This is a genomic window from Marinobacterium halophilum (genome assembly GCF_003014615.1).
GTDB lineage: Bacteria > Pseudomonadota > Gammaproteobacteria > Pseudomonadales > Balneatricaceae > Marinobacterium > Marinobacterium halophilum.
Map to the genome: position 1 here is coordinate 55,264 of NZ_PYGI01000008.1, position 57,076 is coordinate 112,339.

55 protein-coding genes, 5 tRNA genes and 1 other RNA gene (2 of these 61 running past the window's edge) are annotated in these 57,076 nt (G+C 57.8%); 17 read left to right on the forward strand and 44 right to left on the reverse strand.

What is annotated here, in order from left to right; all coding sequences use genetic code 11:
- The 24 genes from fusA to CLV44_RS17210 form a co-directional block, all read right to left on the reverse strand.
- Nucleotides 1-1,173, reverse strand: partial view of an elongation factor G gene (gene fusA, locus CLV44_RS07085; protein WP_106591424.1) — the 5' portion only. 921 nt of this gene lie to the left of the window's left edge; the window shows 1,173 of its 2,094 coding nt (coding positions 1-1,173); its start codon is at nucleotides 1,171-1,173; its stop codon lies off the left edge, out of view.
- A 19-nt stretch (nucleotides 1,174-1,192) separates the two neighbouring features.
- On the reverse strand, nucleotides 1,193-1,663 hold the full coding sequence (gene rpsG / locus CLV44_RS07090) for a 30S ribosomal protein S7 (protein ID WP_106591425.1): 471 nt from the start codon (nucleotides 1,661-1,663) through the stop codon (nucleotides 1,193-1,195).
- A gap of 152 nt (nucleotides 1,664-1,815) precedes the next feature.
- A complete protein-coding gene (rpsL, locus tag CLV44_RS07095) occupies nucleotides 1,816-2,190 on the reverse strand; it encodes a 30S ribosomal protein S12 (RefSeq protein WP_091826381.1) in 375 nt (124 codons plus the stop codon).
- A 116-nt stretch (nucleotides 2,191-2,306) separates the two neighbouring features.
- Nucleotides 2,307-6,533: a DNA-directed RNA polymerase subunit beta' gene (gene rpoC, locus CLV44_RS07100; RefSeq protein WP_106591426.1), complete on the reverse strand. Its 4,227-nt coding sequence runs from the start codon at nucleotides 6,531-6,533 to the stop codon at nucleotides 2,307-2,309.
- Nucleotides 6,534-6,602: 69 nt separating this feature from the next.
- Nucleotides 6,603-10,703 (reverse strand): DNA-directed RNA polymerase subunit beta, encoded by a 4,101-nt coding sequence (gene rpoB / locus CLV44_RS07105; protein ID WP_106591427.1) that lies wholly within the window; start codon nucleotides 10,701-10,703, stop codon nucleotides 6,603-6,605.
- 176 nt (nucleotides 10,704-10,879) lie between these two features.
- The gene (rplL, locus tag CLV44_RS07110; RefSeq protein WP_106591428.1) at nucleotides 10,880-11,248 is read right to left on the reverse strand and encodes a 50S ribosomal protein L7/L12; all 369 of its coding nucleotides are present in this window, start codon (nucleotides 11,246-11,248) and stop codon (nucleotides 10,880-10,882) included.
- 70 nt (nucleotides 11,249-11,318) lie between these two features.
- Nucleotides 11,319-11,813 carry a 50S ribosomal protein L10 gene (rplJ, locus tag CLV44_RS07115; protein ID WP_106591429.1) on the reverse strand — a complete coding sequence of 165 codons (495 nt, stop codon included), beginning with the start codon at nucleotides 11,811-11,813 and terminating at the stop codon, nucleotides 11,319-11,321.
- Nucleotides 11,814-12,030: 217 nt separating this feature from the next.
- Nucleotides 12,031-12,726: a 50S ribosomal protein L1 gene (rplA, locus tag CLV44_RS07120; RefSeq protein WP_106591430.1), complete on the reverse strand. Its 696-nt coding sequence runs from the start codon at nucleotides 12,724-12,726 to the stop codon at nucleotides 12,031-12,033.
- Nucleotides 12,726-13,160, reverse strand: coding sequence for a 50S ribosomal protein L11 (gene rplK / locus CLV44_RS07125; RefSeq protein WP_106591431.1), 435 nt, complete (start codon nucleotides 13,158-13,160; stop codon nucleotides 12,726-12,728). The genes rplA and rplK overlap by 1 nt, the downstream gene beginning before the upstream one ends.
- Before the next feature lie 90 nt (nucleotides 13,161-13,250).
- Complete coding sequence (gene nusG / locus CLV44_RS07130; protein WP_211298097.1) at nucleotides 13,251-13,793, reverse strand: transcription termination/antitermination protein NusG; 543 nt, start codon at nucleotides 13,791-13,793, stop codon at nucleotides 13,251-13,253.
- A gap of 11 nt (nucleotides 13,794-13,804) precedes the next feature.
- On the reverse strand, nucleotides 13,805-14,173 hold the full coding sequence (gene secE / locus CLV44_RS07135; protein ID WP_106591432.1) for a preprotein translocase subunit SecE: 369 nt from the start codon (nucleotides 14,171-14,173) through the stop codon (nucleotides 13,805-13,807).
- A gap of 60 nt (nucleotides 14,174-14,233) precedes the next feature.
- Nucleotides 14,234-14,309 (reverse strand) — tRNA-Trp (locus CLV44_RS07140).
- A 66-nt stretch (nucleotides 14,310-14,375) separates the two neighbouring features.
- A complete protein-coding gene (gene tuf, locus CLV44_RS07145; RefSeq protein WP_106591433.1) occupies nucleotides 14,376-15,569 on the reverse strand; it encodes an elongation factor Tu in 1,194 nt (397 codons plus the stop codon).
- 89 nt (nucleotides 15,570-15,658) lie between these two features.
- Nucleotides 15,659-15,733 (reverse strand) — tRNA-Thr (locus tag CLV44_RS07150).
- A gap of 16 nt (nucleotides 15,734-15,749) precedes the next feature.
- Nucleotides 15,750-15,824 (reverse strand) — tRNA-Gly (locus CLV44_RS07155).
- Between the two features lie 11 nt (nucleotides 15,825-15,835).
- Nucleotides 15,836-15,919, reverse strand: a tRNA-Tyr gene (locus tag CLV44_RS07160).
- 23 nt (nucleotides 15,920-15,942) lie between these two features.
- Nucleotides 15,943-16,018: transfer RNA gene (locus CLV44_RS07165), tRNA-Thr, on the reverse strand.
- A gap of 25 nt (nucleotides 16,019-16,043) precedes the next feature.
- Complete coding sequence (locus tag CLV44_RS07170; RefSeq protein WP_106591434.1) at nucleotides 16,044-16,691, reverse strand: hypothetical protein; 648 nt, start codon at nucleotides 16,689-16,691, stop codon at nucleotides 16,044-16,046.
- Between the two features lie 4 nt (nucleotides 16,692-16,695).
- A complete protein-coding gene (locus tag CLV44_RS07175; RefSeq protein WP_106591435.1) occupies nucleotides 16,696-17,421 on the reverse strand; it encodes a type III pantothenate kinase in 726 nt (241 codons plus the stop codon).
- Nucleotides 17,408-18,382 carry a bifunctional biotin--[acetyl-CoA-carboxylase] ligase/biotin operon repressor BirA gene (birA, locus tag CLV44_RS07180; protein WP_106591436.1) on the reverse strand — a complete coding sequence of 325 codons (975 nt, stop codon included), beginning with the start codon at nucleotides 18,380-18,382 and terminating at the stop codon, nucleotides 17,408-17,410. Before birA ends, CLV44_RS07175 begins: the two co-directional genes overlap by 14 nt.
- Nucleotides 18,372-18,899: a dihydrofolate reductase gene (locus CLV44_RS07185; RefSeq protein ID WP_106591437.1), complete on the reverse strand. Its 528-nt coding sequence runs from the start codon at nucleotides 18,897-18,899 to the stop codon at nucleotides 18,372-18,374. Before CLV44_RS07185 ends, birA begins: the two co-directional genes overlap by 11 nt.
- A 14-nt stretch (nucleotides 18,900-18,913) precedes the next feature.
- Nucleotides 18,914-19,756: a thymidylate synthase gene (locus tag CLV44_RS07190; RefSeq protein WP_106591438.1), complete on the reverse strand. Its 843-nt coding sequence runs from the start codon at nucleotides 19,754-19,756 to the stop codon at nucleotides 18,914-18,916.
- 67 nt (nucleotides 19,757-19,823) lie between these two features.
- On the reverse strand, nucleotides 19,824-20,618 hold the full coding sequence (gene lgt, locus CLV44_RS07195) for a prolipoprotein diacylglyceryl transferase (protein WP_106591439.1): 795 nt from the start codon (nucleotides 20,616-20,618) through the stop codon (nucleotides 19,824-19,826).
- A complete protein-coding gene (locus CLV44_RS17210; RefSeq protein ID WP_146139983.1) occupies nucleotides 20,605-20,784 on the reverse strand; it encodes a hypothetical protein in 180 nt (59 codons plus the stop codon). The genes lgt and CLV44_RS17210 overlap by 14 nt, the downstream gene beginning before the upstream one ends.
- 68 nt (nucleotides 20,785-20,852) lie before the next feature.
- Here CLV44_RS17210 and CLV44_RS07200 point away from each other — a divergent pair, with 68 nt between their 5' ends.
- Nucleotides 20,853-21,620 (forward strand): NRDE family protein, encoded by a 768-nt coding sequence (locus CLV44_RS07200; protein WP_106591440.1) that lies wholly within the window; start codon nucleotides 20,853-20,855, stop codon nucleotides 21,618-21,620.
- A gap of 4 nt (nucleotides 21,621-21,624) precedes the next feature.
- Here CLV44_RS07200 and ptsP read toward each other — a convergent pair whose 3' ends face one another.
- Nucleotides 21,625-23,919, reverse strand: coding sequence for a phosphoenolpyruvate--protein phosphotransferase (gene ptsP / locus CLV44_RS07205; protein WP_106591499.1), 2,295 nt, complete (start codon nucleotides 23,917-23,919; stop codon nucleotides 21,625-21,627).
- Nucleotides 23,920-23,943: 24 nt separating this feature from the next.
- Nucleotides 23,944-24,432, reverse strand: coding sequence for an RNA pyrophosphohydrolase (locus tag CLV44_RS07210; RefSeq protein WP_106591441.1), 489 nt, complete (start codon nucleotides 24,430-24,432; stop codon nucleotides 23,944-23,946).
- Nucleotides 24,433-24,596: 164 nt separating this feature from the next.
- Here CLV44_RS07210 and CLV44_RS07215 point away from each other — a divergent pair, with 164 nt between their 5' ends.
- Nucleotides 24,597-25,265 carry a histidinol-phosphatase gene (locus CLV44_RS07215; RefSeq protein WP_106591442.1) on the forward strand — a complete coding sequence of 223 codons (669 nt, stop codon included), beginning with the start codon at nucleotides 24,597-24,599 and terminating at the stop codon, nucleotides 25,263-25,265.
- Here CLV44_RS07215 and CLV44_RS07220 read toward each other — a convergent pair.
- The 9 genes from CLV44_RS07220 to CLV44_RS07260 form a co-directional block, all read right to left on the reverse strand.
- Nucleotides 25,254-25,670 carry a CBS domain-containing protein gene (locus tag CLV44_RS07220; RefSeq protein ID WP_106591443.1) on the reverse strand — a complete coding sequence of 139 codons (417 nt, stop codon included), beginning with the start codon at nucleotides 25,668-25,670 and terminating at the stop codon, nucleotides 25,254-25,256. The two genes, CLV44_RS07215 and CLV44_RS07220, sit on opposite strands and share 12 nt — an antisense overlap.
- Nucleotides 25,671-25,779: 109 nt before the next feature.
- The gene (locus CLV44_RS07225; RefSeq protein ID WP_106591444.1) at nucleotides 25,780-26,817 is read right to left on the reverse strand and encodes an NADP(H)-dependent aldo-keto reductase; all 1,038 of its coding nucleotides are present in this window, start codon (nucleotides 26,815-26,817) and stop codon (nucleotides 25,780-25,782) included.
- A gap of 34 nt (nucleotides 26,818-26,851) precedes the next feature.
- Nucleotides 26,852-28,048 carry a class I SAM-dependent rRNA methyltransferase gene (locus tag CLV44_RS07230; protein WP_106591445.1) on the reverse strand — a complete coding sequence of 399 codons (1,197 nt, stop codon included), beginning with the start codon at nucleotides 28,046-28,048 and terminating at the stop codon, nucleotides 26,852-26,854.
- A 78-nt stretch (nucleotides 28,049-28,126) separates the two neighbouring features.
- Entirely contained in the window at nucleotides 28,127-28,519 is a 393-nt protein-coding gene (gene gcvH, locus CLV44_RS07235; protein WP_106591446.1) for a glycine cleavage system protein GcvH, read from the reverse strand.
- A gap of 22 nt (nucleotides 28,520-28,541) precedes the next feature.
- Nucleotides 28,542-29,645, reverse strand: a complete 1,104-nt coding sequence (gene gcvT, locus CLV44_RS07240) for a glycine cleavage system aminomethyltransferase GcvT (protein ID WP_106591500.1) — start codon at nucleotides 29,643-29,645, stop codon at nucleotides 28,542-28,544.
- Nucleotides 29,646-29,768: 123 nt separating this feature from the next.
- A complete protein-coding gene (locus CLV44_RS07245) occupies nucleotides 29,769-31,034 on the reverse strand; it encodes a UbiH/UbiF/VisC/COQ6 family ubiquinone biosynthesis hydroxylase (protein WP_106591447.1) in 1,266 nt (421 codons plus the stop codon).
- A gap of 16 nt (nucleotides 31,035-31,050) precedes the next feature.
- Nucleotides 31,051-32,295, reverse strand: a complete 1,245-nt coding sequence (gene ubiH / locus CLV44_RS07250) for a 2-octaprenyl-6-methoxyphenyl hydroxylase (protein ID WP_106591448.1) — start codon at nucleotides 32,293-32,295, stop codon at nucleotides 31,051-31,053.
- 19 nt (nucleotides 32,296-32,314) lie between these two features.
- Entirely contained in the window at nucleotides 32,315-33,631 is a 1,317-nt protein-coding gene (gene pepP / locus CLV44_RS07255) for a Xaa-Pro aminopeptidase (RefSeq protein ID WP_106591449.1), read from the reverse strand.
- Nucleotides 33,632-33,650: 19 nt separating this feature from the next.
- A complete protein-coding gene (locus tag CLV44_RS07260) occupies nucleotides 33,651-34,259 on the reverse strand; it encodes a UPF0149 family protein (RefSeq protein ID WP_106591450.1) in 609 nt (202 codons plus the stop codon).
- 164 nt (nucleotides 34,260-34,423) lie between these two features.
- Here CLV44_RS07260 and CLV44_RS07265 point away from each other — a divergent pair, with 164 nt between their 5' ends.
- From CLV44_RS07265 to CLV44_RS07290, 5 genes are all read left to right on the forward strand, one after another.
- Complete coding sequence (locus tag CLV44_RS07265; protein WP_106591501.1) at nucleotides 34,424-34,633, forward strand: TIGR02449 family protein; 210 nt, start codon at nucleotides 34,424-34,426, stop codon at nucleotides 34,631-34,633.
- The gene (locus CLV44_RS07270; protein ID WP_106591451.1) at nucleotides 34,630-34,950 is read left to right on the forward strand and encodes a cell division protein ZapA; all 321 of its coding nucleotides are present in this window, start codon (nucleotides 34,630-34,632) and stop codon (nucleotides 34,948-34,950) included. The genes CLV44_RS07265 and CLV44_RS07270 overlap by 4 nt, the downstream gene beginning before the upstream one ends.
- 98 nt (nucleotides 34,951-35,048) lie before the next feature.
- A non-coding RNA gene (gene ssrS / locus CLV44_RS07275) (6S RNA) lies at nucleotides 35,049-35,227 on the forward strand.
- Nucleotides 35,228-35,235: 8 nt separating this feature from the next.
- Nucleotides 35,236-35,832 carry a 5-formyltetrahydrofolate cyclo-ligase gene (locus CLV44_RS07280; RefSeq protein ID WP_106591452.1) on the forward strand — a complete coding sequence of 199 codons (597 nt, stop codon included), beginning with the start codon at nucleotides 35,236-35,238 and terminating at the stop codon, nucleotides 35,830-35,832.
- Nucleotides 35,833-36,326: 494 nt separating this feature from the next.
- A complete protein-coding gene (locus tag CLV44_RS07290; RefSeq protein ID WP_106591454.1) occupies nucleotides 36,327-36,842 on the forward strand; it encodes a glycine cleavage system transcriptional repressor in 516 nt (171 codons plus the stop codon).
- Nucleotides 36,843-36,888: 46 nt separating this feature from the next.
- Here CLV44_RS07290 and argH read toward each other — a convergent pair whose 3' ends face one another.
- Complete coding sequence (argH, locus tag CLV44_RS07295; protein WP_106591455.1) at nucleotides 36,889-38,286, reverse strand: argininosuccinate lyase; 1,398 nt, start codon at nucleotides 38,284-38,286, stop codon at nucleotides 36,889-36,891.
- Between the two features lie 179 nt (nucleotides 38,287-38,465).
- Between argH and hemC the strand changes: the two genes are divergently transcribed.
- From hemC to CLV44_RS07315, 4 genes are read left to right on the forward strand one after another with little or no spacing between them, the layout of a single operon-like run.
- A complete protein-coding gene (gene hemC, locus CLV44_RS07300; RefSeq protein WP_106591456.1) occupies nucleotides 38,466-39,404 on the forward strand; it encodes a hydroxymethylbilane synthase in 939 nt (312 codons plus the stop codon).
- A complete protein-coding gene (locus tag CLV44_RS07305; protein WP_245912630.1) occupies nucleotides 39,397-40,170 on the forward strand; it encodes a uroporphyrinogen-III synthase in 774 nt (257 codons plus the stop codon). The genes hemC and CLV44_RS07305 overlap by 8 nt, the downstream gene beginning before the upstream one ends.
- A 15-nt stretch (nucleotides 40,171-40,185) precedes the next feature.
- A complete protein-coding gene (locus tag CLV44_RS07310; protein WP_106591457.1) occupies nucleotides 40,186-41,406 on the forward strand; it encodes a uroporphyrinogen-III C-methyltransferase in 1,221 nt (406 codons plus the stop codon).
- Between the two features lie 3 nt (nucleotides 41,407-41,409).
- The gene (locus tag CLV44_RS07315) at nucleotides 41,410-42,645 is read left to right on the forward strand and encodes a heme biosynthesis HemY N-terminal domain-containing protein (RefSeq protein ID WP_106591458.1); all 1,236 of its coding nucleotides are present in this window, start codon (nucleotides 41,410-41,412) and stop codon (nucleotides 42,643-42,645) included.
- 95 nt (nucleotides 42,646-42,740) lie between these two features.
- Here CLV44_RS07315 and CLV44_RS07320 read toward each other — a convergent pair whose 3' ends face one another.
- The 4 genes from CLV44_RS07320 to trxA all read right to left on the reverse strand — a co-directional run bounded on the left by CLV44_RS07320 (nucleotide 42,741) and on the right by trxA (nucleotide 46,957).
- A complete protein-coding gene (locus CLV44_RS07320) occupies nucleotides 42,741-43,505 on the reverse strand; it encodes an NAD(P)H-flavin reductase (protein ID WP_106591459.1) in 765 nt (254 codons plus the stop codon).
- A gap of 45 nt (nucleotides 43,506-43,550) precedes the next feature.
- Complete coding sequence (ubiD, locus tag CLV44_RS07325) at nucleotides 43,551-45,026, reverse strand: 4-hydroxy-3-polyprenylbenzoate decarboxylase (protein WP_106591460.1); 1,476 nt, start codon at nucleotides 45,024-45,026, stop codon at nucleotides 43,551-43,553.
- Between the two features lie 140 nt (nucleotides 45,027-45,166).
- On the reverse strand, nucleotides 45,167-46,426 hold the full coding sequence (gene rho / locus CLV44_RS07330) for a transcription termination factor Rho (protein WP_106591461.1): 1,260 nt from the start codon (nucleotides 46,424-46,426) through the stop codon (nucleotides 45,167-45,169).
- 204 nt (nucleotides 46,427-46,630) lie between these two features.
- On the reverse strand, nucleotides 46,631-46,957 hold the full coding sequence (gene trxA / locus CLV44_RS07335; protein WP_106591462.1) for a thioredoxin TrxA: 327 nt from the start codon (nucleotides 46,955-46,957) through the stop codon (nucleotides 46,631-46,633).
- A gap of 190 nt (nucleotides 46,958-47,147) precedes the next feature.
- Here trxA and ppx point away from each other — a divergent pair, with 190 nt between their 5' ends.
- Both ppx and CLV44_RS07345 read left to right on the forward strand, forming a co-directional pair.
- Complete coding sequence (ppx, locus tag CLV44_RS07340; RefSeq protein WP_106591463.1) at nucleotides 47,148-48,668, forward strand: exopolyphosphatase; 1,521 nt, start codon at nucleotides 47,148-47,150, stop codon at nucleotides 48,666-48,668.
- On the forward strand, nucleotides 48,668-49,627 hold the full coding sequence (locus tag CLV44_RS07345; RefSeq protein ID WP_106591464.1) for a hypothetical protein: 960 nt from the start codon (nucleotides 48,668-48,670) through the stop codon (nucleotides 49,625-49,627). The genes ppx and CLV44_RS07345 overlap by 1 nt, the downstream gene beginning before the upstream one ends.
- A gap of 55 nt (nucleotides 49,628-49,682) precedes the next feature.
- On the opposite strand, the gene CLV44_RS07350 is transcribed toward CLV44_RS07345, so the two are convergent.
- Both CLV44_RS07350 and hslO read right to left on the reverse strand, forming a co-directional pair.
- A complete protein-coding gene (locus CLV44_RS07350) occupies nucleotides 49,683-51,230 on the reverse strand; it encodes a phosphoenolpyruvate carboxykinase (RefSeq protein ID WP_106591465.1) in 1,548 nt (515 codons plus the stop codon).
- Nucleotides 51,231-51,427: 197 nt separating this feature from the next.
- The gene (hslO, locus tag CLV44_RS07355; protein ID WP_106591466.1) at nucleotides 51,428-52,303 is read right to left on the reverse strand and encodes an Hsp33 family molecular chaperone HslO; all 876 of its coding nucleotides are present in this window, start codon (nucleotides 52,301-52,303) and stop codon (nucleotides 51,428-51,430) included.
- Between the two features lie 95 nt (nucleotides 52,304-52,398).
- Between hslO and CLV44_RS07360 the strand changes: the two genes are divergently transcribed.
- Nucleotides 52,399-53,190, forward strand: coding sequence for a phosphatase PAP2 family protein (locus tag CLV44_RS07360; protein WP_106591467.1), 792 nt, complete (start codon nucleotides 52,399-52,401; stop codon nucleotides 53,188-53,190).
- Here CLV44_RS07360 and hslR read toward each other — a convergent pair whose 3' ends face one another.
- A complete protein-coding gene (gene hslR, locus CLV44_RS07365; RefSeq protein ID WP_106591468.1) occupies nucleotides 53,191-53,604 on the reverse strand; it encodes a ribosome-associated heat shock protein Hsp15 in 414 nt (137 codons plus the stop codon).
- Complete coding sequence (yrfG, locus tag CLV44_RS07370) at nucleotides 53,601-54,257, reverse strand: GMP/IMP nucleotidase (protein ID WP_106591469.1); 657 nt, start codon at nucleotides 54,255-54,257, stop codon at nucleotides 53,601-53,603. Before yrfG ends, hslR begins: the two co-directional genes overlap by 4 nt.
- A gap of 47 nt (nucleotides 54,258-54,304) precedes the next feature.
- Between yrfG and nudE the strand changes: the two genes are divergently transcribed.
- The 3 genes from nudE to CLV44_RS07385 all read left to right on the forward strand — a co-directional run.
- Complete coding sequence (gene nudE, locus CLV44_RS07375; RefSeq protein ID WP_106591503.1) at nucleotides 54,305-54,850, forward strand: ADP compounds hydrolase NudE; 546 nt, start codon at nucleotides 54,305-54,307, stop codon at nucleotides 54,848-54,850.
- Nucleotides 54,851-55,066: 216 nt separating this feature from the next.
- Nucleotides 55,067-55,651: a superoxide dismutase gene (locus CLV44_RS07380; protein ID WP_106591470.1), complete on the forward strand. Its 585-nt coding sequence runs from the start codon at nucleotides 55,067-55,069 to the stop codon at nucleotides 55,649-55,651.
- Between the two features lie 88 nt (nucleotides 55,652-55,739).
- Nucleotides 55,740-57,076, forward strand: the 5' portion of a protein-coding gene (locus CLV44_RS07385; protein ID WP_106591471.1) for a sensor histidine kinase. 442 nt of this gene lie beyond the right edge of the window; only the first 1,337 of its 1,779 coding nucleotides appear in the window; the start codon lies at nucleotides 55,740-55,742; its stop codon lies beyond the right edge, outside the window.

The following is a 57,076-nucleotide window of genomic DNA, read 5'->3' on the forward strand; positions in this document are numbered from 1 at the left end:
GACGTCCTTCAGGCCGATCATGGCAGCGATATCGCCGGCACGAACTTCCTTGATCTCTTCACGGGTGTTGGCGTGCATCTGCACCATACGACCGATACGTTCTTTCTTGCTGCGGACGGAGTTATAAACGCTGTCACCAGAGTTCAGAACACCCGAGTACACACGGATGAACGTCAGTGTACCTACGAACGGGTCGGTCGCGATTTTGAACGCCAGCGCCGCGAACGGAGCACTGTCGTCAGCTTCACGAACAGCCACGGTCTCGGCCGCATCATCCAGAGTACCTTCGATCGCTTTTACTTCTGTCGGCGACGGCAGGTATTCGATGACTGCATCCAGAACCGCCTGAACACCCTTGTTCTTGAACGCGGAACCAGCCTGCATCAGGATGATTTCGTTATTCAGAGTACGGGCACGCAGACCGGCCTTGATCTCTTCGACGGTCAGTTCACCTTCTTCCAGGTACTTTTCCATCAGTTCTTCAGAACCTTCGGCAGCGGCTTCAACCATCTGCTCGTAGTACTGATCAACCGTATCCTGCAAGTCAGCCGGGATATCACCTTCTTCGAAGGTCATACCCATATCGTCTTCGCTCCACAGAATGGCTTTGCCACGCAGCAAGTCAACGACGCCTTTGAATTCGTCTTCAGCACCGATCGGCAGATTGATCGGCACCGGGATAGCACCCAGACGCTTTTTCAGCTGATCTTCGACCATGAAGAAGTCCGCACCGGCACGGTCCATCTTGTTGACGAAGACCATACGCGGTACTTCGTACTTGTTGGCCTGGCGCCATACAGTCTCGGTCTGCGGCTGTACACCTGAAGAGGCACACAGCACAACAACCGCACCATCCAGTACACGCAAGGAGCGCTCTACTTCGATGGTGAAGTCAACGTGTCCCGGAGTATCGATGATGTTGACACGATGTTCCGGGAACTGCTTCTGCATACCGCTCCAGAAACAGGTTACGGCAGCGGAGGTGATAGTGATACCACGCTCCTGCTCCTGTTCCATCCAGTCGGTAGTGGACGCGCCGTCATGGGTTTCACCCATCTTGTGGCTACGGCCCGTGTAGAACAGAACACGTTCAGTGGTGGTAGTCTTGCCGGCATCAACGTGCGCACAGATACCGATATTACGGTAGCGCGCGAGTGGAGTAGTTCGAGCCACGACTCAATTCCTCTGAAGTTTAGAAGCGATAGTGAGCAAAAGCCTTGTTGGCTTCGGCCATACGATGCACGTCTTCACGTTTCTTGACCGCAGAACCACGTCCTTCAGCAGCGTCAGCCAATTCACCGGCCAGGCGCAGCGCCATGGACTTCTCACCACGCTTACGGGCAGCGTCTACCAACCAACGCATGGACAGAGCCATACGACGGGAAGGACGCACTTCAACCGGCACCTGGTAAGTAGCACCACCGACACGACGGGATTTAACCTCAACCAGCGGCTGAACGGTTTCCAGTGCCTTTTCGAACAGCTCAAGCGGATCCTGCTTGGTGCGTTCTTCAATTTTTTCCATCGCACCGTAAACGATACGCTCAGCGACAGACTTCTTGCCGTGAACCATCAGGTGGTTGATGAATTTTGCCAGTGTAATGTTACCGAATTTCGGATCCGGCAGGATCTCGCGCTTTGCAGCGACGCGTCTTCTTGGCATGGATAAGCCCTCTATAAAATGTTTCAGGTCTTCAGGATATGCGGAATGTATTCACATCCGCCCTTACTCTTATCGTCGTTCGGTCTGGCTTTTCAGCACTGCAACCCTAAGCGGGCACTGGCTGGAACAGCTTCACCGTCGGAGCGACGGGATCAGGACTTGGGACGCTTGGTACCGTACTTGGAACGACCCTGCTTACGGTCGTTAACACCGGAGCAGTCCAAAGAACCGCGAACAGTGTGGTAACGAACACCCGGAAGGTCTTTTACACGACCGCCACGGATCAGGACCACGGAGTGTTCCTGCAGGTTATGACCTTCACCACCGATGTAGGAAGACACTTCAAAGCCGTTGGTCAAGCGTACACGACATACTTTACGCAGAGCCGAGTTAGGCTTCTTCGGAGTAGTTGTGTAAACACGGGTACATACACCGCGACGCTGCGGGCAAGCTTCAAGCGCACGAACGTCGCTCTGCTGTACCTTGCGCTTACGCGGCTGGCGTACCAGCTGGTTAATCGTTGCCATTAAGCAAACTCCACGTTTGGTTTATAAGCACCATTGTAAAGCCGGAAATATATCCAGCACGAAAGGGCCGGAATTCTAATCAATTCCGGCCCCCTACGTCAATTATTGAGCAATATTTACTCAGCGTCCGGCGACATGGAGGCGTTGAGTGCTGCGGTCAGTGCCTGCTGCACCTCTTCCGCACTCACAGTCACACCTTCAGTTGCCATCTGACGTTTACGCTTGCGTTCGCTGTGATACGCCAGACCGGTACCAGCCGGAATCAGACGTCCCACAACTACGTTCTCTTTCAGACCACGCAGGAAGTCGCGCTTACCGGTTACCGCACCTTCAGTCAGTACGCGGGTTGTCTCCTGGAAGGAGGCCGCGGAGATGAAGGATTCGGTTGCCAGTGATGCCTTGGTAATACCCAGCAGTACACGTTCGTACTTGCACGGAATCTTGCCTTCGGCTTCCAGGCGCGTGTTCTGTGCAACGATTGCCGCATATTCAACCTGGTCACCCGGGATGAAATCGGAATCGCCGGTTTCCAGAATCTCGGCCTTGCGCAGCATCTGGCGCACGATCACTTCGATATGCTTATCGTTGATCGCTACACCCTGGAGGCGGTAAACCTCCTGGATTTCGCTGACGATGTAGTTGGCCAGCTCTTTGACACCCAGAATGCGCAGGATATCGTGAGCGTTGGACGGACCATCAGAGATGACCTCACCCTTCTCAACGGATTCGCCTTCGAATACGTTCAGGTTACGCCACTTCTGGATCATGATCTCGACCGGATCACTGCCATCGTTCGGCGTAATCACGATGCGACGCTTGCCTTTGGTCTCTTTACCGAAGGTCACGGCACCGGACACTTCTGCCAGTACAGCGGATTCTTTCGGCTTACGCGCTTCAAACAGGTCGGCAACACGCGGCAGACCACCGGTGATGTCCTTGTTGACCGAGCCTTCCTGCGGAATACGCGCCAGGATGTCACCGATCTGAACATCAGCACCGTCGTTCAGGTTCACGATCGCCTTGGCAGGCAGCAAATACTGCGCCGGCATTTCGGTACCCGGGTGGAATACGTTCTGACCGTTGGCATCAACCAACTTGATCATCGGACGAATATCCTTGCCCGCCTGCGGACGGTCCTTGGCATCCAGGATCTCGATCGTGGACAGACCGGTCAACTCATCCGTCTGACGCTTGATGGTAATACCATCATCCATGCCCACGTATTCGATCTTACCTGCCACCTCGGTGACGATCGGGTGGGTATGCGGATCCCAGTTGGCCACGACAGCGCCGGCATCGACCTTGGAACCATCACGTACCTTGATGATGGAACCGTACGGCAGCTTGTAACGCTCGCGCTCACGACCGTGTTCATCGGTCACACCGACTTCACCGGAACGAGAGGTCGCTACCAGGTTGCCATCGGTACGCTCAACATACTTCAGGTTATGCAGACGGATTTCACCGCCGTTCTTCACCTGGATGTTATCCACTGCTGCTGCTCGAGAAGCCGCACCACCGATGTGGAAAGTACGCATGGTCAGCTGTGTACCCGGCTCACCGATTGACTGCGCGGCAATAACGCCCACGGCTTCGCCACGGTTGACCAGATGTCCACGACCCAGGTCGCGACCATAACAGCTGGAACAGATACCGACCTTGGATTCACAGGCGATCGCTGAACGCACCATGATTTCGTCGATGCCACTGTAGGCTTCGTCGTTTTCCAGCAGGTATACCCAGGTTTCATCGATCAGCGTACCGGCCGGAATCAGGGTTTCACTTTCGCTCGGATCCAGCACGTCTTCAGCCACGACACGACCCAGCACGCGCTCACCCAGAGCCACGATTACATCGCCACCCTCGATCATCGGCTGCACCATGACGCCGCGGTCGGTACCGCAATCCACTTCGGTGATCACCACGTCCTGCGCCACGTCAACCAGTCGACGAGTCAGGTAACCGGAGTTCGCCGTTTTCAGTGCCGTATCCGCAAGACCCTTACGCGCACCGTGGGTCGAGATGAAGTACTGAAGTACGTTCAGACCTTCACGGAAGTTTGCCACGATCGGCGTTTCGATGATGGAGCCATCCGGCTTCGCCATCAGACCACGCATACCGGACAGCTGACGAATCTGGGCTGCACTGCCTCGTGCACCGGAGTCGGCCATCATGTAAACGGAGTTGAACGATTCCTGCTCGACCTGATTGCCTTCGGCGTCGGTGACGATATCAACCTTCAGGTTGTCCATCATCTTCTTGGCCAGCAATTCGTTGGCACGGGACCAGATATCGATAACCTTGTTGTACTTCTCGCCCTGGGTAACCAGACCGTCAGCAAACTGGCGCTCGATCTCTTTCACTTCGGCATCCGCCTCAGCGATGATCACGACCTTCTCATCCGGGATCTCGAAATCGTTTACGCCGATGGAAGAGCCGGACATGGTTGCCTGACGGAAACCCATGTACATCAGCTGGTCAGCAAAGATAACGGTATCTTTCAGACCGCAGCGACGGTACGCCTCGTTAAGCAGACGCGAGATCGACTTCTTCTTCATCGTCTGATCGACCAGATCGTACGGGAGGCCATCAGGTACGATATCAAACAACAGCGCACGACCGACCGTGGTGTCCTTCAGGCCGTAGCGCTTCTCAACGTTACCCTGAATGTCACGAATCACTTCGTGTACACGCACCTTGATACGCGCCTGCAGATGAACCTGACCGGCACCATGGGCACGCTGTACCTCTTTGATGTCGGAGAACATCATGCCAGTACCCGGTGCACCCATACGCTCACGGGTCATGTAATACAGACCCAGTACCACGTCCTGGGACGGTACGATGATCGGCTCGCCGTTCGCCGGTGACAGGATGTTGTTGGTCGACATCATCAAGGCACGGGCTTCAAGCTGTGCTTCGATGGTCAGCGGTACGTGTACCGCCATCTGGTCACCGTCAAAGTCGGCGTTGTACGCAGCACACACCAGCGGGTGCAGCTGAATAGCCTTACCTTCGATCAGAACCGGCTCAAACGCCTGGATACCCAAACGGTGAAGCGTCGGTGCACGGTTCAGCAGTACCGGATGCTCGCGGATGACCTCATCCAGGATATCCCATACCAGTGGCTCTTCGCGCTCGACCATTTTCTTCGCGGCCTTGATGGTGGTCGCATGACCACGCAGTTCCAGCTTGGAGAAGATGAACGGCTTGAACAGCTCCAGTGCCATTTTCTTCGGCAGACCGCACTGATGCAGACGCAGATACGGCCCCACCACGATAACGGAACGGCCGGAATAGTCGACACGCTTACCGAGCAGGTTCTGACGAAAACGACCCTGCTTACCCTTGATCATGTCAGCCAGGGACTTCAGCGGGCGCTTGTTGGAACCGGTGATCGCACGACCGCGACGACCGTTATCCAGCAGAGCATCCACGGATTCCTGCAACATGCGCTTCTCGTTACGCACGATGATATCAGGCGCATTCAGGTCAAGCAGACGCTTCAGACGGTTGTTACGGTTGATCACGCGGCGGTACAGATCATTCAGATCCGAGGTCGCGAAACGGCCACCATCCAGCGGTACCAGCGGACGCAGATCCGGCGGCAGTACCGGCAGCACTTCCATGATCATCCAGCCCGGGTTGTTGCCGGACTTGAGGAAGGCTTCCAGCAGCTTCAGACGCTTGGACAGCTTCTTGATCTTGGTCTCAGAGTTGGTCTGCGGCAGTTCTTCACGCAGCTGCTGGCACTCTTCTTCCAGATCGATGGACGCAAGCAGTTCCTTGATCGCTTCGGCACCCATGCGGGCATCGAATTCGTCAGCAAACTCTTCCAGTGCTTCGAAGTACTGTTCATCATTCAACAGCTGACCACGCTCAAGCGTGGTCATGCCCGGCTCGATCACGACAAATGATTCGAAGTACAGTACGCGCTCGATATCACGCAGAGTCATGTCCAGCATCAAACCGATACGGGACGGCAGTGATTTCAGGAACCAGATGTGGGCAACCGGAGACGCCAGCTCGATGTGGGCCATACGCTCACGACGCACCTTGGTCTGGGTTACTTCGACGCCACACTTCTCACAGATCACGCCACGGTGCTTCATGCGCTTGTACTTGCCGCACAGGCACTCGTAATCCTTCACCGGGCCAAAGATCTTGGCACAGAACAGACCGTCACGCTCCGGCTTGAAGGTACGGTAGTTGATCGTTTCCGGCTTTTTGACTTCACCGTAAGACCAGGAACGGATCATTTCCGGTGATGCCAGGGATACACGAATAGAGTCGAACTCTTCGGACTGCCCCTGGGATTTCAGCAGATTCAGCAAATCTTTCATTGTCTATAGCTCCTCGCGGAGTTCTCTGCGCCGGGACCCTCGGGTCCCGGCCTGGTGATCATTCAGGACTTACTCGCTCTCGAGCTCGATATCGATACCCAGAGAGCGGATCTCCTTGATCAACACGTTGAACGATTCCGGCATGCCCGGTTCCATACGGTGATCGCCGTCGACGATGTTCTTATACATCTTGGTACGGCCGTTCACATCATCCGACTTCACGGTCAGCATTTCCTGCAGCGTGTAGGCGGCACCGTAGGCTTCCAGTGCCCAGACTTCCATCTCACCGAAGCGCTGACCACCGAACTGCGCCTTACCACCCAGCGGCTGCTGGGTAACCAGGCTGTAGGAACCGGTAGAACGGGCGTGCATCTTGTCATCGACCAAGTGGTTCAACTTCAACATGTACATGTAGCCCACGGTCACCGGACGGTCAAAGATATCACCGGTACGGCCGTCATACAGACGTACCTGACCGCTGTCATCCATATCCGCCAGACGCAGCAGCGCCTTGACTTCGCTCTCCTTGGCACCATCGAATACCGGCGTTGCCAACGGCACACCGCCTTTCAGGTTATGGGCCAGTTCGAGGATTTCGGTATCGCTGAAGCTATCCAGATCTTCCTGACGACCGGCAGTCAAACCACCGTGATCATCGTTATAGATCTGACCCAGGAAGCTGCGCAGCGCCTTGACCTTCTCGGCCTTGGCCTGCTCGTCTTCCAGCATGACATTGATCTTGCGACCCAGACCTTTTGCCGCCATACCGAAGTGGGTTTCAAGAACCTGACCCACGTTCATACGCGACGGTACACCCAGCGGGTTGAGCACGATATCGACCGGCTCGCCATGGGCATCATAAGGCATGTCTTCAACCGGCATGATAACGGAGATAACACCCTTGTTACCGTGACGGCCGGCCATCTTGTCACCCGGCTGTACACGACGCTTGGTAGCAACGTAAACCTTAACGATCTTGAGCACGCCCGGAGCCAGGTCATCGCCGGTCTGCAGCTTGCTCTTCTTGTCTTCAAAACGCTTGTCGAGGTTCTCGCGACGCTCTTCCAGGTGCTTGCGCGCCAGGTCGAGTTCTTCGCTGATGGTTTCGTCAGCAACGCGAATCTTGAACCATTCGGATTTCTTCAGACCCGACAGGAACTCATCGGTCAGTGCATCGCCTTTCTTCAGGCCGGCACCGCCTTCAACGGTCAGGCCCACCAGCTTGCGCTGCAGACGCTCAAACGTTGCCTGCTCGACAATGCGGAACTCTTCGTTCAAGTCCTTGCGGATTGCGTCCAGCTCCGATTTTTCAATCGACAGGGCACGCTCATCACGCTGTACACCATCACGGGTAAATACCTGTACATCGATAACCTTGCCGATGGTACCGGTCTTCACGCGCAGAGAAGTATCCTTAACGTCGGACGCCTTCTCACCGAAGATCGCACGCAGCAGCTTCTCTTCCGGCGTCAGCTGGGTTTCGCCTTTCGGCGTTACCTTGCCGACCAGGATGTCGCCCGGACCCACTTCAGCACCGATGTGAACGATACCGGCTTCATCCAGCTTGGCCAGCGCCGACTCACCCACATTGGGGATATCGGAGGTAATCTCTTCAGGCCCCAGCTTGGTGTCACGTGCCACACAGGTCAGTTCCTGAATGTGGATCGTGGTGAAACGGTCTTCCTGAACCACACGCTCGGAGATGAGGATGGAGTCCTCGAAGTTGTAACCGTTCCACGGCATGAACGCGATGCGCATGTTCTGACCCAGAGCCAGCTCACCCAAGTCGACGGACGGACCGTCAGCCATGACATCACCACGCTGAACCGATTCGCCCGGACGGACGATGGAACGCTGGTTGATGCAGGTATTCTGGTTGGAACGCACGTATTTGGTCAGGTTGTAGATATCTACACCTGCGTCACCGGCATGTACTTCGTCATCATGGACACGAACAACCACACGCGCAGCATCGACAGACTCGATAATACCGCCACGACGAGCCACGACGCATACACCGGAGTCCTGTGCCACGTTGCGCTCGATACCGGTACCGACCAGCGGTTTTTCCGCACGCAGAGTCGGCACGGCCTGACGCTGCATGTTGGAACCCATCAAGGCTCGGTTGGCGTCATCGTGCTCCAGGAACGGGATCAGGGACGCAGCCACCGACACCACCTGGCGAGGAGACACGTCCATGTACTGGACACGTTCCGGACCCATAACGGTAAATTCGTTCAGGTGACGTACCGCAACCAGATCGTCGGTCAAACGACCTTCTTCGCTCATCGCAGCAGACGCCTGGGCGATCACGTACTTGTTCTCTTCAATCGCTGACAGGTAATCGATTTCATCGGTCACCTGGCCATCCACTACACGACGGTACGGTGTTTCCAGGAAGCCGTAATCGTTAGTGCGAGCAAAGACTGCCAGCGAGTTGATCAGACCGATGTTCGGACCTTCAGGGGTCTCGATCGGACATACACGACCATAATGCGTCGGGTGTACGTCGCGGACCTCAAAGCCTGCACGCTCACGGGTCAGACCGCCCGGGCCCAATGCAGAGACACGACGCTTGTGCGTGATCTCGGACAGCGGGTTGTTCTGGTCCATGAACTGGGACAGCTGGCTGGAACCGAAGAATTCCTTGACCGCTGCTGCCACTGGCTTGGCGTTGATCAGATCCTGCGGCATCAGGTTGTCGGACTCCGCCATCGACAGACGCTCACGCACGGCACGCTCAACACGGACCAGACCTACACGGAACTGGTTCTCGGCCATTTCACCGACTGAACGGATACGACGGTTACCCAGGTGGTCGATATCATCGACGGTACCTTTGCCGTTACGGATCTCGATCAGGGTCTTCATGACATCCAAGATGTCATCCTTGTCCAGCACACCGGAACCGGTCACGGCTTCGCGACCCAGACGGCGGTTGAACTTCATGCGGCCAACGCCCGACAGGTCGTAACGCTCGTCAGAGAAGAATAGATTCTCGAACAGCGCTTCTGCGGATTCCTTGGTGGGCGGCTCGCCCGGACGCATCATGCGGTAGATTTCAACCAATGCTTCCAGCTGGTTGCGGGTCGGGTCGATACGCAGAGTGTCTGAAATGAACGATCCGCAGTCCAGATCGTTGGTATACAGTGTCTCGATGCGATCGATGCCCAGCACCTGCATCTTGGCGATCAGTTCTTCCGTGATCTCGGCGTTGCAATTGGCAACCAGTTCACCGGTACTCGGATCTACCAGGTTACGAGCCAGCGCCTTGCCAATCAGGTATTCAGCCGGCACTTCCAGCTGCTGCATGCCGGCCTTATCCATCTGACGGATATGACGCGGGGTAATGCGGCGGCCTGCTTCAACGATGACATTGCCTTCCGGATCCTTGATCTCGAACGACATGGTTTCACCACGCAGACGTTCCGCGATCAGGTCCATCCAGATGGCATCCTGCTCCAGCGTCCAGCCGGTGGTGTCGAAGAAGGTTTCCAGCACTTCTTCCGCTTCATAACCCAGCGCACGCAGCAGAATCGTAGCCGGCAACTTGCGACGGCGGTCGATACGCACGAACAGGCTGTCCTTGGGGTCAAACTCGAAATCGAGCCATGAACCACGGTAAGGAATGATACGGGCAGAGTAAAGGAGCTTGCCGGAGGAGTGTGTCTTGCCCTTGTCGTGGTCGAAGAACACACCCGGAGAACGGTGCAACTGGGACACAATTACACGTTCGGTACCATTGACAACAAAGGTACCATTTTCAGTCATCAGGGGCATTTCGCCCATGTAGACTTCCTGCTCCTTGATGTCCTTGACCGCTTTGGTAGATGAATCACGGTCGTAGATCACCAGGCGCACTTTGACGCGCAGAGGCGCTGCGTAAGTAATACCACGCTGCTGACACTCTTTCACGTCGAATACGGGTTCGCCCAAGCGATAACCAGCATACTCAAGAGCGGCGTTGCCAGAGTAAGAGACAATTGGAAATACGGAATTGAACGCAGCATGCAAGCCTTCGTCACGACGTCCTTCGCCAGCGTTGCCATCCTGCAGGAAACGACGATAAGAGTCGAGCTGAATTGCCAACAGGTATGGCACATCCATAACCTGCCGCAACTTAGCGAAATTCTTGCGAATGCGTTTCTTCTCAGTATATGAATAAGCCATCAGTGTTCCCCAGCATCTGCACCCAGGTTGAGAAGCCAGTCCTTCGCATGCCTGCGAATGGGCTGTGTAGCCATTATTTATTTGCTGTCATAAATAACGGAAAAAGGCCGGTGGCGCTTCGCCACCAGCCATACGCTTTTAAGCAGTGTTAAGCCGCTTTCTGCGCATTTACGCGATTACTTGAGCTCAACAGATGCGCCAGCTTCTTCCAGCTCTTTCTTCAACGCTTCGGCTTCGTCCTTGGACACGCCTTCTTTAACGGTAGCCGGAGCACCGTCAACCATTGCCTTGGCTTCTTTCAGGCCCAGACCGGTTGCGCCGCGAACAGCTTTGATTACGTTAACTTTCTTCTCGCCAGCAGCGGTCAGAACAACGTCAAATTCAGTCTGTTCTTCAGCAGCAGCAGCATCACCAGCCGGACCGGCCATAACGGCAGCAGCAGCGGTAACACCGAATTTTTCTTCCATTGCTTCGATCAGAGCAACAACGTCTTTTACAGACATTTCAGCAACAGCGTTGATGATATCTTCGTGAGTCAGAGACATGATTCAAATCCTGATAATTGGGTAGAGCGATAGCTCGTTAAAACATTCAGAAAGGTGCCAACGCGATGCGTTATGCAGCTTCCTGCTCTTTCTGGTCGCGAATAGCCGCAATGGTACGAACCAGCTTGCCAGCCGAAGCTTCTTTGAGAACGCTCATCAGCTTGGCGATTGCTTCGTCGTACGTCGGCAGGCTTGCCAGCATTGTGATATCGACCAATTCGCCTTCGAACGCAGCAGTTTTCAGTTCAAACTGCTCGTTACCTTTCGCGAAATCCTTAAGGATACGCGCACCGGCACCGGGATGCTCGGTGGAGAATGCGATGATGGTCGGACCGACAAAGCTGTCCTGCAGACATGCGTAGTCAGTGCCTTCTACTGCGCGACGAGCCAGTGTATTACGTACGACTTTCAGCCATACGCCATTTTCACGGGCTTCTTTACGCAGAGTAGTCATCTGCTCAACAGTTACGCCGCGAGAATCGGCAACAACTGCAGACAGAGCAGACTTGGCAGCTTCCTGGACTTCAGCGACGATCGCTTTTTTGTCTTCGAGTCCTAATGCCACGATTTACTCCTGGATTTAGTCTTTCGACTGTTTACCAACCGTCCCTTGCGGGACTTCTGAGTACGGTGGTTTAGATTCGCGTGAATCTCACCGTCTGCGCAGGCTGGTGATTCCATTAAGATGCCGCCACCCGAAGGTGTAGCACCACCTGCGGTCTTTGACGGCCTTCGTCTCTGTATTACAGGTCACGAAGACCCTCAAAAAACCTTTACGTCGATCAGAAGCTCAGAGAGGACTGATCGATCGCCAAACCCGGGCCCATGGTAGTGGACAGGGTAATTTTCTTAACGTACACACCCTTGGCAGAAGAAGGCTTCAGCTTCTTCAATTCAGCCAACAGTGCTTCCACGTTTTCCTTAACAGACTGGCCTTCGAAGCCCAGCTTGCCTACGGAGCAATGGATGATACCGTTCTTGTCAGTACGGAAACGTACCTGACCAGCTTTGGCGTTGTTGACAGCAGTGGTCACATCCGGAGTCACGGTGCCGACTTTCGGGTTCGGCATCAGGCCACGCGGGCCCAGGATCTGACCCAGCTGACCCACGACGCGCATGGCGTCCGGAGTCGCGATCACAACATCAAAGTCCAGATTGCCGGCCTTGATCTGTTCAGCCAGATCATCAAAACCAACAATATCGGCACCTGCTGCCTTGGCTTTCTCAGCGTTTTCACCCTGAGCAAACACAGCAACACGAACGTCTTTACCAGTACCGTTCGGCAGTACGCTGGAGCCGCGAACAACCTGATCGGATTTACGCGGGTCAACACCCAGGTTCACGGCGACGTCAACAGACTCGGTGAACTTGACTGCAGAGATTTCACCCAGCAGAGCAACTGCGTCTGCTACCGGATAAAGCTTGCCGCTTTCAACCTTCTCACGGATCGCCTTCTGGCGTTTAGTCAGCTTAGCCATTACTCATCACCCTCTACGACCAGACCCATGGAACGAGCGCTACCAGCGATAGTACGAACCGCAGCATCCATGTCGGACGCAGTCAGGTCGGGCTGCTTGGTAGTAGCGATTTCTTCCAGCTGAGCGCGGGTAACAGTACCCACTTTCTCAGTGTTCGGACGCGCAGAACCGCTTTTCAGACCAGCCGCTTTTTTCAGCAGGATCGCTGCCGGCGGAGTCTTGGTGATAAAAGTAAAGCTGCGGTCACTGTATACAGTGATAACAACCGGCACCGGCAGACCCGGCTCCATACCCTGGGTCTGTGCGTTGAACGCTTTACAGAACTCCATGATGTTGACACCGTGCTGACCCAGAGCCGGACCTACTGGAGGACTCGGGTTAGCCTGACCTGCTTTTACCTGCAGCTTGATATAAGCGTTAATCTTCTTAGCCATTAAGCTACTCCTTTGGGTTCAAACGCCACGCAGGCTCCCCATTCATTACAACAACGAAAACCGCCTTGCGGCGGCTTCGTTCACTGAACCTCAGGCCTTTTCGACCTGGGTAAATTCCAGCTCAACCGGAGTCGAGCGACCAAAGATGAGTACAGCCACGTGCAGCCGGTTCTTCTCATAGTTAACTTCTTCGACAACGCCGTTAAAGTCAGCAAAAGGACCGTCGATGACACGCACCATCTCACCCGGTTCAAATACAGTCTTGGGCCGCGGCTTATCGGTACCGCTTTCAACACGCTGCAGGATTTCCTGCGCTTCTTTCTCGGTAATCGGTGCCGGCTTGTCCGCCGTTCCGCCGATGAAGCCCATCACACGCGGCGTATTTTTGACCAAGTGCCAGGTTTCATCATTCATGACCATCTGCACGAGGACATAACCCGGATAAAACTTGCGCTCTGACTTGCGCTTCTTACCATCACGAATTTCGACCACTTCTTCGGTCGGAACCAGTACATCACCGAACAGATCATGCATGCCGTGCAGCTCGATCCGCTCTTTCAAACCATTCATGACGCGCTTTTCATAGCCGGAGTAGGCATGCACGACATACCAGCGCTTCTTGTCCATGTCCATGCTTACACCTCTTAACCAATAGCGCCGGAAACCAGCCACCCCAACAGGGAATCAAGACCCCAGAGCGCCAGACCGACCAACAAAACAGCCAATACAACAATAGCGGTAGTCTGCAGCGTTTCCTGACGTGTCGGCCAGACAACCCTGCGAATTTCATTCTTGGCTTCTTTAAACAGCTGGAAGAACGCCTTGCCTTTCGCTGTCTGCAGCGCGATAAAACCCGCAGCAACCGCCAACGCAACCAGCGCGAGAACGCGGTACAACAGAGACTCGCCAGCAAAAATGGAGTTCCCTACAACACCAGCCGCAACCAATGCAACAACGACAACCCATTTAAGGCTATCGAGCTTAGATCCTTCGGAAGTCACTTTAGAGTTCACGCTTGGAGCCTCGGCTTAATGAAAGCTTGCGCTTTGTGTGATGCCAAACCCGATTGGGAATGGCAGGCCAGGAGGGACTCGAACCCCCAACCTGCGGTTTTGGAGACCGCTGCTCTGCCAATTGAGCCACTGGCCTGTTGCGTAACAGGGAGGTACATTATATGCGCCTCCCTACCTGCATGCAACAGGTTTTTGTCATTGATTAGGCGATGATTTTAGCCACAACGCCTGCACCAACGGTACGGCCGCCTTCACGGATAGCGAAGCGCAGGCCTTCTTCCATTGCGATCGGGTTGATCAGAGTAACGGTCATCTGAACATTGTCACCCGGCATTACCATCTCAACACCTTCCGGCAGTTCACACGCGCCAGTGATGTCAGTGGTACGGAAGTAGAACTGCGGACGGTAGCCCTTGAAGAACGGAGTGTGACGACCGCCTTCTTCCTTGCTCAGTACGTAGACTTCGCCTTCGAACTGGGTGTGCGGCTTGATTGAACCCGGCTTGCACAGTACCTGACCACGCTCAACGTCGTCACGCTTGGTGCCACGCAGCAGCGCACCAACGTTCTCGCCTGCACGACCCTGGTCCAGCAGCTTGCGGAACATCTCAACACCAGTACAGGTAGTCTTGGTGGTGTCCTTGACGCCAACGATTTCGATCTCGTCGCCGACATTCAGGATGCCACGCTCGATACGACCGGTAACAACAGTACCACGACCAGAGATAGAGAATACGTCCTCGATCGGCATCAGGAACGGCATGTCAATCGCACGCTCCGGTTCCGGGATGTACTCGTCCAGAGTCTCAACCAGCCTCTTCACAGCAGAAGTACCGAAACCGTGCTCGTCTTCGCCGTTCAGTGCCATCAGCGCAGAACCGATTACGATCGGAGTGTCGTCACCCGGGAAGTCGTACTGATCAAGAAGTTCGCGAACTTCCATCTCTACCAGTTCCAGCAGCTCTTCGTCATCAACCATGTCAGCCTTGTTCAGGAACACGACGATGTACGGTACGCCTACCTGACGAGACAGCAGGATGTGCTCACGCGTCTGCGGCATGGGGCCGTCAGCAGCAGAACATACCAGGATCGCGCCGTCCATCTGCGCAGCACCGGTGATCATGTTCTTGACGTAGTCGGCGTGTCCCGGGCAGTCAACGTGCGCGTAGTGGCGAGCCGGAGACTCGTACTCTACGTGAGAGGTAGAGATGGTGATACCACGCTCACGCTCTTCCGGTGCATTGTCGATACCGTCGAAGGCAACGGCTGCGCCGCCCCATACTTCTGCACAAACGCGGGTCAGTGCAGCAGTCAGTGTGGTTTTGCCGTGGTCAACGTGGCCGATAGTACCTACGTTAACGTGCGGCTTGTTACGTTCAAATGCTTGCTTAGCCATCGAGAGGTCAACCTGATCAAGTCGTTTCGGGGGACGCCAAATACAACAAAGGGCAGATATATTTCTATATCTACCCTCTGCGTTCAATCTGGAGCTCATGGGCGGAATTGAACCGCCGACCTCACCCTTACCAAGGGTGTGCTCTACCCCTGAGCTACATGAGCATAACTTTTTCTTCGTTGGAGCGGGTAGCGGGAATCGAACCCGCCTCTTCAGCTTGGAAGGCTGAGGTAATAGCCACTATACCATACCCGCTTTAACGGAGATGGTGGTGGGAGGTGGATTCGAACCACCGAAGCTTGCGCGTCAGATTTACAGTCTGATCCCTTTGGCCACTCGGGAACCCCACCAGCCTTTCAAACGCTTCTCAAGATGGTGCCGGCACGAGGAGTCGAACCCCGGACCTACTGATTACAAGTCAGTTGCTCTACCAACTGAGCTATACCGGCTTTGTCTTGCGAAGTGGTGCGTATCTTACTGATCCTGTTGGGGGTGTGCAACCCCTTCACACAATTTTTTTTCTATTTTTATTCCCGGCCAGCCACCGGCCAATATCTGCTGCAGCCGCTGTTCGACATTTTGCGCTTCCGGCACCCGGGTGAAAATCTGCTGCAGCGGTACGCTATCCCGTATCGGCTGACGCTGCGCCGTCAACTCCAAGACAGACGCAATCGCGGCCTGCTCGATATCAGCTTCCTGCCGGGCCTGCTCACCCAGAAACGGCCCCAACACAAAATGACCCGATTCCGTTTGCGGCACCCAACCCGCCAGAGCCAACTGATCAAGCAAGCTCAGCTCGGCGGCCGCATCTGCCGGACGCGGCAGAACCAGCCGGTATCCGATCACGGCCGCCGGTGCCGGATGCACCTCGGCATCAAATCCTCGCTCCTGCAGCCGCTCAGCCGCACGCAGGGCCTCCTGAGGTGACGCAAACAGGCCAATACGGTGACATTCGCTCGCCCTTGGCTGCAGCGACTCACCACCCCCCAGCTCATGCAGCAAATGCAGCCGACTGATCTCTTCGGTCGACACCGTTACGCGCTCGCCTTCCTGCTGCTGGGCATACCAAAGCAGTACCAACGCATTCATCAACAGCAGCAGCAGTGCCAGCCAGCGCAACATCAATTTACTCCAGAGCCCATGACAAGCCATCCATCACCAGATCCGGGCACCATTCAGCTTCAGGGATCATTTCCGCCAGCTGGGCACCATCACCTCCCGTCACAACCACTGTGCGCGCTTTCACCCGCCCCGGCATCCCGGCACGCAATAGTTGAGCCAGCGCCAGCAATTGCAGATTGGCACCATGGGCAACCGCACTGCTGGTATCACAACCAGGCAGAACCGATGCCTGCTCCACTTCGCGCTCCACGCGAATCTCGGCCGTATTCCCCAGCAGGGACTGCTGCATCAGGCGCAACCCCGGCAAAATGTAGCCACCGCCGTGCCGCCCCTGATCATCCAGCAGATCTACCGTGATCGCGCTGCCACAATCAACCACCCAACAGGCCTTACCGATACGATTCCAAGCCGCCAGCATCGCCAGCCAACGATCTACCCCCATGCGCTCGGGGCAGGCGTAGCTGTTGACGACCCCGGCAGCGGCGGCCGCGCTGTACGCCTGCTCAACCGGCAGTTGCCAACGCTGCTGTACCGCTGCTGTCAGCGCACTATTCACACCATCTCCAGCAACCGATGACAGCCATACGCGGCTGGGTAAATACGGACACTCGACCAACTGTTCGGCTGAAAACCCAGCCGTCGACCAGCGCCCACGCGCCAGCACGACACCCGCATCCAGCAAACGCCATTTGATAAACGTATTACCCGCGTCCAACTCAAGCCGTTTCATGTGCGCGTACACTCACTTCACCGCCATGAAAGACTTCATGCCCCTTATCAGTCTCCAACCTCAAGCCCCCCTGATCAGTGACGCCCAGGCACACACCCTCATAACGGTGGACACCCGATACCAGCCGCACGGTACGGCCCTGAAAGACATTGGCCGCTTCCCAGTCGGCGCGCAGCTGGGCAAAACCACCGGACTCGAACCGGTGCAGCACCTTGACCAGCTCAGCCACCAATGTGGACAGCAGTACGGTGCGCTGCCCCTCAAAACCGAGACTGCGCAGATCGGTGCAGGGCTGATCCAGCTGCTCGGCCAGATCGGTCGGCAGCGCCACATTCAAACCAACCCCGATCGCTACCTGACACTCACCGGCGGCATCGCCACTGAGCTCAATCAGGATGCCCGCCAGCTTGGCTTCCCCAACCAGCAGGTCATTGGGCCACTTCAACCCGACACCCTCAAGCCCCATCCGCGCCAGCGCCTGCTGCAAGGCCAACCCCACCGCCAGACTCAAGCCTTCCAGTGCGGCGACACCGCTATTAAAACGCCAGGCCAGAGTAAAACAGAGGCTGGATGCCAGCGGACTGAGCCATTCGCGCCCCCGCCGTCCGCGCCCTGCGTGCTGATACTCGGCCACATAAAGCCCTGTACGCACACCGGACCGCATCGCCTGCAGGGCACGAGCATTGGTCGAATCGATCTCCGTTGCCACTTCAACCGTCTGTAAACGGTCAGCCACACCCAGCGCGCACAACTGTGCCGCAAGTGCCTCTGCGTCGATCAGGTCAAGTCCACCCGGCAATCGGTATCCGCGCCCCTTGACGCTGTACAGCTCCAGCTCCAGATCCTGCAACCGCTGCATATGCTTCCATACCGCGCTACGACTGATCCCCAGCGTGCGTCCAAGCTCACTGCCCGAATGAAATGCACCATCCGCCAGCACCGCGAGCAATCTATCCAGCATGAGCATCCTCTGCCGCACTGCGCTCCAGCACAATAAAACTGTAATCGTAAGGATTGGGTTCAATGGCTGGAAAATCTTCCCGCGCCAATTCCTGCCATTCGCTGGACGACAACTCGGGGAAGAAGGCATCGCCTTCAATTTCGGCATGCACCTGAGTCAGATACAAACGATCCGCCCGCGGCAAACAAAGCGTGTAGATTTCGGCACCGCCGATCACCACGGCTTCATCGACACCATCAATCAACGCCAGACTCTCCCCCAGCGCCAAGCCTTCGTCGAGGCCGTGTACTACACGCACACCCGGATGAGTCCATGCAGGGTCACGGGTGATGATAATATTGGTGCGCCCCGGCAGGGGCCGCCCGATCGACTCGAAGGTCTTGCGCCCCATGATGATCGGCTTGCCGAGGGTGACCCGCTTGAAATACTTCAGATCCTCCGGCAGATACCAGGGCAGTTTGTTATCGATACCGATCACCCGGTTGAGTGACTGGGCAACAATCATGGCCAGACGCATGTTATCTCCTTGCATCAGACGGCAATGGGGGCACGAATGACCGGGTCCGGATCGTAGCCGGTCACCTCAAAGTCTTCGTATTCGTAACTGAAAATATCCGCTGGCCGACGACGGATCTGTAACTGCGGCAGCGCCTTTGGCGACCGTGACAACTGCTCCTGAACGATGGCCGGATCATCAAGATGGTTGGCATACAGGTGCAGGTCACCGAAGGTGTGTACAAACTCGCCCACCGCCAGATCACACTGCTGCGCCACCATGTGAGTCAGCAATGCATAGGAGGCGATATTGAACGGCACCCCCAGAAAGTAGTCGGCACTGCGTTGATACAGCTGACAGCTGAGCTTGCCATCGGCGACATAGAACTGAAACAGGGTATGACAGGGCGGCAGCGCGGCCTTGCCCTGGCGCACGTTGTCCTGCGGGCTCATCGATTCATCGGGAAGGTCGGCCGGATTCCAGCCGCTGACAATCAACCGACGGGAGTTCGGCGTGCGCTTGATCTGCTCGATCACGGTCGCGATCTGGTCAATGGTGGAGCCGTCTGGACAGACCCAGGAACGCCACTGTTTGCCATAGATCGGCCCCAGGTCACCATTTTCAAGCGCCCACTCGTTCCAGATCCGCACCCCCTGCTGTTGCAACTCGGTATTATCGGTACTGCCGGACAGGAACCAGAGCAGCTCACAGATCACCGATTTAAGGTGTACCTTTTTGGTCGTCAGCAGCGGAAAGCCTTCGGCCAGGTTGAACCGCAACTGACGGCCGAACAACGAGCGCGTCCCGGTGCCCGTGCGATCACCCTTGTCCACGCCGTTGTCGATGATGTCTCGCATCAGGTCCAGATACTGCTGCATAACCGTCTCGCCCTAAAAACAAATGGTATTTATTTTATGCCTCGGTGCGCATATAAGCCAGCAGGACTCAGGCGGTTCGTACCGTTTCGCGCCGATAGGCCACCAGCATCAACAACGCACCAAGCAGAATCATCGGCAACGACAACAGTTGCCCCATCGTCAGCCAATCGAAGGCGATGAAGCCGAGGTGCCCGTCCGGCTCACGCACCAGCTCTACCAGCGAGCGGAAGCCGCCATACCCCAACAGGAACAGCCCCGATACGGCCATGCGCGGACGCGGCTTCGCCGAATACCACCACAACAGCGCGAACAGCACCACCCCTTCCAGCAGCATCTCGTACAGCTGCGACGGATGCCGAGGCAAGCCATCACCGGCCCGCGGGAACACCACGCCCCAGGGCACATCCGTTACTCGCCCCCAAACCTCTCCGCCGATGAAGTTACCCAATCGACCAGCCCCCAGCCCGATCGGCACCAGCGGCGCAACGAAGTCAGCGATTTCAAAGAAGGACTTGCGATAGCGATGGGCAAACAGCGCCAGCACCACCAGCACGCCAAGCAGCCCACCATGGAACGACATGCCGCCTTCCCAGACCGCAAACAGCCAGAGCGGATCCTGCAGGAAATAGTCGAAGTTGTAGAACAGCACATAGCCCATGCGCCCACCCAGAATGACGCCGATTGCGCTCCAGAACACCAGATCAGAGACCTGCTGCTCGGTCCAGCCCGACCCCGGCTGTGCCGCACGCCGATTGCCCAACCACCAGGCGGCACCAAAGCCGATCAGGTACATCAGCCCGTACCAGTGAATGCTCAACGGCCCCAGCTGCAGCGCCAACGGATCGATATCATGTACCCACATATAGTTTTATCCCAGATTGGAAATGATGAAACGCATCGCCACCACGGCCAGGAAGGCGGTGAGCCAGACGGGCACCCAGCAGGGCTGTCAGCGCACTGACCAGCACAATACCGACCACCGGCATACTCCAGGGCAGCAGCGGATAAAGGGCTAGAGTCGTCAACATGATGATAGTTCCACAAGACAAAGCGGTTTATCTTAGAGCCAGAACCCTACAGATGAAACCGGATCGCCATGTGTCTTGCTGTTTTTGCATTGAACCTGCACCCCGACTGGCCACTGATTCTGGTCGCCAACCGCGACGAATTTCACGCCCGCCCCACACGTCCACTAAGCGTCTGGCCGGACCAGCCCATACTGGGTGGCCGTGACCTGCGTGCCGGTGGCAGCTGGATGGGGCTTGGCGACAACAACCGCTTTGCCCTGGTCACTAACCACCGCAACCTGAACCTGCCGACACCGGAGCCGGCACGTTCACGCGGCGCACTGGTGACCGACTTCATCCACACCCACGCCGATACTGAAACGTTCTGCGCCACACTGGAGCCTTCACGCTATGCCGGCTTCAATCTCTTGCTCAGCGATGATCGCGGATTCTATCACTACAGCAACATCAGCGACCGCTGTCAGCGCTTGCAGCCGGGGCTGTACAGCCTGAGCAACGCCCTGCTTGATACACCCTGGCCGAAAGCCTTGCGCGCGCGTTCACACCTGCAGCAGTGCCTGGCCCGTGGTCAGCTGAACCCGGAGCAGCTACTGCGCCTGCTGCACGACCACTCGCGCCCGGACGACCTGCATCTGCCTGCGACCGGGCTGCCGCTGGCACGGGAACGCCTGCTGTCATCCTGTTTTATCGTATCGGAAGAATATGGCACCCGCGCCAGCACCTTGATGATGCAGCACCGCAGTGACCGCTTGCTGTTCATGGAGGAAAGCTATGATGCGCACGCACGCCCCTGCGGACGACGGCGCTTCCAGCTTGAGCGCCCGCTACTGGCGTAATGGGCTAGGGATTCTGGTGCGGCAGCTTGGGCCGGGTCAACTGACCCAATCCCAACTGTTTGAGGGTCTGACGCAGGTACTGATGGATCTCTTCGGCATCATCCATGCGCAACACCCGGTTGAGCAATGACTGGGCACGGGCCAGACTGACACCGCGGATCGCCGATTTCACCCGCGGCAGGTTGTTGGAATTCATCGACAGCACCTCATATCCCATCGCCATCAACAGCAGGGCACCGCCGGGATCTGCAGCCATTTCGCCACAGATCGAGACCGGCTTGCCCTCTTTGCGCGTTTCCCGTGCAATGTACTGCAGTGCCCGCAGCACAGCCGGATGATACGCGGCATAGAGCCCTGCCACTCGCGGGTTATTACGGTCCACGGCGAGGATGTACTGGGTCAGGTCATTGGAGCCGACCGAGACAAAATCGACCATGCGGGCAAAACGGCGCACCTGATAAACCGCCGCCGGCACTTCAACCATCACCCCAATCAAGGGCCGCAGCACCTGGTAACCCTCATCCTGCAACTCCAGCAGGGCACGGTCGATCTGCCGCACGGCCTCATCAACCTCGTGCACACTGGTCACCATCGGCAACATGATGCGCAGGTTGTTCAAGCCCTCGGATGCGCGCAGCATCGCCCGTACTTGCACCAGAAAGATCTCGGGATGGTCCAGCGTCACCCGGATGCCACGCCAGCCCAGAAAGGGATTGTCTTCTTCAATGGGAAAATAGGGCAGCGCCTTGTCGCCACCGATATCCAGCGTACGCATGGTCACCGGTCGCGGCGCAAAGGCCTCCAGCTGACTGCGGTAACTCTGCAGCTGCTCCTGCTCGCTGGGGAAGAAGTCACGGATCATGAACGGAATTTCAGTGCGGTAGAGGCCAATACCCTCGGCCCCGCGCTGCAGTGAACGCGCCACATCCGCCACCAGGCCGGTATTCACCCAAAGCGGCATGCGGTAGCCATCGGTGGTCTCGGCAGGCAGATCCCTCAACCCTTCCAGCCCCGCCGCCACCGCACGTTCTTCACGCATGACCTCACGGAACGCTTCCAGCAACTTGTCGGACGGATTCACATACACGCGTCCCGAGTACCCGTCCACGATGACCTGACGCCCCTCAAGACGGGTAAAGGGCAAATCGATCACCCCCATCACCGTGGGAATGCCGATCGAACGGGCCATGATCGCGGCATGAGACGTGCCCGAACCACTGACCGACACCAATCCCACCAGCTTTTCTTCCGGCACCAGCCCCAGCATGGTCGGCGACAGCTCGTCGGCAACCAGGATGCTGTCTTCCGGACAATCGATCGATACCGGACCAGCCCCCTCCTGCAGATAACTGAGAATACGCCGCCCCAGATCACGCACATCTGTTGCACGCTCACGCAGGTAGGGATCTTCCATGGCATTGAACTGGCGCACCTGCACCAGGATCACATCACGCAGTGCGCCCTGCGCCCAGCTGCCGGCACGAATCAGGGTTTCAATCGCATCGGTCAAGGCCGGGTCACCCAGCATGCGCAGGTACACATCAAACAGCGCCTGCTCTTCCGAATGCAGCCGTTGCGCCAAGCCTTTGCTCACGGTACGGATATCATCACGCACGGCATCCAAGGCACTACGGAACGCTTCCAGCTCCGCCGCGATATCATGCGCGGGCTTGTCCGGCACCGTTTCCAGCTCGGCAGCGAGCGTCGCCACCACCACCGTGCCGATGGCTACGCCAGAAGCCGCCGCCACGCCATTGAAGTGACGGTCATGCTTGGCCCTGACATGGGCCTGGGGGTGCTGCTCTGAATTGATCGAGCCGGTCGCTTCCGCATGGGCAATAATCCCGGCCAACTGCGCCGAGACCGTCACCATGAACGCCTCTTCACTTTCATCGAAGCGACGATGTTCAACCTGCTGTACCACCAGCACGCCCAGCACGCTGCGGTGATGAATGATCGGTACCCCGAGGAAGGCATGAAAACGCTCTTCACCGGTGGCTTGCAGATAATGGAAGGCCGGGTGGCGAGAAGCATCCTCAAGGTTGATGGGTTCGGCACGCTGGCCGACCTGACCGACAATACCCTCCGTCATCGACAGACTGACATTGCCGACCGCTTCCTGATGCAAGCCCTGAGTGGCACGCAGCACATAACGCTGCTGCACCGAGTCAAACAGGAAGATCGAACACACCTGGGTACGCATCGCACGCTGGATGCGGCGCACGATCAGGTCAAGCACCGCTTCCAGATCCGGGGCCGTACTCACTTCCTGAACTATCTTGCGCAGCACACTCAGCATGCTCATCGGCCGTTCCTCTATTCGTTAGTCAGTGGCCGACAACCGTGCCAACCGGGGCGATAATTCCTTCATCGCCTTGCGGTACACCTCGCGCTTGAAGGACACCACTTGTCCCAGAGGGTACCAGTAACTGACCCACTCCCAACCATCAAATTCGGGTGAGTCGGTTTCGTCGATCCGCACAGCACTATCGTCGCTGAGCATCCGCAGCAGGAACCATTTCTGTTTCTGGCCTACGCACACAGGGTGCGAATGACGCCGAATCATGCGTTTGGGCAAACGGTAGCGCAACCAGCCGCGCGTTACCGCCAAAATTTCCACATCAGCAGGTGACAGTCCAACCTCTTCACCGAGTTCACGATACATTGCCTGCTCCGGCGTCTCGTTTGACTGTATACCACCCTGCGGGAACTGCCAGGCGTCTTGCCCGATGCGGCGTGCCCAAAGAACCTGACCCTGCGAGTTAACCAGAATGATTCCGACGTTGGGTCTGAATCCATCTGTATCAATCACAATTCTGATCCTGACCTTAAACATATTTGTTTTTTATTGTTCCACAGATCGGCAGTTAGGCAAATAGCGTGCCGGACTTCCGATTGCGTGCATCCCCCCTGCAGGTCTATCCTTGCGCTTTTGCCTGCCCGCTCCGGAGCAGGCTCGATGCTGAGGAATCCTGCGTGAGCCTTGCAATTTTTGATCTGGACCACACCCTTATCGGGGGAGACAGCGACCATGCATGGGGCGAGTTTCTCTGCCGCAAGGGCGTTGTCGACGAGCATGAATACCGTGCTGCCAATGACCGCTTCTATGAAGAATATCTGCGCGGCGAGATGGATATCCATGAATTCCTGAATTTTGCCCTGAACCCGCTGGCACAGCATACACCTGAACAGCTGGATCTCTGGCATGCCGAATTCATGGCCGAGTGCATCGAGCCGATCATCCTGCCCAAGGCGGAAGCACTGCTGCAGCACCACCGCGAACAGGGTGATTTCCTGCTGATCATCACCGCCACCAACCGTTTCGTGACCGCACCGATCGCCCAGCGCCTCGGCGTTGATGCCCTGCTGGCCACAGACCCGGAAATGATCGACGGTCGCTTTACCGGCAAGGTTGCCGGTACGCCTTGTTTTCAGGGAGGGAAAGTGACCCGTCTGCATGCCTGGCTGGATGAAACCGGCCACAGCCTGGCAGGCAGCTGGTTTTACAGCGATTCCAACAATGACCTGCCGCTGCTGGAAGTGGTGGATAATCCGGTGGCAACCAACCCGGACGAGCGCCTGTTAGCCACCGCACAGGCTCGGAGTTGGCCGGTACTGGAGCTGATGCCCGCGTCAGACGCGTGAACGACAGCCTTTCATGCTGGCATTCAGTGCCCGCATGATGTGACGACGGCTGATCACACCGAGCAGCCGTCCGTCACGGGCAACCGGCCAGGTCTTTGGCTTGTCGCCGCCCATCTTCTGCACCAGATCGATAATGCTTTCCGTCGGCGATGCGCACAGCGGTTCGGTATGCATGATATCAGCCACCTGAATGCGGCTGTCGCAATGGTAGCTGCCACTGACCAGATAACCGATACAGTCATGTTCGGACACGAACCCCACCACCTGATGATCATCATCCACCACCGGCAATCCCATCTGACCTGACTGCAGAATCAGATCGACCGCCTCAGCCAATGACATCGTCAGATGCAGAGGACTAGGTACCGGCTGCATCAGATCCTGGACTTGTTGTTGCTGCTGCATGCTGCTTTCTCCTTCAGCGCGGGTTTGCTCTGAGTATGGCAAAGGCAGACGCTGCTCGCCCACTTTCAGGTAAGTGAACGGCCAGCAATGCAGATCGAGACCGACGGCTTCAGGGACAGGGATTGGGGTAACGCTGATGAATCGCTTCGATCCGCGCCAGCAGCTCGGGGCTCAGCGTCAGCTCAAGCGAATCCAGATTCGCCTGCAACTGCCCCATGCGGGTAGCACCGATGATATTACTGCCCAGGAACGGTCGGCTGTTGACGTAGGCCAGTGCCATCTGCGCAGGGTCCAGAGCAAACTCTGCCGCCAGCTGCAGGTAGCTTTCGGTAGCGGCCTGCCCCTGCTCGGTCAGGTAACGACGGTAATCCGGAAACAGCGCCAGGCGAGAGCCCTCAGGGCGGGCACCATCGGCATATTTGCCGGTCAGTACACCGAATCCCAGTGGCGAATAGGCCAGCAAACCCACCTGCTCACGCAGCAGCACTTCAGCCAGCCCAACCTCTGTCGTGCGATTGAGCAGGCTGTAGGGGTTCTGTACCGACACGATGCGTGGCAGACCCAGCTGTTCGGACAGCTGCAGACACTTCATGGTGCCCCAGGGCGTGTCATTGGAGAGGCCGACATGACGAATCTTGCCCTCATTCACCAATTCACCCAACACGGTCAGCGTCTCCACCAACGGCGTGCCCGGATTGGTCGGATCATGGGTATAGCCCAGCTGGCCGAAGAAATTGGTGCTGCGGTCAGGCCAATGCAACTGGTACAGATCGATATAATCGGTCTGCAGGCGCTGCAGACTGCCCTCAATGGCCAAACGCAGATTACGCGCATCATGGCACATGTTCGGACGCAGGTAGCTGACCATCTCGCCAGGACCGGTGGCCTTGGTCGCCAGGATCACCCGCTCACGGTTGCCGCGCTGACGCATCCAGTTGCCGATGCAGGTTTCGGTCCGACCCTGAAACTCGGCGGCCGTCGGTACCGGATACATTTCGGCAGCATCAATCAGGTTGACGCCCCGTTCCAGCGCATAGTCCAGCTGCTCGAACGCCTCGGCTTCACTGTTCTGGCGACCAAAAGTCATGGTGCCCAAGGCGATGCGGCTGACCTCAAGGTCAGAGTGTCCCAGGGTCAGATAATCCATCGGTGCTCTCCTGCTGATAAGAACTGCGCGGGTGTCAGTTAGACGGCAACACGCGCAGGAAGTAGGCTTTCAAATATTCGGTTTCAGGGATCGCCGGATGGATCGGATGGTCTGATCCCTGACTGCCCTGAGCAAAAATCTGCGCATTACGGTCCAGTTCTCGGCTATTGGAGCGCAGAATATCGACCATGCGGTCCTTGGCCAGATGCATGGAGCAGGATGCCGATACCAGCGTGCCATCACGGCCCAGCAGACGCATGGCCAAATTGTTGATGCGGGCATAGGCGCGCTCGCCGTTGCGGATATCCTTGCGGCGGGCGATGAATGCGGGCGGATCGACAATGACCAGGTCGAAACGCTCCTTGTCTGCCACCAGCGCCTTGCACAGATCAAAGGCATCGCCCTGCAGACCACGGAAACGGGTCTCGCCATTATTGAGGCGCGCATTTTCCGCCGCCACTTCAAGTGCGGTTACCGACGCATCGACACAGACCACTTCACTGGCACCGGCTGCCAGCGCCTGCGCACCCCAGCCACCCACATAGCTGAACAGATCCAGTACGCGCTTGCCCTTGACCAACGTCTGCATGCGGGCACGGTTTTCTCGGTGATCGTAGAACCAGCCGGTTTTCTGGCCGGTCAGGATCGGTGCCACCAGGTTGACGCCGTTCTCGCTCAGCGGTGCCAGCTCGGGCACTTCGCCCTGTACCACTTCGATATAGGTTTCCAGACCTTCGGTTGCCCGCATCTTGCCGTCATTGCGCAACACGATCGCCTGTGGCTGAAACACCTTGTTCAGGGCATCAATGATCTGCTCCTGCACGACTTCCATGCCAACGGTGGAAATCTGCACGACGAAGATGTCATAGAAGCGGTCAACCACCAGGCCGGGCAAACCATCGGAATCACCGAAAATCACCCGATAACAGGGCTGGTCGAAGCACTGCTCACGCAGCGATTTGGCCACATTGAAACGGTGAACCAGCAGCGAGCGGTCCAGCGGATGACTCAAGTCGCGGCTCAGCAAACGGCCACAGATCAGGGTATTGGGGTTGATCGTGGCGATCCCCAGGGGCTTGCCGCGTGCATCCTGCACAACAACCTGTTCGCCCGGCTCGAAGCCTTTCAGTGGCGTAACCTTGTTGTCGACTTCATTGCTGTAGATCCACAGGTGGCCGCCACGCAGGCGCCGATCAGCACCCGACTGCAGTGTGAGAGGTTTGAGGTTCATTGTGCTCTGTCTTTGCTCTGAAATGACTGTCCCGGCAAAAGGCCGGGACAGTGAAAAGATTCGGGTCGGAGACCGCTATCAGCTTTCGGATTCGCAGTGCGCGGTATAACCGTCAGCATCCAGCAGATCATCCAGCTCGGCGCTGTCGCTCAACTTCAACTTGAAGAACCAGCCATCACCGTAAGGGTCGGAGTTGACGCTTTCCGGCGCATCTTCCAACGCTTCATTGATCTCCACGATTTCGCCACTCAGCGGCGCATAGATGTCGGATGCCGCCTTGACGGACTCAACCACACCCACATCATCACCGGCAGCCACGTTGGCGCCGATATCCGGCAGCTCAACGAATACCACATCACCCAACAGATCCTGGGCGTGTTCGGTAATACCGATGGTGACAACGCCATCACCTTCATCACGGATCCATTCGTGGCTGGCAACATATTTCAGTTCGTTCGGGACATTGCTCATATCGGCTTCCTATCTGACTCGTTCAGGAGAATACTTTTTCACCATGGCGTACAAACGGCGGCTTGACCACCTGCACCGGCACCAGCTTGCCACGCATCTCGACGCAGACCTCAGTACCAGTACCTGCCGGCACCCGCGCCAGCGCAATCGAGTGACCCAGCGTGGGCGAAAAACTGCCGCTGGTGATTTCACCTTCGCCCAGGCCGTCAACCACAACTTTCTGATGTGAGCGCAGCACGCCGCGCTCGGTCAACACCAGTCCGACCAGGCGCTGCGCCACACCCTTGGCCTTGAGTGCCTCAACCGCTTCACGGCCGACAAAGTGACGATCCGCCGGCTCCAGCGCCAACGTCCAGCCCATACCGGCTTCAAGCGGTGATGTCGCTTCATCCATATCGGCACCGTACAGGTTCATGCCGGCTTCCAGACGCAGGGTATCACGCGCACCCAGGCCACAAGGAGCAACGCCCGCGTCCAGCAACTGCTGCCAGAATGCGGCGGCTTCATCTTCCGGCAACATGATTTCCAGACCATCTTCGCCAGTATAGCCGGTACGGGCGATAAACCAGCCTTCCGACTCCTGACCGAAAAAGGGCTTCAATTCGGAGATCAGGCGGGCGCGGGATTCGCTTACGACCTGTTCAACGCGCTGCCGAGCCTTGGGCCCCTGAATCGCGATCATCGCCAGCTCGGGCTGTTCGGTCAGCGCAACGTCGAAACGCACAGCCTGGTCCGCCATCCAGCGCAGATCCTGCTCGCGGGTGCCGCAGTTGACGACCACACGGTACCACTCGCCGGAGGCATCGGGTTCGGTCATCAGGTAGACAATCAGATCATCGATCACACCGCCCTGCTCGTTCAACATGGCGCTGTACAACGCCTTGCCCTTTTGCTTCAAGGTCGCGACGTCGTTGGCCAGCAGGTGACGCAGATAGCTGCGTGCCTGGGCACCGGAGACATCGACTATGGTCATGTGCGACACGTCAAACATGCCGGCACTCTGACGGACCTTGTGGTGTTCCTCAACCTGGGAGCCATAGTGCAACGGCATATCCCAGCCGCTGAAATCGACCAGTTTGGCGCCCAATGCATGATGTTGTGCGTGAAGTGCAGTCTTATGTCCCATCGGCAAACCCATCTGCAGCAGTGTTCCGAACCGACAGCCGAAGCCGCGTCGCAACTGGTTAACACAAAAAAAGGGATGACAATGTATCGGCATTTGCGCCACAGATCAATCTTTAACCGACTGTCAAGTCCGCGTCCGCTGCAGCCGTTGCGGACGCTCGCCGGACAGTCCCATCGCCTGCATGACCAGGTGCTGCTTGACCGGTTCCAGCCGATTCATCAGGTTCATGCCACAGCTTCGTAACAGACGTACGGGTGCCGGTTGCGGTGCAAACAGGCGGCGAAAGCTTTCCATGGCTGCAGCCATGGTCAGGTTGGCGCTGCGGCGCTGGCGCTGATAGCGGCGCAGTACCTGCGGGTCGGCCACCGACTCGCCGCGCTGCCAGGCAGCTTCCACCACATCGGCCAACGCGGCCGCATCCATGAAGCCCAGATTGACCCCCTGGCCTGCCAGGGGATGAATGGTATGCGCCGCATCACCAATCAGTGCCAGCCCTGCATCGACATACTGATGAGCATGACGCTGACGCAGCGGAATCAGTTGGCGTTCGGCACTGTCCAGCACCGCGCCCAGGCAATAATCCGATGCCTGCCCCAATGCCTGGCGGAACGCCTCATCCGGTAACGCCATCAGACTGCGAGCATGCTCCGGCGAGGTCGACCAGACGATCGACAGCCGCTGCCGATCACCACCGGCCAGCGGCAACAGCGCCAGCGGACCATCCTCGGTGAAGCGCTGCCAGCAGGTATCGGCATGCTCACGCTCGGTGGTGATGGTGGTCACCAGCGCATGGTGTCCATAATCCCACTCGAGCGCGCCCAGACCGCTGAGCTGGCGGGTACGTGACAGCGCACCGTCAGCCCCCACCACCAAACCGGCCTGCCAGCAACTGCCATCACTGAGCGTCAACGTGCGCTGACCATCCGCTTCCGGTGCCGACAGCTGCTGCAGGCTGACACCTGTCACCAGCTGCAAATTGTCGTGTGCCGACAGTTGTTGCAGCAAACCGGCCTGAATCACCGAGTTTTCCACGATATAGCCCAGACACTCCTGATGCAGCGCATCGGCATCAAACTGGATCAGACCGTCACCTTCGCCATCCCAGACCTGCATCTTGCGGTAGGGACCAATGCGGTAAAGATCACGAATCAGTGCCCAGGCACCAAGCTGATCCAGCAGTTCCACCGACGCCAGATTGAGTGCACTGACCCGGGGGTCGTACTGCGCCTCGGGACGGGCACAGAGTTGATCCAGCCAACCCTCGACACTGCCCTCACGCTGCTCCAGCAAACAGATGCGCCGCCCTGAAGGTGCCAGCGCCAGGGCCAGCGCCAGCCCAACCATGCCGGCCCCTACGATCACTACCTCGGCGTGCTGTGCAGTTGTCATTTCGACGTCTCCGATGTCAGCGCAAACGCGCCGCAGGTTGATCCAGCCCCATCGCCGCACGGGCAAACAGGGTCTTGCCCGCCGGGCAGCTGTCCAGCAGTTGCAGGCCAAGACCACGTCCCAGACGCAACAGAGGATTGTCACTGGTAAACAATTTCAAGGTGCGGTCGCTGAAGGCGATGGTGCGCTGCTGATCCTGACGGCGCTGCTCGACAAACACCTGCAGACCGTCCAGAGCGCCCAGCGGGAGCCCCGCACGCCGGCGGGCAATGATCACATCGGCCAGTGCCACCACACCTCGCAACGCAAGGTTGTAGCCCTGACCGGCAATCGGGTGCAGTGCATGGGCCGCATTGCCCAGCACCACCAATCCGGTCCGGACCTGCTCATCCGCCAGTGTCAGCTTAAGCGGGTAATGATGACGCTCGCCCACGGCGGTAAAGCGGCCGGCACGGTAACCGAACGCCGTTTGCAGACGGGCCAGGAAAGCACGGTCATCCAGCGCCAGCACGTCATCAAGCGCATCATCGGCCAGCGTCCAGACCAGACCGCAACGCGTTTGTCCGTCCAGCGTCTCACCCGGCAACAGCGCCAGCGGCCCGGCCTCGGTGAAACGCTCATAAGCGATATTGGCATGCGCACGGTCCAGCGAGACGTTGGCCACCAGTGCATGCTGACCGTATGCCTGCTCGCGGTAATGAATGCCCAAACGCTCACGCAGGGTCGAGCGCCCGCCATCCGCCATCACCACCAGTTCCGCACGCAGGTGCTGCTCACCGGTAGCGGTGTGCAGCCGGATTTCATTGCCGGTTGCAGTCGGCGTCAACGCCTGTACCTCAGCGGACGAGATCAGGGTAAGTCGATCGCCCGCATGTGCCTGCAGATGACTGATCAACACTTGCCCAAGCCAGTGGTTCTCCACCACATAGCCCAGCGCAGGCACACCTTCTTCCTGCGCGTGCAGGCGTGTACAGCCGAAACGGCCACGATCGGACACGTGGATCTGTGCGATCGGCGTCAGGTGAGCCTCCAGTGCCGACCAGAGCCCCATGCGCTGATATAGCGTGCGTACGCCCTGGGCCAAAGCCGTGGAGCGCGCATCGTAACTCGGGGTATATACCGGTTCACCGGCAGCGGGCAGCGGCTGCGCTTCAATCAGCGCCATATTCAGTTCCAGTTCCCGCGCCACCGGCAGCAAGGCGGCTGCCAGACTGGCCCCTACCATGCCACCACCGATAATGATCAGATCATACTGCTGCATTGTCCGTTTCTCCGGCGGTTCAGGCCCGCGCCATCAGTGCCTCAATCGCAGCCACGGTTTTAGGCACGCCACCGGTGAGCACCTCGTGACCATCCGCAGTTACCAGCACATCGTCTTCGATACGGATACCGATCCCGCGCCATTCAGGCGCTACACTGTCATCGTCCGGTGCTACATAGAGCCCCGGCTCAATGGTCATGACCATGCCCGGCTCCAACGGTCGCCAGTCACCGTCCACCTTGTATTGGCCCACATCATGTACATCCATGCCCAGCCAATGACCAATGCGGTGCATGTAGAAACGACGGTAGGCCTCGGTTTCGATCAGCTCGTCCCGTTCGCCCTGCAACAGGCCCAGACGGATCAGGCCCTCGGTGAGGCACTCAACGGACAGGTCATGAATACGGTTCCAAAGAACACCGGGGCGCATCGCGTCAATACAGGCCAGCTGAGTGTCGAGCACCAGCTCGTACAGTGCCTTCTGCTGTGGCGAGAAACGACCGTTGACCGGGAAGGTACGGGTAATATCACTGGCATAGTTATCCAGTTCACACCCGGCATCGATCAGCACCAGATCGCCATCCTGCAACCTGTCCATATTGTCGATATAGTGCAGGATGCAGCCGTTGGCGCCGCCACCGACAATCGGCGAATAGGCTTGAAAGCGCGCGCCCTGCTGCATGCAGTAACCGGTAATTTCGGCTTCCAGCTGATATTCGTGCATCCCCGGACGACAGGCCAGCATCGCCCGGCAGTGGGCTTCGGCGGAGATCTCCGCGGCACGGCGCATGACCGCCTGCTCTTCATCGCTCTTGAACAGCCGCAGCTCATGCAGCAGGTTGTCCAGCAGTACCAGTTCTTCCGGTGCTTCGGCCCCCTGACGCGCCTGCGCCCGCACCTGGTTCAGCCAGCCACGTACGCGAGTATCCAGAGCTTCATCGCTGCCCAGTGCGTAATATAGTCGCTGCACACCATTCAGCAGCAGCGGCATCTGCTGCTCCAGTGCGTCCAGCGCGAACGCCTGATCGGCACCGAAATCACGTTCGCAACCCTCGGGGCCTGCGCGGTAGCCGGTCCAGACCTCCAGCTGCGGATCCCGTGGCGGACAAAACAGCACGTATTCGCCTTCGGCACGCCCGGGCATCAGCAACAGCAACGCATCGGGCTCATTGAAACCGGTCAGGTAATAGAAGTCACTGTCCTGACGAAACGCATATTCGGCATCCCGGTTGCGGGTCTGCAAATGACTGGCCGAGACCAGCGCAATGCTGCCCGCCGGCAGCTGCTGTAGCAGGCGGGCACGGCGGCGGGCAAATTCGTCTTGAGAAATCTTCATCACGGCATCCTGTCAAAGGTTAGTGCAGTACCGGTGTATCGCTGGCGGGTGCGTCGGCCGCCGGGGCATCGGGCTCATTACATTCACTGAAGACCAGCAGCGCAGCCATGCGCACATATTCCTGCACCTCCATCAGATCGCCTTCATCTTCCTCGGAGTCGGCATCGGCAGCAGTGCTGATCTGTACAATCTGTGCCAAGTCACGCAGGGTCTCCTGTCCTTCAACCGACAGCCCCTGGGCGCCCTTGCGTTCCTGCAGGCCAAACCCGCTAAGGAAACCACTACACCACACACCGAGGGCATCGGCACGAATCGGCAATGGCTGATCATCGTCCGGCAACAGCAGCTCCAGACTGAAATCCGGGGCTTCAAACTGCTGCAGGGTGGCAAGGTACAGCTGCATCACCCCTGTGCGTACGGCGGCACCGGAAAAGGGTTCAAGGTCCAGCAATTGCTGGATACGCTGCAGCAAAGTCGTCGGATCAAAGCGGGCACCCGCCGCCAATTGCCCGGCCAGAAGTCCGTGCAGTTCTGCCGGCGATACGGTCAGCGCACCCTCCTCAACCAGCCAGTCGGCCAAGGTATCGAAGTCCGGCAGTTCTACCGAAGCGGCCTGTTCATGGGTCATAGTCATCTATCCGGGGTTTAGTCTGTTGAGGCGAGGGTAACCGGACAGAACCGGCACCGCATTGATCTCTATGCTAGCATTTCACTATAAACAGAGCCATGGAGCGTCGATTGACCCTGTCGCGGCAGCTGTTTATAGTCAGCAGGTATTGTATGGGGCCCAGCATGAGCGAACACTATTTCAACGCACTTGAACTGAAGATTGACCAACTGCTGGCACACGTCGAACAGTTGGAGCAGGAAAACCGGCAACTGCGACAGCAGGATATACGGCTGCGTGAAGAACGCGCTCAGCTGGTGCAGCTGAACGACCAGACCCGCGGCAAGGTTGAAGGCATGATACAGCGACTCAAGGCACTGGAGCAGAATTCATGAGCGCGGATGCACGTACAGTGACGGTCAAATTGCTGGACAAGGAATACACCATCAGCTGTCCGGATGGTGCCGAAGCCGAGCTGCTGGCTTCCGCCGATTACCTGAACCAGAAAATGCAGGATATTCGTGGCTCCGGCAAGATCATCGGGCTGGAAAGGATCGCCGTAATGGCCGCCCTGAACATGTCTCACGAACTGATCAAAAGCCATGAACAGCAACGCCAGAATATCGAGACCAACCTGCGCCGCCTGGGCCAAAAGATCGATCACAGCCTGACTCGCCACGCCAACCGTGATGAAAACTCTTCATCTTCCTGAAAAGCCATTATTCAACAACAGGATAGATCTTATCCTTAGCAAAAACTGACAGAATTTCAAGGGCTGACATCGGCCGCCAAGTGCGTATAATGACTATCAGGTTCCTGGAGTGTGCGACAGTCGGTCAAGTCCCTCGAGCCGATAAGCAGTTACCAGGCAGCGTTAACTGGTGTTGTGAGCATGTCCGCTTGACGGAAAGCCTAATTCACTTGTAAACGCTTCCACTCTGAACCTTAGGGTTCAGGGCCACGACCGACACCGGCACTCTGGGAAGCCTTTTTTACCATGATGCAGGACCGCAAGACACTCCGCCGCCAGATACGTCTTCGACGCCGATCCCTCACTGCCCGCCAGCAACGCCACGCCGCACAGTCACTGTGCCGAAATTTGCGCTCACACCTCTGGTTCCGGCAAGCACAACATATCGCCCTGTATCTGCCCAACGATGGTGAAATCGACACCTCGCCACTGATAAAGCTCTGCCGCTCACTGGGAAAACAGCTGTACTTACCGGTATTGCATCCGATCCGACACAATCGCCTCTGGTTCACACCCTATGATACCGACACCCCAATGCGCCGCAATTGCTACCGCATTCTGGAACCAGTGCTGCAGGGGCAACCACGCCGTCCGGCGCACGCACTGGATCTGGTATTGATGCCACTGGTGGCCTTTTCCGCCGATGGCGGACGGATGGGAATGGGCGGGGGATACTATGACCGCAGCTTTGCGTTCAAACTGCGGGCGAAAGCACTAAAAGGGCCAAGACTGATCGGCCTGGCGCATGATTTTCAGCGTCAACCACAACTACCTCTGGAACCCTGGGACGTTCCACTGGATGGTGTTGCCACTGATAGCCGGATTTACCGCATCAGCTGTTGAAGACGTCCTGTACCATCGCCGCCAGCTGCAGATCACTCTGCGATATGCCCGTCATGAGCGTACCAACGACAAAGACAACAACGAGTATCAATACGAGATCCGGACTTTTGTTCATAGGGTCAGATTAATCTTGGTGTTGTGAATGTAATGATGCGAAATTCGGGGAAAATCCCCCGAATGGATGACGTCTAGTCTTCCATAGGCAGGTTTTTTTTCAACCCTAAATGCCATTTTTTCATCTTTTATCTGCATTTTTTTGGATCTTTCGCGAACGTCGTCGAAAAAAACCTGCATACAAACTTAACATGTTTGCATATCACTACACTTTATCAATAATTACATGCAGCACTCACATCTCACCTGCCTTCCGTCGTCAATACATCAAGCAAAAACCCGGCAACAATCGGTGATAATCAACGATATCTGGTATACATTCGAAAACACGCAGCACCGGTTGCTGCTTCTCCGACATCCAATAAAAAAGGTCGATCATTATGCTGACATCACTGGTTCTTACCGTCATCGGACCGGACAAGCCGGGCCTGGTCGGGCTACTGTCCCACACCATTGCCAACCATGAAGGCAACTGGCTGGAATCCGGCATGTCTCGCCTGGGCGGCAAGTTTGCCGGCATCCTGATTACCCAAGTGCCTGAAAGCCAGATCGACGCTCTGATCGGTGCATTGGCGACGCTGGAGGCTCAGGGCCTCAAGGTCACGGCTGAGCGCAGTGAAGAAACACCGGCAGTCGCCAAAATGCAGCCGATCACACTGGAGCTGGTCGGCCACGACAAGCCTGGCATCGTCCGCGAAATATCCCAGGCACTGGCCACCCGCCACATCAACGTGGAACGGCTGAGCACGGAACTGATTTCAGGCTCAATGTCGGCAGAAGAGCTGTTCAAGGCGGAAGCCGAGTTGTTGGCACCGGCCGAGCTGGACCCGGACGAGCTGCAACAGGCACTGGAAGCAATTGCCGGTGATTTGATGGTCGACATCACCCTACGCTGACAGGGCCGAGAATACGGGAGCCGCCGGGTGGCGGCTCCGCGAGGTCTTATTCGGCGCGAGCCGACAACAGGTCGCGACCACGGATCACGGCGCCACGCACCTGATCCGGCGCAGTACCGCCAATATGGTTACGGGCGGCAACAGACCCTTCCAACGTCAGCACATCGAATACATCGGCAGCGATGGTATCCGAGAACTGCTGCAGCTCTTCCAGCGTCATTTCACCCAGATCCTTGCCGGTCTTGATGCCGTAGGCCACCGACAGACCAACGATTTCGTGGGCATCACGGAACGCCACCCCTTTGCGCACCAAATAGTCCGCCAGATCCGTCGCTGTGGAAAAACCACGCAGTGCAGCTTCACGCATTTCCGGCTTGCGTGATTCGATCGCCGGAATCATGTCACCGAAGGCGCGCAGGCAGCCTTTCACCGTGTCTACGGTATCGAACAGCGGCTCCTTGTCTTCCTGATTGTCCTTGTTGTAGGCCAGCGGCTGGGACTTCATCAACGTCAGCAGCGCCATCAAATGACCGTAAACACGACCGCTCTTACCGCGCACCAGCTCAGGCACGTCAGGGTTCTTCTTCTGCGGCATGATCGAGGAACCGGTGCAGAAGCGGTCCGGCAGGTTGATGAAGTTGAACTGAGCCGAGGTCCAGAGCACCAGCTCTTCGGACATGCGCGTCATATGCATCAGCAGCAGACTGCTGGCCGCACAGAATTCGATTGCGAAGTCACGGTCGGAAACCGCATCCAGCGAGTTGCCGGCCGGGGCATCAAACTGCAGCAGTTCAGCGGTATAAGCGCGATCGATCGGGTAGGTAGTACCCGCCAATGCGGCGGCACCCAGCGGCAGGATATTGACCCGCTTGCGGCAATCGGCGAAACGTTCGTAATCACGGCTCAGCATCTCGAACCAGGCCAACAGGTGGTGACCGAAGGTCACTGGCTGGGCCGTTTGCAGATGAGTGAAGCCGGGCATGATGGTGTCCGCTTCCTGTTCGGCCAGATCCAGCAAGCCCTGCTGCAGACGACTAATTTCAGCAAGGATCAGGTCAATTTCATCACGCAGGTACAAACGGATATCGGTCGCGACCTGATCATTGCGCGAACGTCCGGTGTGCAGTTTTTTGCCGGTGATGCCGATTTTCTTGGTCAAGGCAGCTTCGATGTTCATGTGCACATCTTCCAGCGCTACCGACCACTCGAACTCACCGCGCTCGATCTCGACACGCACTTCACCCAAACCGCGGATGATGGCGTCACGCTCGTCTTCGGTCAGCACCCCGACCTTGGCCAACATGCGCGCATGGGCCACGGAGCCCTGGATATCCTGCTTGTACAGGCGACGGTCAAAATCGACGGACGCGGTAAAACGGGCAACAAAGGCGTCGGTCGGCTCGCTGAAGCGGCCACCCCACTGCTGATTGGTCTTCTGGCTCATGCCGGGCATCTCCTGATGATTCGGCCACCGCAGCGGCCCTGTCTATTTGGCGTCGATTATAGCAACCCTGGCCCGCATCAGTCTTGCGTCGGCCGCACTTGGCCGTTATCAGTGACGATCTGATACAATCCTGTTTATTTTTCATGCGTTCAGGGTTGACGCTTGCATAGGAGAGTCCCATGTCCCGCACCATCCGCATTGCCACCCGCCGCAGTCTGCTCGCGCTCTGGCAGGCCGAATACGTCAAGGCGGAGCTGGAACGGCACCACCCGGACGTCAACATCGAGCTGCTCAAGATCGAATCCCGTGGCGACAAGATTCTGGATACCCCGCTGGCCAAGATCGGCGGCAAGGGCCTGTTCGTCAAGGAACTGGAAAATGCCCTGCTCGACGGCAGTGCCGACATCGCCGTGCACTCAATGAAAGACGTGCCGATGGAATTTCCTGAAGGGCTTGGCTTGCCGGTGATCTGCGAACGCGAGCGTCCTACCGATGCTTTTGTCAGCAATGCCTATGCCTGCTTCGATGATCTGCCTCAGGGTGCAGTGGTGGGTACCTCCTCGCTGCGCCGTGAAGTGCAGATCCGCGAACGCCGACCCGACCTGCAGGTTCGCTTCCTGCGCGGCAATGTGCAGACCCGTCTGCGCAAGCTGGACGAAGGCCAATATGACGCCATCATTCTGGCAACCGCTGGCCTGCTGCGCCTGAAACTGGGTGAGCGCATCCGCCAGGAGATCAGCGCAGAAGAGAGCCTGCCGGCCGGTGGTCAGGGTGCCGTAGGCATCGAATGCCGCAATGATGATGCCGAGCTGATCGCCCTGCTCGCACCGCTGCACCATGCCGATACCGCCAGCCGTGTACTGGCCGAGCGGGCGCTGAACCGCCGTCTGGAAGGCGGCTGCCAGGTGCCGATCGGCTGCTACGCCGTGCTTGATGACGCCGGTGAAGAGCTGTATCTGCGTGGACTGGTCGGTCGCCCGGATGGCACCCGTGTCCTGCGTGACGAGATCCGCGGCCCCCGCGCCGAGGCCGAAGCAATGGGCATCACCCTCGCCGACCGCCTGCTGGCAGCGGGTGCCGATGCCATTCTGCGCGAAGTGTATAGCGAACGTGGCTAAACCGCTGAGCGGGCAACGGGTGCTGGTCACCCGCCCGGCCCACCAGTCCCGTAACCAGCTCGAACTCCTGCACCAACAGGGCGCAGAACCGGTTGCTCTGCCACTGTTGGAGATCGTCCCCACAACCGAGCAGGACGGGGCCGATTTCCAGCAGTGCAAGGCCTGTATTCTCGATCTGGACCGCTATTGCGACGTTATTTTCGTCAGCCCCAATGCCGCCAGCATCGGTGCCGACTGGATCGATGAATACTGGCCCCAGTTGCCGCTGGGCGTACGCTGGGTCGGCATCGGCCAGCAGACCTGCGACCGGCTGGAACAGCTAGGCGTCAACGCTTGGCACGCCGACGGCGGTTTTGATTCCGAAACCCTGCTGGCACACCCGTCCATGCAGGATATGACCGATGCGCGCATACTCATTCTGCGCGCTGAAGGCGGCCGCGACCTGCTCGCAGAGACCTTGCGCAGCCGCGGCGCCCGTATCGATTATGCCCACATCTATCGCCGCGTCTGCCCCGCTTATCCGCCCGGTCTTATCCAAAGTACTATTTATACGCAACCGTTATCGGCTATCCTGATCACCAGTGGTCAAGCCTTGCGCAATCTGCTGCACTTATGTGGACAACACCGCGCCACCTTGACCAATATTCTGATCATCGTTCCCAGTGCCCGCCTTGCCGAGCTGGCCCGTTCGCTGGGATTCAACCGAATCCGGGTAGCACAGGGACCAGACGACCGCTCCATGGTCGACGCATTGCTACCCGCCTGACCATCGGAACACGGCATGAAAAAGACCCACGATACGACATCTGCACCGCAGGACAGCAAGACCGCAGCTCAGGTAGATGAAGACAGTACCACCCACGAGCAGGACAGCGTCAACGACGTCCGCAGCGAAGACCCGCCGCCATATGCAACTCAGGCACAGGCTACCGTGCCACCGTCTACGGCGACCGACGAACCACGCTGTGGCGCGACTTGGCCGGGCAAACTCGCACTGGCGCTGTCAGTCATCGCCCTCGGCGGTGGCAGCTATCTGTTCTGGGAAGGCTGGCAGCTGAAACAGCAGAACAGCCAGCAGCAAAGCCAAATCAGCCAACAGGTTGAAACCGCACTGGCCAATGGCCGTGCGCAGGCAGCCGAAACCGTTGCCGGTGTCAGCCAACAGCTCGGCCAACTGCAGGCCCGTGCCGAGGCCGACAAGGCCAATATCGATGAGTTGCAGGATCGCCTGACCCGCAGCATCCAGCAGGTCACCGCCGATGCCGACGTCAGCCGTAAGGACTGGCTGCTGGCGGAAGTGGAATATCTGCTGCGTCTGGCCAACCAGCGCGTATTGATGGAACAGACCGCCGCCGGTGCCCTGAACCTGCTCAAGTCCGCCGATGAAAGCCTGCGCGAGACCGATGACGTCACTCTGTACGATGTGCGCAAGGCGCTGGCTGAAGATATCGCCGCCCTTGAAGCCGTGCCAACCCTGGACACCGAAGGCGTCTTCCTCAAACTCGCCGCCCTTAACCGTCAGGTCGATGGACTCCGCGTCACCCCGATCACCGACAAGCGCAAACTGCCCGCCCTGCTCGAAGAGATCACGCCCGACAGCGTACAGCAATCCTTTGGCGACGGCCTGAAGAGCAGCTGGAACACCGCGATGGACAAGTTCGAGACCCTGATCGTGATCCAGCATCATGACCAGCCGGTCAAACCGCTGATGTCACCAGAACAGACTTTCTTCCTGCAGCAAAACCTGCACCTGATGCTGGAACAGGCCCAGATGGCCCTGTTGCAGCGTAAACAGGATGTGTACACCACCAGCCTGGCCAAGGCACACGACTGGATCGGCACCCATTTTGACAGCAAGCAGGCCGACACCCAGGCACTGCTGCGAGGACTGGAAGAACTGCAGTCGGTTAATGTAGCCCCGGAACTGCCGGACATTTCCGGCTCGCTGGCCAGCCTGAAAGATTACCTGCGCCAGATGCAAACACTGCGGGAAGAGGGCTGATCCATGAAAAAACTCTTCGTTTTCCTGCTGATCTTTCTGGTCGCCGGGGCTTGGCTGGGCCAGATGATGGTACAGGACCCCGGCTATGTCTTGCTCGCCTATAAACAGACCACGATCGAAACCAGCCTCTGGGTGCTGCTGCTGTTGCTGATTATTGGCTTCGCACTGGGCCACTGGCTACTGAACCTGATCGCCGGCATACGCATGCCAGGCGACAAGGTACGGGGCTGGCAGAGCCGCCGCAACCAGCGCATCAGCCAGCGCAAAACCCTGAAAGGGATGGTCGCCCTGTCCGAAGGCAACTGGTGGAAAGCCCAACGCTTCCTGAGCCAGGCCGCCGAGCGTTCAGACCTGCCGGTGGTCAACTATCTGGCTGCCGCCCGTGCCGCCCATGAACAGGGTGACAGCAGCGGCACCGATGCTCTGCTCAACAAGGCTCGCACCTCAACACCTGAGGCTGAAGTCGCGATCGGTCTGACCCAGGCGCAATTCCAGCTGGACCGTGGCCAGCTCGAACCTTGCCTGGCCAACCTGCTGAATCTGCGCCGTCAGGCCCCCAAGAACACTCGCGTACTGCGCCTGTTGCAACAGACGTATCAGCGCTTGGAAGACTGGCTGGCACTGATTCAGCTGCTGCCCGAACTCAAGCGCCAGAAGGTATTAAGCGACGCCGACCTCAGCGCCCTCGAACAGCAGTGCCACCTGCAACGACTGAACCAGTGTGTCGCCACACTGCCCGCCGATACCGACATGCAGGAACGGCTACAGGTACTGAGCCGCAGTTGGCAGGCCGTGCCCCAGCACCTGCTGCACGACCCAGTCCTGGTCGGTCGCTATACCGAGCTGATGCGCACCATCGGTGCCGAAGCGGAAGCCGAGACCGTACTGCTGGACCTGATCAAACGCAAATGGGATGCACGCCTGGTCGAACTCTACGGCACACTGGCAGGCAAGGATCCGAGCAAACAGCTGGAGACCGCTCAAGGCTGGCTGAAGAAACATCCGGACTGTGCCGAGCTGGAGCTGACACTGGGACGCCTGAACATGCGCAACGAGCACTGGGATCAGGCGATCAGCCATTTCGAGCGCAGCTTCGAACTGGCCCCCCGTGTGGAAACCTTTGGTGAACTGCTGCGCCTGCTGCAACATTTGGGCAAGACCGAGCAGGCGGCACAACTGATGCAGACCAATCTCAGTCAGGTAACGCCTACATTGCCGGCGCTGCCGTTGCCGCATTGACCAACGCAGGTCATCGCACACACTAAAAAGGGCAGCTCATCGGCTGCCCTTTTTTCATTCCCGCATCAAGCAGGCATTACGTGGTCCTGCCACACTCAGGAGTTGGCGGTTTTCGCCGGACGTGGAGACCAGGCAAACACATCGGAATGGATCTGTGCGTCATCAACACCCTTGGCTTCCAGTCGGTCCACCAGCGCATGTACCATGCCCGGTGAGCCACAGGCATACACCGCCAGGTCAGCGTCGACAGCCGTCAGATCAGCGGCCAGCGCATCCGGCATCAACCCCGTGCGACCCTCCCAGCCGGGACTGTTTTCCGGTTCGCTGACCACCGGCACGAAGCGCACGTTGGCATGCTCATGAGCCCACTGCTGCGGCAGCTTTTCCAGATAGATGTCCGCTTCCACCCGTGCGCCCCAGTAGATGTCGATCGGATTACCCACCTGGTTCGCCAGCAGGTGCTCGACCATGCTCTTGATCTGGGCAAAGCCGGTACTGGCCGCGGCAAAGATGAAACGGGTATCCGGTGACAGCGTATGTGCATTGAGACAAGACGCACCCTTGGGCAGCTCGACATCGATCGCTGTCTGCGTACGCAGGTGCTCCAGGATCATGGCATTGAACTCGCTGCCCGGCACCTGACGGATATGCAGTTCCAGATCGCGTCCCTGATCCGGTGCCGAAGCGATGGAGAAAGACGCTTTTTTGCCTTCGGGCAGATGCAGATCCAGATACTGACCGGCATGAAAATGCATGTTGTCGCGATCGCTTGCCTCCAGGCGCAGACGCACCCGGAACACATCGTGGTTCAGTGCTTCAAAGCCGGTAATGTCGCAATGTTTTTTTTCTACAGCAAACACGTATTCACTCCTGACCGGACAGCCACGCTGCCCGGCATAATGCGGTTAACAAATATCCAGCTGATCCCAGATGGCATCGACATGCGCTTTCACCGCCGGGTCCATACTGATCGGCTCGCCCCACTCTCGAGTGGTCTCACCTTCCCACTTGTTGGTCGCGTCCAGCCCCATCTTGGAGCCCAGACCCGACACCGGCGACGCAAAATCTAGGTAATCGATCGGCGTATTGTCGATCATCACCGTATCACGCTGCGGGTCCATGCGGGTGGTAATGGCCCAGATAACATCCTGCCAATCGCGTGCATTTACATCGTCATCACAGACTATAACGAACTTGGTATACATGAACTGACGCAGGAATGACCAGACACCGAGCATGATCCGCTTGGCATGTCCGGGATACTGTTTCTTGATGGTTACCACCGCCATCCGGTAGGAACAGCCTTCCGGCGGCAGGTAAAAGTCGACGATTTCAGGGAACTGCTTCTGCAGGATCGGCACGAACACTTCGTTCAGCGCCACCCCCAGCACCGCCGGCTCATCAGGCGGACGCCCCGTGTAGGTACTGTGATAGATCGCATCCTTACGGCGCGTAATCCGCTCCACAGTGAAGACCGGGAAGGAATCTACCTCGTTGTAGTAACCGGTATGGTCACCGAACGGTCCTTCATCAGCCATTTCATCAGGGTCGATGTAGCCTTCAAGAATGATCTCGGCACTGGCCGGCACCTGCAGGTCGTTACCGATACACTGGATGACTTCAGTCTTGCCCCCGCGCAGCAGGCCTGCAAAGGCGTACTCGGACAGGGTATCGGGGACCGGTGTCACCGCACCCAGAATGGTTGCCGGATCGGCACCCAGTGCTACCGCGACCGGAAATCTCTCCCCCGGATGCGCCTGTTTCCATTCCCGGAAGTCCAGTGCGCCACCGCGATGAGCCAGCCAGCGCATGATCAGCTTATTGCGGCCAATCAACTGCTGGCGATAGATCCCAAGATTCTGACGCGGCTTTTCCGGGCCTCGGGTAATCACCAGCGGCCAGGTCACCAGCGGACCGGCGTCACCGGGCCAGCAGGTCTGAATCGGGAGGCGTGTCAGGTCGACATCATCACCTTCCAGCACCACTTCCTGACAGGGAGCCCGACGGACCTTCTTCGGCCCCATGTTGAGCACCTGTTTATACAGCGGCAGCTTGTCCCAGGCATCTTTCATGCCCCGCGGCGGCTCGGGCTCCTTCAACTGGGCCAGCAGCTTGCCGACATCACGCAGGGCTTCCACCGACTCTTCGCCCATACCCAGCGCGACGCGTTCGGGGGTGCCAAACAGATTGCCCAGCACCGGCATGTCAAACCCCTTGGGGTTTTCAAACAGCAGCGCCGGGCCACCAGCCTTGAGGGTGCGGTCACAGATTTCGGTCATCTCCAACACCGGGTCAACCGGCAGGGTGATGCGCTTCAGTTCACCGCGTGCTTCCAGCATGTTGATGAAGTCACGCAGGTCCTTGTATTTGGGTGTCGACATGGGCTTGCTCATTCCAGGCTGCGCCGCGTCTGCGCATCCATACGCTGCGGCTTAACGTACATCCTGTGCATAAAAAAGGGTAAGTGGTTAGCTTACCCTGTTGCGGCGATTTTGGTTCACACCGAAGTGTGTGATCGGCCTTATTTACGCTTCATCGACAGGAAGAACTCGTCGTTGGTCTTGAAGTCTTTCAGCTTGTCGATCACGAACTCGGTAGCTGCGGAATCATCCATCGGGTCCAGCAGCTTGCGCAGAATCCACATGCGCTGCAGCTCTTCCTCGGTGGTCAACAGATCCTCGCGGCGGGTGCCCGAACGACGGATATTGATCGCCGGGAAGACACGTCGCTCAGCAATCTTGCGGTCCAGATGGACTTCAGAGTTACCCGTGCCCTTGAACTCTTCGAAGATGACTTCGTCCATCTTGGAGCCGGTATCGACCAACGCTGTCGCGATGATGGTCAGACTGCCGCCTTCCTCGATGTTACGCGCCGCACCGAAGAAACGCTTGGGGCGTTCCAGAGCGTGAGCGTCCACACCACCGGTCAACACCTTGCCCGACGACGGGATCACGGTGTTGTAGGCACGAGCCAGACGGGTAATGGAGTCGAGCAGGATCACCACGTCCTTCTTGTGCTCGGTCAGGCGCTTGGCCTTCTCCAGCACCATTTCGGCAACCTGTACGTGACGTGACGGCGGCTCATCGAAGGTGGAGGCAACCACTTCACCACGCACGGTACGCTGCATGTCCGTCACTTCCTCGGGGCGCTCGTCGATCAACAGTACGATCAGGTAGCACTCGGGGTTGTTACGGGTAATGCTGTTGGCGATGTTCTGCAGCATCAGTGTCTTACCCGCCTTGGGCGGTGACACGATCAACGCACGCTGGCCCTTGCCCATCGGGCAAACCAGATCGATAACACGGGCAGTCAGGTCTTCCGTGCTGCCGTTACCGATTTCCATGCGCAGACGCTTCTGAGCGAACAGCGGTGTCAGGTTTTCAAACAGGATTTTGTTCTTGGCGTTTTCCGGACGGTCATAGTTGATCTCATTGACCTTCAGCAACGCAAAGTAACGTTCACCATCCTTCGGCGGACGAATCTTACCGGTAATGGTGTCACCGGTGCGCAGATTGAAACGGCGAATCTGGCTCGGCGATACATAGATGTCGTCGGGGCCGGCCAGATAGGAGGAATCCGCAGACCGCAGAAAGCCGAAGCCATCCTGCAGGATCTCCAGTACGCCATTGCCATAGATATCTTCACCGCCTTTGGCATGCCGCTTCAAAATCGCGAAGATAACATCCTGTTTGCGGGAGCGGGCCATGTTTTCGAGGCCCATTTCGGTAGCGATTTCCAGGAGTTCCGGAACGCTTTTCAGTTTCAGTTCGGTAAGATTCATAGTCTTCAGGAAGCAGCCGCTATCGGCTGGTTGCGGATGGGAACCGGAGGGTTAGTCAGAAGAAAAATAGTTAAGGTACTGCAATAGATGCCCATGTAATCGAACGCAGGGCCATACGTGGATCTACTATAAAAGGTAACCTGTGCAGTGTCCAGCAAGGAGGGGAAAAACGCAGCCGTAACGACTGCGTCTTATCCGGTGTCGTCAGAGGTTGGCGTCGATGAAAGCCGCCAGCTGAGACTTGGACAGGGCACCGACTTTGGTCGCTTCGACATTGCCGCCCTTGAATAACATCAGGGTCGGGATGCCACGGATGCCGAATTTGGGCGGAGTTTCGTTGTTTTCGTCGATGTTCAGTTTGCAGACCTTGAGCTTGCCCGCATACTCTTTGGCAATCTCTTCCAGAACCGGCGCGATCATTTTGCAAGGTCCGCACCATTCGGCCCAGTAGTCTACCAGTACAGCGCCATCAGCCTTGAGTACATCTTCTTCAAAGGAGGCGTCAGTTACATTGACGATATTTTCACTCATGGATAGATTCTCCAGTGCACCCGGTGCGTTAAAGACAATTTTCGATGATAACACCTGCCACAGGTTACTGCCAGATTCACGCCCTATCCGCCCCTGCACTGACCCCTGTCACCAAAAAAGGTAGCGCCCAAGCCGGCATAACCGGTATTTTTGAACGCTGCTCTATATTTGCTATCGAGGATACCGTTTGATGCATGCTCAGGACCCTTCGCCGACGCCTACCGCCGACGCATCTCTGTTGGCCGCCATCGACCTGGGGTCGAACAGCTTCCACATTATTGTGTCCCAGCTGTTTGCCGGCGAGCTGAAAACGCTGGACGTACTATCCGAGAAGGTACAGCTGGCGGCCGGCATGGATGCCGAAGACAACCTGACCGATGCTGCCATCGAACGCGGTCTGGAGTGTCTGAGCCGCTTTGCCCAGCGCGTCAGTGACCTGCCGCGCGCCTCAATTCGCGTGGTCGGTACCAACGCACTGCGCCAGGCACACAACAGCACGGCGTTCCTCAGCCAGGCACAGGCCTTGCTGGGCACACCCGTTGAAGTCATCGCCGGGCGCGAGGAAGCCCGCCTGATCTATCTCGGCGTGGCGCATACACTCGCCGATGATACCGGCCGCCGACTGGTGGTGGATATCGGTGGTGGCAGCACCGAGTGCATTATCGGTGAACGTTTCGAACCGCGCGTGTGCGAAAGTCTGCACATGGGCTGTGTCAGCTATAGCGATCTGTTTTTTGCCGATGGCGAGATTACCGCTGCCGCCATGCATGCTGCGCGTACTGCGGCCTTACAGGAGCTGCTCTCGATCCGGCGCAACTATCGCCGCCTGGGCTGGAACAGCAGTGTCGGTGCATCAGGTACGGTGAAGGCGGCCCGACAGGCCTGTATTGCTCTGGGCTTCAGTACAGAGCACATTACCCGCGAGGCCCTGCAGCAACTCAGCCACTATCTGATTGAACAGGGCCACTGTGAACAACTGCAGATCGACGGCATCAAGCCGGAACGTTGCGCGGTACTGCCTGCAGGCGTTGCCATTCTCAGCGCCATTTTCGAGTCCCTTGATGTCCGCCAGATGAGCTTTTCCGAAGGCGCACTGCGTGAAGGCGTGCTCTATGACATGGCCGGACGCCTGCGCCATGAAGATGTACGCGAGCGCACCATCAATGCCCTGACCCGGCGCTACCATGTCGACCGTAAACAGGCCTCACGGGTAGAAGCCACAGCACTGATTGCACTGGCTCAGCTCAAGGAAAGCTGGGGCCTGACGAGCAGCAGCTATCATGAAATGCTGAGCTGGGCGGCACGCAGCCATGAAATTGGCCTGGCCGTTGCACATAGCCAATTTCACAAGCACAGCGCCTATCTGCTGCACCACTCCGATCTGCCCGGCTTTACCCATCTGGAACAGCAGCTGCTGGCCTTTCTGGTCCGCGGCCATCGGCGCAAATTCCCCAAGGACGAATACCGCCAGCTGCCCGAAGCATTGCGCCAGTCCTATCGCTACCTTTGCCTGCTACTGCGCTTGTCGGTAGTGATGCATCGCAGTCGCAGCAAGGCCCGCCTGCCCGCCTTCACCCTGAGGGCCGATGCCCAGAAGGTCGAACTCCATTTTCCGCCCGGATGGCTGGACCACCATCCGCTGACCCGCGCCGATCTGGAGCAGGAAGCCGGCTATCTGCGCAATATCGATTTCAAACTCAAGGTCAGCTGATGCTGCATCGACTCGGCATTGCCTGCCGCGAGGTTCTCGGCGACAGCTACAAGGTCATCACCACCCTGTTCCGGATCATGATCCCGGCCATTCTGGTGGTGAAAGTACTGACCGAACTCGGTGCCGCAATGCTGCTGGGGCAGCTGTTCGCGCCGGTCATGGGCTGGATGGGGCTGCCGCCGGAAGCGGGGCTGATCTGGGCCTCCGCCATGCTAACCAATATCTATACTGGCCTGGTGATTTTTTTCTCGACTGCGGGCACCGAGGGCTGGAGCGTTGCTCAAGTCACGGTACTGGCCACCCTGCTGCTCAGTGCCCACAACCTGCCGGTAGAAGTTCGGGTGGCGCAGAAAGCCGGCTGCCGCATCCTGCCACAGCTGTTGCTGCGCATCGGCGGCGGCATACTGCTGGGTATTCTGCTGCACCACAGCTACCGCCTCAGCGACAGCCTGCAAAGCGTCAACACATTGCCTTGGACACCGGCTCCCGTCGATGATGGATGGCTGGCCTGGGGACTCAGTCAGCTGGAAACGCTGGGCTGGACCGCCGTAATGATTGTCGCCTTGATGACGGCACTGAAACTGCTGCGCTGGCTGGGCATCGAACGCCTGCTGGAATGGATGTTACGTCCGCTGCTGAAATTGATCGGAATTGCACCCGGCGCGCTGTCAATCACGCTGATCGGGATGACGCTGGGACTGGCCTATGGCGGTGGCCTGTTAATTCGGGAAGCCGAGCGCGGTGATATACATCCGGCCGATATTTTCTGCGCCATCAGCCTGCTGGGGCTGTGCCACAGTCTGATCGAGGATACGCTGCTGGTGATGCTGATCGGTGCCGATCTGTCTGGCATTTTCTGGGCTCGCATGGTCTTCGCACTGGCCATGATCGCGCTGATCAGCCGTCTGCTGCCCCGGTTGCGCCAGGACCGGCTGGTACGCTCGGTGAGCAAACCCTAGATACAAAAACGCCCTGCTGAGCAGGGCGTTTTTTTCACTCGGCTATCAGCTCGGTTTAGGCTTTCGGACCGGCTGCGATGATCTCTTCAGATACACCGGCAAACTTGGTGAAGTTGGTAACGAACTGCTTGGCCAGATCAGCCGCTGCCGCATCATAGGCTGCCGCATCCGCCCAAGTCTTGCGCGGGTTCAACAGCGTGCTGTCGACACCCTGCACCGCGGTCGGTACAGCCAGGTTAATGCCGTCCAGCTGTTCGGTTTCGCAATCCTGCAACGCGCCACTCTGGATCGCACTGATGATGGCACGGGTCGTCGGGATGCTGAAACGTTCGCCAGTACCGTAGGCACCACCGGTCCAGCCAGTGTTAACCAGATATACGCGTGAACCGTACTCTTCAATACGCTTCATCAACAACTCAGCGTAGACGTGCGCGGCACGCGGGAAGAAAGGTGCGCCGAAGCAGGTCGAGAAGGTGGACTTGATACCACCGCCAGAACCCATTTCAGTGGAGCCCACCAGTGCGGTATAACCGGACAGGAAGTGATACGCGGCCGCTTCCTTGGTCAATACGGAGACGGGCGGCAGAACACCGGTCAGGTCACAGGTCAGGAAGACGATGGAATCCGGCTCGTCACCCATATTGGTGGCCGAACGCTTTTCTACGTGATCCAGCGGGTAGGCACAACGACCGTTTTCGGTCAGGCTGGTATCGTTGTAATCGGCCTTGCGACCGCCATCCAGCGTCACGTTCTCGACGATGGCACCGAAACGGATCGCGTCCCAGATGATCGGCTCGTTCTTCTTGCTCAGGTTGATGGTCTTGGCGTAGCAGCCACCTTCCAGATTGAACACAACGCCCTTGCCCCAACCGTGCTCATCGTCACCGATCAGGTAACGCTCAGGGTCGGCGGACAGAGTGGTCTTACCGGTACCGGACAGACCGAAGAACAGGGTCGTTGAACCGTCTTCACCAATGTTGGCGGAGCAGTGCATCGGCAGCACGTCTTTTTCCGGCAGCAGGAAGTTCTGCACCGAGAACATCGCTTTCTTCATCTCACCGGCATAGCGCATACCGGCCAGCAGGACCTTGCGCTTGGCAAAGTTCAGGATGACGCAGCCATCGGAGTTGGTGCCATCACGCTCGGGATCACACTGGAAACCGGCCGCGTTGATGATCTGCCACTCTTCCTTGCCCTTCGGGTTGTACTCGTGCGGACGGATGAACAGGTTCAGACCAAAGAGGTTCTGCCACGCGGTTTCGGTGCTCATTTTCACCGGCAGATAATGGTTGTGATCCGCGCCTACGTGCACGTCGGAAACAAAGTGTTCCTTGTCGGCCAGGTACTCTTCAACACGCGCCCACAGTGCATCGAACTTGTCGGCATTGAACGGACGGTTGATATTGCCCCATTCAATGGCATCGGCAGTGCTGGGCTCTTCAACGATGAAGCGGTCCATCGGCGAGCGACCAGTGCGCTGTCCGGTGGTGACAACCAGTGCTCCGGTGTCAGCCAGGACACCTTCATTACGCTGAATCGCACGCTCAACCAGCTCAGCCGGGGTCAGATTCACGTGTACGCTATTGACGGTTTCTTTGGTCATTACTGGATTCCCTTGGCTGTTCGCCAAACAATTACCTGAAAGCATATAAGGCTTCTGCGTTCCGGTTAACGCAGTTAGGGGTCGCTATTTTTGGGGCCGTATTATTGCACAAAAAGCCCCATGATGGGACCGCATTGGCCCCTTCTCGCGTTAAACCGCAGCGCGGTCCGTCCCCTCCGGTATAACACACTGATTAATCAGTGCATTCTGCCATCTTTATCGAGATACCCCGGCGTCTGGAACAGCGCACGGATATCCGCTTCATCGAAACGGTAGCCCTGGTTGCAGAATTGACAGCCAACATCAATGACGCCGTCCTGCTGCGCCAGGATATCCAGCAACTCATCCTCATTCATGTACTTCAGCACTTCGGCACTGCGTTCACGCGAGCAATCGCATTTAAAACATACCGCCTGGGGATCATAGAGACGGCAGGTTTCTTCATGGAACAAACGATACAGCAACTGTTCGTTTTCCAGTTCAAGCAATTCACTGTCCTTCAGCGTTGATGCCAACATGCTGATACGCTGCCAGTCGTCATCGCCTTTGCCTTCTGCCGGCAGCACCTGCAACATCAGGCCAGCAGCACGCTGTCCATCGGCCACCAGTTGAATGGATGTTCCCAACTGCTCTGACTGTTCAAAGTAACTTTGCAGGCATTGTGCCAGGGTCGCACCTTCCAGCGGCACCACACCCTGATAGCGCTGACCGCTTTCCGGCTCGATGGTCAGGGCAATACGGCCATTGACCAGCAACTCGTTGAAGGCCAGATCATCGGCCACGTCACCTTCATAACGGGCCAGCGCACGCAGTTCGTGACGGTGGTTGCACTCGGCCATCAGCAGACGGACCTCCCCCTCACCCTGTGCCTGCAGCAACAGCCGTCCTTCGAATTTCAGCGTCGAGCCGAGCATGCTGACTGCAGCCAGCATCTCACCCAGCAGCCGCTGAAGCACAGGCGGGTAGTCATGCCGGGCCAACACCTCCTGATAGCTGTGTTCTAGGCCCGCGACGACGCCACGGACATCGATCTGGTCGAAAAGGATACGCTGGATCTGATCAGGGTTGCTCATTCAGGGGTTCCCGGAGTTTTCTGTATCTGGCGGCGAGACAGCCAGGCGGTGTTGCTAGAATAGATAAACTGTAATTCTAGCTGAATGAACCCAAGATGATCACCCCAGAACCCGTGTTTTCCACCCGTTGGCGCCCTGCCACCCTGATCGGCATGCACCTGGCTGCCGCCCTGCTGCTGTTCAGTTTCATCAACGACAGTGGCCATGCGCTCTGGCGGATGCTGGATGTGCAGGTTTTTCACTGGCTGAACGGTTCGCTGTTCGCCAACGAAAACTGGGCCCGCTTCTGGGCCTGGATGAATACCCGCGAACTCGATGCGGCCTCTGCCGTGTGTATGCTGGTATTTCTGGTATTCCCAGGACTGGGACTCAAGCGCACCCAGTTGCAAGCCGGCTTCACCGGCTTTCTGCTGCTGATGATTCTGATGCTGCCACTGCGCGAAGTGTTGTCGGATTATGCGGAAGCAACGGGACTGAGCGGCCCGAGCCCGTCACTGCAACTGGAGCCCGTATACCGGTTCAGCACCGAACTGCCGGAGATTCCGGCCAAGGACAGTGCCTCGACCAGCTTCCCCGGGGATCATGCCAGTGTATTGATGGTCTGGCTCGGGTTCTTGCTGTTCAATGCCCGCAGCCTCGGTACGCTGGCGGCAACCGCGCTGGCACTACTGCTGATGCTGCCGCGCCTGTTCGGTGGTGCACACTGGTTTACCGATGCAGCGGTTGGCGGCCTGAGCCTAGCACTGGTAACGCTGGCGTGGGCCTATGCATCCCCGCTGCCGCATTTAATCAACCGGGGCCTGCTGCGCCTGCTGACGCCGCTCTATCGCCTGGCCGGTCGCATCCCGCTACTGGGCCGACTCGCCTTCTTCAACCCGGCTGGCTGATCAGTCCCAGCTACCCTTGACCCGTAGCAGCTCGCGCCGGCTTTTCTTGTCGGGGCGATGCTCGGGGGCACTGCCCAACGTCTTGCGTGCCAGTGCCTGCGCTTCACGGGCGCGGATGCTGTCTTCGGTCTCCCGATACAGCTTCTGCGCCTCACTGGCGCCCCGGCGTTGATCGGAAAGCGCGAGAACTTCTACCGTTTTCTCATCATGTCCCTGACGCACACGGATCAGTGCCCCGATCTCGACCGCCTTGCTGCACTTGCTGCGCTGGCCATCATAATGAACCTTGCCACCCTCGATCATCTGCTTGGCCAACGCACGGGTCTTGTAAAAGCGTGCGGCCCACAACCATTTATCCAGCCGCACAACTGCATGCGGTGCCGGTTCATGTGCGTGTTTATGTCCGTGACTCATAGTGCGGCAATCACCTCGCTGAAGTCGTTGGTCGCCTCATATTCATCGATCTGCCGTTCGGGCTGAGTCGAATCGGGCTGGGTAATGCTCAACAGATGGCCGATACCGTAGCGTCGTGCCGACGCCAGCACCGCCAGACTGTCATCGACAAGCAGCGTACGCTGAGGGTTGAACGGCTCCACTTCCTGCAACGCGTGCCAGAACGCCTGATCCTCTTTAGGGTAGCCGAAGTCATGCGAACAGATGACGCCATCCACCAGCGTATCGATCGCGGTGACCTCGACTTTCAGCGCCAAGCTGTCGCGGTGGGCATTGGTCACGATCACCGTACGCCGCCCCGTGGCCTGAACCGCTTGCAAGAACGCCTGGGCACCGGGGCGAAAGCCGATGCGCTCCATGATGTCACGCTTGAGCAGGGCGATCGGCAGGTTAAGCTGCTCCGTCCAGTAGTCCAGACAGTACCAACTCAACGCCCCCTGTTCGCGGCGGATTCGCTCGTGCAACCATTCACGCGCCTGTTCCAGCGCCATGTCATGATGCTGGGCATATCGCTCCGGCAACAGCTCCAGCCAGAAGTGGGAATCGAAATGGAGATCGAGAAGGGTGCCGTCCATATCGAGCAGGACAGTATCTATGGCTTGCCAATCGAGCATAATCAGGGAAGACTCTTCATATATTGCAACTGAAATCGGAAATCAGTATGCCTGCCAAACCCGAAATTTTGAAGTTGAGCCCGATTGCCAACAGCCGCCTGTTCCATATTGAAGCCATGGAACTGCGCTTCAGCAATGGTGTCGAGCGTCGCTACGAGCGCCTGATGACCGGTGGCAACGGTGCCGTTATGGTCGTCGCCATCAATGAGTACAATCAGGTCGTATTGATCCGCGAGTATGCCGCCGGCCTCGACGACTATGTGCTGACCCTGCCCAAGGGATTGATTGATCCCGGCGAGGATGCCCTGACCGCCGCCAACCGCGAGCTGCAGGAAGAAGCCGGATTTGCCGCTGACCAACTGACATTTATCAAGCAGCTCACCGCAGCGCCCAACTACATGGGTCACCGGATTGATGTCATCCTCGCGCGCAGTCTGTCGGTCAGCAAGCTGGAAGGCGATGAGCCCGAGCCGCTGGAAGTGGTGCTTTGGCCGCTCGACAACCTGCCAGAGCTGTTCGCCCGTGACGAATTTTCAGAAGGCCGTTCAATCGCGGCCCTGTGCCTGGTGGAACAGCTGCTGCGTACGACGTGATCACGCCCCCTTGTAATTGGCTTGCCGTACCACCATGTATGAACATTGTGCGTACGGCCATGCCGACACGCACACCGAATACTGCTACAAACTGTGCCATGATAATGCGCATATTCAGTGTTATCATCGGACGCAGATCAAAGGTTGCGCCCTCGGCGCGCCTTAAAACAACAAACGTTTTATGCTGAACCTGTCTGACAAATCAAGGTGAATACTATGAGCTTCGAACTGCCTGCACTGCCGTACGCGAAAGATGCACTGGAACCGCACATCTCTGCCGAAACCCTGGAATTCCACCACGGCAAACACCACAATACCTACATTGTGAAGCTGAATGGCCTAGTACCGGGAACCGAGTTCGAAGGCAAGTCTCTGGAAGAGATCATCAAGACCGCTCCGGCAGGTGGCGTATTCAATAACGCGGCTCAGGTGTGGAACCACACTTTCTACTGGCACTGCCTGTCTCCGAACGGTGGCGGCGCTCCGACTGGCGAAATCGCTGACGCCATCGCTGTTAAATGGGGTTCTTTCGAGAAATTCCAGGAAGAATTCAACGACAAGGCGGTGAACAACTTCGGTTCCAGCTGGACCTGGCTGGTGAAGAATGCCGACGGTACCCTGGAGATCGTCAACACCAGCAACGCCGGCACGCCGATGACCGCAGGTCAGACCGCACTGCTGACCGTCGACCTGTGGGAACACGCCTACTACATCGACTACCGCAATGTACGTCCTGATTACCTGAAAGGTTTCTGGGCGCTGGTAAACTGGGACTTCGCTAACGAGAACTACGCTGCATAAGCCGTTCCGCAGTCCCGATAAAGGCGCCTGATGGCGCCTTTATTGTTTATACTGAGCCACTTTCCGGAGGTAAGGATACCCGCCGTCAATGCCCAGATTCCCCCTGCTGCTAACCTGCTCACTCTGGCTTCTGTTCACCCTGTGCATGATGTCTGTCTTGATTCGTCAGGACCTGCACACACTCGAACAGCAACAGACTGCCGTTCTCACTCAGCTGCAAAATCAGTTGCACAACCGTATGCAGCAAAGCCAATCACTGCTGCACCATGTCAGTCATATGACCGTGCTGCCGCACAGCCGACTGTTCAGTCCGGCTTTGCGTGCCGAGTTGGAAGCACTGCGCCAACTGGCACCCGCAGTTAAGCGCATTCAGCTGCAACAACGGGTACGCAACAACGTGATTCAAACCTTCGAACAAGCGGTGCGCCTACACTACCCTGACTTTCTGCTGCATGGCCTGAACCCCCTGACCCGGCCAGCGACCGAGCCATCAGGCGCACCCGTATTTCATCCGCTGGTTCTGGTGGTACCGAACTCCGCCGAGGCCCAGCCACCGCTGCTGGGCACCGATCTGGGGCTCATACCCGCTCTGCAACCGGCCCTGCAAGCCACCCGCTCCAGCCCCGACGTGACCTTTTCCGCCATCTATAATCAATCACGCGGTGAGCCCTTACTGAGCATGTTTCAGGCCTCGGCACACCACCCCGGGCTCATTGCGTCACTGGTCATCGCCGTCGATCGCCTGCTGGATATACAAGGACTGCCTGTTGGCACTCGACTGACCCTGCAGCTGGGCAACGACACCCAGCCGGTAACACTGACGCCGCCTGCCACCGAAAATGCATGGCATTATCGGTCACAGGTACAACATGCCCACCTCAATGCGTTACCGGTCCAGTTGACGCTCGACCACCCGCTGCGGCTACAGGACTTCAGTTATTGGCCCCTGCTGCTGGCCCTGTTGCTCAATACTCTGGGCTGCCTGCTGCTGCACGCCTGGATCCGCCAGCGCCAGGCTACCCGGCACTGCCACCAGGAAACGCTGGAGATCGATCAACTCAAGCAACATCTGCAACAACATTCGGGTGAATTGCAGCAGCAACTGCAGGAAAACCAGCGCCTGACACTTCGCATCCTCGACATTCAGGAACGCGAACGTCGCCATCTGGCGCAGGAACTGCACGACGAACTGGGGCAGTGCCTGACCGCCATCCGTACCGATGCCCGCATGCTCTTGCAGGACCACCCCAACCGCGACGACAGCGTCAACCATCATGCCGAGAGCATCGATGCGATCGCCTGCCATATCTACGATGTCACCTACGACCTGATGCACGCACTGCGCCCCAGCCTGCTGGATGACTTGGGACTGGTCGACGCCGTCCGTGAACTGGTCCGCGGGCTCGGCCTGGAACGTCAGGGCAT

Bases quoted from the DNA above. Each gene is read 5' to 3' on its own strand.
- CLV44_RS07315 (WP_106591458.1), top strand. From the start codon at position 41,410: ATGAAAAAACTCTTCGTTTTCCTGCTGATCTTTCTGGTCGCCGGGGCT.
- tuf (WP_106591433.1), bottom strand. From the start codon at position 15,569: ATGGCTAAGCAAGCATTTGAACGTAACAAGCCGCACGTTAACGTAGGT.
- rpoB (WP_106591427.1), bottom strand. From the start codon at position 10,703: ATGGCTTATTCATATACTGAGAAGAAACGCATTCGCAAGAATTTCGCT.
- CLV44_RS07200 (WP_106591440.1), top strand. From the start codon at position 20,853: ATGTGTCTTGCTGTTTTTGCATTGAACCTGCACCCCGACTGGCCACTG.
- CLV44_RS07310 (WP_106591457.1), top strand. From the start codon at position 40,186: ATGAAAAAGACCCACGATACGACATCTGCACCGCAGGACAGCAAGACC.
- CLV44_RS07190 (WP_106591438.1), bottom strand. From the start codon at position 19,756: ATGCAGCAGTATCTGGACCTGATGCGAGACATCATCGACAACGGCGTG.
- lgt (WP_106591439.1), bottom strand. From the start codon at position 20,618: ATGTGGGTACATGATATCGATCCGTTGGCGCTGCAGCTGGGGCCGTTG.
- hslO (WP_106591466.1), bottom strand. From the start codon at position 52,303: ATGAGCAACCCTGATCAGATCCAGCGTATCCTTTTCGACCAGATCGAT.
- rplL (WP_106591428.1), bottom strand. From the start codon at position 11,248: ATGTCTCTGACTCACGAAGATATCATCAACGCTGTTGCTGAAATGTCT.
- trxA (WP_106591462.1), bottom strand. From the start codon at position 46,957: ATGAGTGAAAATATCGTCAATGTAACTGACGCCTCCTTTGAAGAAGAT.
- gcvH (WP_106591446.1), bottom strand. From the start codon at position 28,519: ATGAGCAATGTCCCGAACGAACTGAAATATGTTGCCAGCCACGAATGG.
- ppx (WP_106591463.1), top strand. From the start codon at position 47,148: ATGCATGCTCAGGACCCTTCGCCGACGCCTACCGCCGACGCATCTCTG.
- CLV44_RS07350 (WP_106591465.1), bottom strand. From the start codon at position 51,230: ATGACCAAAGAAACCGTCAATAGCGTACACGTGAATCTGACCCCGGCT.
- CLV44_RS07270 (WP_106591451.1), top strand. From the start codon at position 34,630: ATGAGCGCGGATGCACGTACAGTGACGGTCAAATTGCTGGACAAGGAA.
- nudE (WP_106591503.1), top strand. From the start codon at position 54,305: ATGCCTGCCAAACCCGAAATTTTGAAGTTGAGCCCGATTGCCAACAGC.
- hslR (WP_106591468.1), bottom strand. From the start codon at position 53,604: ATGAGTCACGGACATAAACACGCACATGAACCGGCACCGCATGCAGTT.
- CLV44_RS07225 (WP_106591444.1), bottom strand. From the start codon at position 26,817: ATGGATTATCTGACCCTGGGACACTCTGACCTTGAGGTCAGCCGCATC.
- yrfG (WP_106591469.1), bottom strand. From the start codon at position 54,257: ATGCTCGATTGGCAAGCCATAGATACTGTCCTGCTCGATATGGACGGC.
- pepP (WP_106591449.1), bottom strand. From the start codon at position 33,631: ATGAAGATTTCTCAAGACGAATTTGCCCGCCGCCGTGCCCGCCTGCTA.
- CLV44_RS07175 (WP_106591435.1), bottom strand. From the start codon at position 17,421: ATGAAACGGCTTGAGTTGGACGCGGGTAATACGTTTATCAAATGGCGT.
- CLV44_RS07290 (WP_106591454.1), top strand. From the start codon at position 36,327: ATGCTGACATCACTGGTTCTTACCGTCATCGGACCGGACAAGCCGGGC.
- hemC (WP_106591456.1), top strand. From the start codon at position 38,466: ATGTCCCGCACCATCCGCATTGCCACCCGCCGCAGTCTGCTCGCGCTC.
- CLV44_RS07280 (WP_106591452.1), top strand. From the start codon at position 35,236: ATGATGCAGGACCGCAAGACACTCCGCCGCCAGATACGTCTTCGACGC.
- CLV44_RS07185 (WP_106591437.1), bottom strand. From the start codon at position 18,899: ATGCGTCTGGCCATGATTGTTGCCCAGTCACTCAACCGGGTGATCGGT.
- CLV44_RS07220 (WP_106591443.1), bottom strand. From the start codon at position 25,670: ATGCAGCAGCAACAACAAGTCCAGGATCTGATGCAGCCGGTACCTAGT.
- CLV44_RS07230 (WP_106591445.1), bottom strand. From the start codon at position 28,048: ATGAACCTCAAACCTCTCACACTGCAGTCGGGTGCTGATCGGCGCCTG.
- CLV44_RS07380 (WP_106591470.1), top strand. From the start codon at position 55,067: ATGAGCTTCGAACTGCCTGCACTGCCGTACGCGAAAGATGCACTGGAA.
- rpsG (WP_106591425.1), bottom strand. From the start codon at position 1,663: ATGCCAAGAAGACGCGTCGCTGCAAAGCGCGAGATCCTGCCGGATCCG.
- argH (WP_106591455.1), bottom strand. From the start codon at position 38,286: ATGAGCCAGAAGACCAATCAGCAGTGGGGTGGCCGCTTCAGCGAGCCG.
- ubiH (WP_106591448.1), bottom strand. From the start codon at position 32,295: ATGCAGCAGTATGATCTGATCATTATCGGTGGTGGCATGGTAGGGGCC.
- CLV44_RS17210 (WP_146139983.1), bottom strand. From the start codon at position 20,784: ATGTTGACGACTCTAGCCCTTTATCCGCTGCTGCCCTGGAGTATGCCG.
- CLV44_RS07360 (WP_106591467.1), top strand. From the start codon at position 52,399: ATGATCACCCCAGAACCCGTGTTTTCCACCCGTTGGCGCCCTGCCACC.
- rplK (WP_106591431.1), bottom strand. From the start codon at position 13,160: ATGGCTAAGAAGATTAACGCTTATATCAAGCTGCAGGTAAAAGCAGGT.
- rpoC (WP_106591426.1), bottom strand. From the start codon at position 6,533: ATGAAAGATTTGCTGAATCTGCTGAAATCCCAGGGGCAGTCCGAAGAG.
- nusG (WP_211298097.1), bottom strand. From the start codon at position 13,793: ATGGACATGGACAAGAAGCGCTGGTATGTCGTGCATGCCTACTCCGGC.
- rplA (WP_106591430.1), bottom strand. From the start codon at position 12,726: ATGGCTAAGCTGACTAAACGCCAGAAGGCGATCCGTGAGAAGGTTGAA.
- rpsL (WP_091826381.1), bottom strand. From the start codon at position 2,190: ATGGCAACGATTAACCAGCTGGTACGCCAGCCGCGTAAGCGCAAGGTA.
- birA (WP_106591436.1), bottom strand. From the start codon at position 18,382: ATGCTGGATAGATTGCTCGCGGTGCTGGCGGATGGTGCATTTCATTCG.
- CLV44_RS07245 (WP_106591447.1), bottom strand. From the start codon at position 31,034: ATGACAACTGCACAGCACGCCGAGGTAGTGATCGTAGGGGCCGGCATG.
- ptsP (WP_106591499.1), bottom strand. From the start codon at position 23,919: ATGCTGAGTGTGCTGCGCAAGATAGTTCAGGAAGTGAGTACGGCCCCG.
- CLV44_RS07260 (WP_106591450.1), bottom strand. From the start codon at position 34,259: ATGACCCATGAACAGGCCGCTTCGGTAGAACTGCCGGACTTCGATACC.
- CLV44_RS07265 (WP_106591501.1), top strand. From the start codon at position 34,424: ATGAGCGAACACTATTTCAACGCACTTGAACTGAAGATTGACCAACTG.
- ubiD (WP_106591460.1), bottom strand. From the start codon at position 45,026: ATGTCGACACCCAAATACAAGGACCTGCGTGACTTCATCAACATGCTG.
- CLV44_RS07170 (WP_106591434.1), bottom strand. From the start codon at position 16,691: ATGTTGCGCTGGCTGGCACTGCTGCTGCTGTTGATGAATGCGTTGGTA.
- CLV44_RS07345 (WP_106591464.1), top strand. From the start codon at position 48,668: ATGCTGCATCGACTCGGCATTGCCTGCCGCGAGGTTCTCGGCGACAGC.
- gcvT (WP_106591500.1), bottom strand. From the start codon at position 29,645: ATGGGACATAAGACTGCACTTCACGCACAACATCATGCATTGGGCGCC.
- rho (WP_106591461.1), bottom strand. From the start codon at position 46,426: ATGAATCTTACCGAACTGAAACTGAAAAGCGTTCCGGAACTCCTGGAA.